Annotated in this window: 48 protein-coding genes (1 of these 48 running past the window's edge); 32 read left to right on the plus strand and 16 right to left on the minus strand. The window is 63.5% G+C overall.

The features are described 5' to 3' along the window. Nucleotides 1-181: 181 nt before the first annotated feature. Nucleotides 182-1,543 carry an ABC transporter substrate-binding protein gene (locus GFD25_RS08485; protein WP_239512505.1) on the plus strand — a complete coding sequence of 454 codons (1,362 nt, stop codon included), beginning with the start codon at nt 182-184 and terminating at the stop codon, nt 1,541-1,543. A 299-nt stretch (nt 1,544-1,842) separates the two neighbouring features. On the opposite strand, the gene GFD25_RS08490 is transcribed toward GFD25_RS08485, so the two are convergent. Next, entirely contained in the window at nt 1,843-3,132 is a 1,290-nt protein-coding gene (locus GFD25_RS08490; RefSeq protein ID WP_163231853.1) for an ATP-binding protein, read from the minus strand. A gap of 251 nt (nt 3,133-3,383) precedes the next feature. Continuing rightward, nucleotides 3,384-4,400, minus strand: a complete 1,017-nt coding sequence (locus GFD25_RS08495) for a LacI family DNA-binding transcriptional regulator (RefSeq protein WP_163231855.1) — start codon at nt 4,398-4,400, stop codon at nt 3,384-3,386. 323 nt (nt 4,401-4,723) lie between these two features. On the opposite strand from GFD25_RS08495, the gene GFD25_RS08500 reads away from it, so the two are divergent. The 4 genes from GFD25_RS08500 (at nt 4,724) to GFD25_RS08515 (ending at nt 9,043) form a co-directional block, all read left to right on the plus strand. Continuing rightward, on the plus strand, nt 4,724-6,625 hold the full coding sequence (locus GFD25_RS08500) for a glycoside hydrolase family 13 protein (protein ID WP_163231857.1): 1,902 nt from the start codon (nt 4,724-4,726) through the stop codon (nt 6,623-6,625). Between the two features lie 162 nt (nt 6,626-6,787). Beyond that, a complete protein-coding gene (locus GFD25_RS08505) occupies nt 6,788-7,060 on the plus strand; it encodes a BrnT family toxin (protein WP_163231859.1) in 273 nt (90 codons plus the stop codon). A gap of 40 nt (nt 7,061-7,100) precedes the next feature. Further along, nucleotides 7,101-7,328 carry a type II toxin-antitoxin system BrnA family antitoxin gene (gene brnA / locus GFD25_RS08510; protein WP_163231947.1) on the plus strand — a complete coding sequence of 76 codons (228 nt, stop codon included), beginning with the start codon at nt 7,101-7,103 and terminating at the stop codon, nt 7,326-7,328. Between the two features lie 350 nt (nt 7,329-7,678). Then, the gene (locus tag GFD25_RS08515) at nt 7,679-9,043 is read left to right on the plus strand and encodes an ABC transporter substrate-binding protein (protein WP_163231862.1); all 1,365 of its coding nucleotides are present in this window, start codon (nt 7,679-7,681) and stop codon (nt 9,041-9,043) included. Between the two features lie 42 nt (nt 9,044-9,085). Here GFD25_RS08515 and GFD25_RS08520 read toward each other — a convergent pair whose 3' ends face one another. Continuing rightward, nucleotides 9,086-10,108, minus strand: coding sequence for a substrate-binding domain-containing protein (locus tag GFD25_RS08520; protein ID WP_163231864.1), 1,023 nt, complete (start codon nt 10,106-10,108; stop codon nt 9,086-9,088). 153 nt (nt 10,109-10,261) lie between these two features. Between GFD25_RS08520 and GFD25_RS08525 the strand changes: the two genes are divergently transcribed. After that, entirely contained in the window at nt 10,262-12,364 is a 2,103-nt protein-coding gene (locus tag GFD25_RS08525) for a glycoside hydrolase family 31 protein (RefSeq protein WP_163231866.1), read from the plus strand. 170 nt (nt 12,365-12,534) lie between these two features. Here GFD25_RS08525 and GFD25_RS08530 read toward each other — a convergent pair whose 3' ends face one another. Together GFD25_RS08530 and GFD25_RS08535 are read right to left on the minus strand one after the other, a co-directional pair. Continuing rightward, on the minus strand, nt 12,535-12,852 hold the full coding sequence (locus GFD25_RS08530; protein WP_163231868.1) for a type II toxin-antitoxin system RelE family toxin: 318 nt from the start codon (nt 12,850-12,852) through the stop codon (nt 12,535-12,537). Next, nucleotides 12,853-13,161, minus strand: coding sequence for a type II toxin-antitoxin system Phd/YefM family antitoxin (locus tag GFD25_RS08535; protein ID WP_163231870.1), 309 nt, complete (start codon nt 13,159-13,161; stop codon nt 12,853-12,855). Between the two features lie 447 nt (nt 13,162-13,608). Between GFD25_RS08535 and phoA the strand changes: the two genes are divergently transcribed. Continuing rightward, a complete protein-coding gene (gene phoA, locus GFD25_RS08540) occupies nt 13,609-15,753 on the plus strand; it encodes an alkaline phosphatase (RefSeq protein WP_163231872.1) in 2,145 nt (714 codons plus the stop codon). 187 nt (nt 15,754-15,940) lie between these two features. Here the strand turns inward: phoA and GFD25_RS08545 are convergent, their stop codons facing one another. Next, entirely contained in the window at nt 15,941-16,804 is an 864-nt protein-coding gene (locus GFD25_RS08545) for a GntR family transcriptional regulator (protein ID WP_163231874.1), read from the minus strand. Between the two features lie 295 nt (nt 16,805-17,099). Here GFD25_RS08545 and GFD25_RS08550 point away from each other — a divergent pair, with 295 nt between their 5' ends. Then, nucleotides 17,100-18,113 carry an ROK family protein gene (locus GFD25_RS08550; RefSeq protein WP_163231876.1) on the plus strand — a complete coding sequence of 338 codons (1,014 nt, stop codon included), beginning with the start codon at nt 17,100-17,102 and terminating at the stop codon, nt 18,111-18,113. Between the two features lie 183 nt (nt 18,114-18,296). On the opposite strand, the gene GFD25_RS08555 is transcribed toward GFD25_RS08550, so the two are convergent. The 3 genes from GFD25_RS08555 to deoC form a co-directional block, all read right to left on the minus strand. Continuing rightward, nucleotides 18,297-19,592 carry a glycoside hydrolase family 125 protein gene (locus GFD25_RS08555; protein WP_163231878.1) on the minus strand — a complete coding sequence of 432 codons (1,296 nt, stop codon included), beginning with the start codon at nt 19,590-19,592 and terminating at the stop codon, nt 18,297-18,299. A 148-nt stretch (nt 19,593-19,740) separates the two neighbouring features. Beyond that, nucleotides 19,741-21,171, minus strand: a complete 1,431-nt coding sequence (locus GFD25_RS08560) for an ABC transporter substrate-binding protein (RefSeq protein WP_163231880.1) — start codon at nt 21,169-21,171, stop codon at nt 19,741-19,743. Between the two features lie 343 nt (nt 21,172-21,514). Next, nucleotides 21,515-22,225: a deoxyribose-phosphate aldolase gene (gene deoC / locus GFD25_RS08565; RefSeq protein ID WP_163231882.1), complete on the minus strand. Its 711-nt coding sequence runs from the start codon at nt 22,223-22,225 to the stop codon at nt 21,515-21,517. Between the two features lie 221 nt (nt 22,226-22,446). On the opposite strand from deoC, the gene GFD25_RS08570 reads away from it, so the two are divergent. Further along, nucleotides 22,447-23,295, plus strand: a complete 849-nt coding sequence (locus tag GFD25_RS08570) for a YdcF family protein (protein WP_163231884.1) — start codon at nt 22,447-22,449, stop codon at nt 23,293-23,295. A 377-nt stretch (nt 23,296-23,672) separates the two neighbouring features. Here the strand turns inward: GFD25_RS08570 and GFD25_RS08575 are convergent, their stop codons facing one another. The 4 genes from GFD25_RS08575 to GFD25_RS08590 form a co-directional block, all read right to left on the minus strand. Further along, on the minus strand, nt 23,673-24,356 hold the full coding sequence (locus GFD25_RS08575; RefSeq protein WP_163231951.1) for a hypothetical protein: 684 nt from the start codon (nt 24,354-24,356) through the stop codon (nt 23,673-23,675). 4 nt (nt 24,357-24,360) lie between these two features. Next, nucleotides 24,361-25,425, minus strand: coding sequence for an NUDIX hydrolase (locus tag GFD25_RS08580; RefSeq protein WP_163231949.1), 1,065 nt, complete (start codon nt 25,423-25,425; stop codon nt 24,361-24,363). Nucleotides 25,426-25,586: 161 nt separating this feature from the next. Further along, on the minus strand, nt 25,587-27,824 hold the full coding sequence (locus GFD25_RS08585) for an RNA degradosome polyphosphate kinase (RefSeq protein ID WP_163231886.1): 2,238 nt from the start codon (nt 27,822-27,824) through the stop codon (nt 25,587-25,589). A gap of 569 nt (nt 27,825-28,393) precedes the next feature. Continuing rightward, nucleotides 28,394-28,579: a hypothetical protein gene (locus GFD25_RS08590; protein WP_163231888.1), complete on the minus strand. Its 186-nt coding sequence runs from the start codon at nt 28,577-28,579 to the stop codon at nt 28,394-28,396. A 638-nt stretch (nt 28,580-29,217) separates the two neighbouring features. On the opposite strand from GFD25_RS08590, the gene GFD25_RS08595 reads away from it, so the two are divergent. From GFD25_RS08595 to GFD25_RS08640, 10 genes are all read left to right on the plus strand, one after another. Continuing rightward, complete coding sequence (locus GFD25_RS08595; RefSeq protein WP_239512507.1) at nt 29,218-30,171, plus strand: CpaE-like family protein; 954 nt, start codon at nt 29,218-29,220, stop codon at nt 30,169-30,171. Continuing rightward, nucleotides 30,168-31,328 carry a TadA family conjugal transfer-associated ATPase gene (locus GFD25_RS08600; RefSeq protein ID WP_163231890.1) on the plus strand — a complete coding sequence of 387 codons (1,161 nt, stop codon included), beginning with the start codon at nt 30,168-30,170 and terminating at the stop codon, nt 31,326-31,328. Before GFD25_RS08595 ends, GFD25_RS08600 begins: the two co-directional genes overlap by 4 nt. A 52-nt stretch (nt 31,329-31,380) precedes the next feature. After that, nucleotides 31,381-32,178 carry a type II secretion system F family protein gene (locus tag GFD25_RS12410; RefSeq protein WP_163231892.1) on the plus strand — a complete coding sequence of 266 codons (798 nt, stop codon included), beginning with the start codon at nt 31,381-31,383 and terminating at the stop codon, nt 32,176-32,178. 15 nt (nt 32,179-32,193) lie between these two features. Further along, nucleotides 32,194-32,832, plus strand: a complete 639-nt coding sequence (locus GFD25_RS08610; protein ID WP_239512508.1) for a type II secretion system F family protein — start codon at nt 32,194-32,196, stop codon at nt 32,830-32,832. A gap of 191 nt (nt 32,833-33,023) precedes the next feature. Next, entirely contained in the window at nt 33,024-33,311 is a 288-nt protein-coding gene (locus GFD25_RS08615) for a DUF4244 domain-containing protein (RefSeq protein ID WP_163231895.1), read from the plus strand. Between the two features lie 5 nt (nt 33,312-33,316). Further along, on the plus strand, nt 33,317-33,712 hold the full coding sequence (locus tag GFD25_RS08620) for a TadE family type IV pilus minor pilin (protein WP_163231897.1): 396 nt from the start codon (nt 33,317-33,319) through the stop codon (nt 33,710-33,712). 125 nt (nt 33,713-33,837) lie between these two features. After that, on the plus strand, nt 33,838-34,203 hold the full coding sequence (locus tag GFD25_RS12290; protein WP_338024646.1) for an Rv3654c family TadE-like protein: 366 nt from the start codon (nt 33,838-33,840) through the stop codon (nt 34,201-34,203). A gap of 45 nt (nt 34,204-34,248) precedes the next feature. Beyond that, nucleotides 34,249-34,527, plus strand: a complete 279-nt coding sequence (locus GFD25_RS12040) for a toxin (RefSeq protein ID WP_204314845.1) — start codon at nt 34,249-34,251, stop codon at nt 34,525-34,527. Beyond that, the gene (locus tag GFD25_RS08635; RefSeq protein ID WP_163231901.1) at nt 34,515-34,853 is read left to right on the plus strand and encodes a hypothetical protein; all 339 of its coding nucleotides are present in this window, start codon (nt 34,515-34,517) and stop codon (nt 34,851-34,853) included. The genes GFD25_RS12040 and GFD25_RS08635 overlap by 13 nt, the downstream gene beginning before the upstream one ends. A 228-nt stretch (nt 34,854-35,081) precedes the next feature. Next, complete coding sequence (locus tag GFD25_RS08640; protein WP_163231903.1) at nt 35,082-36,299, plus strand: diacylglycerol/lipid kinase family protein; 1,218 nt, start codon at nt 35,082-35,084, stop codon at nt 36,297-36,299. 156 nt (nt 36,300-36,455) lie between these two features. On the opposite strand, the gene GFD25_RS08645 is transcribed toward GFD25_RS08640, so the two are convergent. The 3 genes from GFD25_RS08645 to budC form a co-directional block, all read right to left on the minus strand. After that, the gene (locus GFD25_RS08645; RefSeq protein WP_163231905.1) at nt 36,456-37,430 is read right to left on the minus strand and encodes a DUF5692 family protein; all 975 of its coding nucleotides are present in this window, start codon (nt 37,428-37,430) and stop codon (nt 36,456-36,458) included. Nucleotides 37,431-37,634: 204 nt separating this feature from the next. Then, nucleotides 37,635-38,588, minus strand: a complete 954-nt coding sequence (locus tag GFD25_RS08650; RefSeq protein WP_163231907.1) for an amidohydrolase family protein — start codon at nt 38,586-38,588, stop codon at nt 37,635-37,637. A 194-nt stretch (nt 38,589-38,782) separates the two neighbouring features. Next, on the minus strand, nt 38,783-39,580 hold the full coding sequence (gene budC, locus GFD25_RS08655) for a meso-2,3-butanediol dehydrogenase (protein WP_163231909.1): 798 nt from the start codon (nt 39,578-39,580) through the stop codon (nt 38,783-38,785). Between the two features lie 212 nt (nt 39,581-39,792). Between budC and rhmD the strand changes: the two genes are divergently transcribed. The 13 genes from rhmD to GFD25_RS08720 form a co-directional block, all read left to right on the plus strand. Further along, nucleotides 39,793-41,019 carry an L-rhamnonate dehydratase gene (gene rhmD, locus GFD25_RS08660; RefSeq protein WP_204314846.1) on the plus strand — a complete coding sequence of 409 codons (1,227 nt, stop codon included), beginning with the start codon at nt 39,793-39,795 and terminating at the stop codon, nt 41,017-41,019. 66 nt (nt 41,020-41,085) lie between these two features. Further along, nucleotides 41,086-41,880, plus strand: a complete 795-nt coding sequence (locus GFD25_RS08665) for an HpcH/HpaI aldolase family protein (protein WP_163231911.1) — start codon at nt 41,086-41,088, stop codon at nt 41,878-41,880. A 28-nt stretch (nt 41,881-41,908) separates the two neighbouring features. Next, nucleotides 41,909-42,697 carry an IclR family transcriptional regulator gene (locus GFD25_RS08670; RefSeq protein WP_163231912.1) on the plus strand — a complete coding sequence of 263 codons (789 nt, stop codon included), beginning with the start codon at nt 41,909-41,911 and terminating at the stop codon, nt 42,695-42,697. Nucleotides 42,698-42,782: 85 nt separating this feature from the next. After that, complete coding sequence (locus tag GFD25_RS08675) at nt 42,783-43,499, plus strand: LytR/AlgR family response regulator transcription factor (RefSeq protein ID WP_163231914.1); 717 nt, start codon at nt 42,783-42,785, stop codon at nt 43,497-43,499. Then, entirely contained in the window at nt 43,489-44,928 is a 1,440-nt protein-coding gene (locus tag GFD25_RS08680; protein ID WP_338024647.1) for an ATP-binding protein, read from the plus strand. Before GFD25_RS08675 ends, GFD25_RS08680 begins: the two co-directional genes overlap by 11 nt. Nucleotides 44,929-45,218: 290 nt before the next feature. After that, nucleotides 45,219-47,807: a family 78 glycoside hydrolase catalytic domain gene (locus tag GFD25_RS08685; RefSeq protein WP_163231916.1), complete on the plus strand. Its 2,589-nt coding sequence runs from the start codon at nt 45,219-45,221 to the stop codon at nt 47,805-47,807. 34 nt (nt 47,808-47,841) lie between these two features. Then, the gene (locus GFD25_RS08690) at nt 47,842-49,536 is read left to right on the plus strand and encodes an MFS transporter (protein ID WP_163231918.1); all 1,695 of its coding nucleotides are present in this window, start codon (nt 47,842-47,844) and stop codon (nt 49,534-49,536) included. 138 nt (nt 49,537-49,674) lie between these two features. Next, nucleotides 49,675-52,755: a beta-glucosidase gene (locus GFD25_RS08695; RefSeq protein WP_163231920.1), complete on the plus strand. Its 3,081-nt coding sequence runs from the start codon at nt 49,675-49,677 to the stop codon at nt 52,753-52,755. An 87-nt stretch (nt 52,756-52,842) separates the two neighbouring features. Continuing rightward, nucleotides 52,843-53,301, plus strand: a complete 459-nt coding sequence (locus GFD25_RS08700; RefSeq protein ID WP_163231922.1) for a hypothetical protein — start codon at nt 52,843-52,845, stop codon at nt 53,299-53,301. A 223-nt stretch (nt 53,302-53,524) separates the two neighbouring features. Continuing rightward, nucleotides 53,525-54,841, plus strand: coding sequence for an MFS transporter (locus GFD25_RS08705; protein ID WP_163231924.1), 1,317 nt, complete (start codon nt 53,525-53,527; stop codon nt 54,839-54,841). Nucleotides 54,842-54,920: 79 nt separating this feature from the next. Beyond that, nucleotides 54,921-55,709 carry a LytR/AlgR family response regulator transcription factor gene (locus GFD25_RS08710; RefSeq protein ID WP_163231926.1) on the plus strand — a complete coding sequence of 263 codons (789 nt, stop codon included), beginning with the start codon at nt 54,921-54,923 and terminating at the stop codon, nt 55,707-55,709. Beyond that, on the plus strand, nt 55,672-57,102 hold the full coding sequence (locus tag GFD25_RS08715) for an ATP-binding protein (protein WP_163231928.1): 1,431 nt from the start codon (nt 55,672-55,674) through the stop codon (nt 57,100-57,102). The genes GFD25_RS08710 and GFD25_RS08715 overlap by 38 nt, the downstream gene beginning before the upstream one ends. 205 nt (nt 57,103-57,307) lie before the next feature. Continuing rightward, nucleotides 57,308-57,671 carry the 5' portion of a glycoside hydrolase family 3 N-terminal domain-containing protein gene (locus GFD25_RS08720; protein ID WP_163231930.1) on the plus strand. The gene runs 2,738 nt beyond the window's last position, so only the first 364 of its 3,102 coding nucleotides appear in the window; its start codon is at nt 57,308-57,310; the stop codon falls past the right edge of the window.

Below are 57,671 nucleotides of genomic sequence, written 5' to 3' on the forward strand. Positions count from 1 at the left end.
CCCTCGTGATGTCATACCTCGGCGTACACATACCACCATCATGTCACCAAAGCACCATAGAGTAAACACACCCTAGTAACCAATGCAAATGATTCCAATATGAATGAGTTTGCAGGAGGCACGACGGAGTGCTTACGCCGCCGTCGAGGAGAACAGAAACAGAAGTCGTAAGGAGCACCCGATGAAGTCGGCTCAGAAAATCATCGCGACCACTGCCGTGCTGGCCATGAGCGTCACCGCGCTGTCCGCATGCGGCAGCAGCACCGCTGACAGCAGCAAGGGAAAGGTCTACTTCCTCAACACCAAGCCTGAGATCGTTGATCAGCTGCAGGAGCTGGCCGACGCCTACACGGATGAGACCGGCGTCTCGGTCGACATCCAGACCGCCGCCTCCGGCACCAACAACCAGACCCTGACCTCCGAGCTGTCCAAGTCCGACGGCCCGACCATGTTCAACCTGTCCGGCTTCGACCAGTACGCCAAGTTCAAGGACTACCTCGAGCCGGTCCAGGACTCCGACGCCTACAAGCTGCTGACCGACGAAGGCAAGAGCTACGCCTTCAAGGACGGCGACACCGCGTACACCATCCCGTACGCCGCCGAATGGTACGGCATCATCTACAACAAGAAGATCGTCAACGAGTACGCCAAGAAGAGCTACGCCGTCATCAAGTCCGCCGACGACATCACCAGCTGGGACGTCCTCAAGAAGGTCATGGACTCCATGCAGGAGCACAAGGACGACCTCGGCCTCGAAGGCGCCGTGTCGACTCCGGGCCTGGACGCCTCCGACAACTACCGCTTCTCCTCGCACATGGCCCGCATCCCGCTGTTCTACGAGCTCAAGGATCTCGGCGTGACCTTCTCGCTCGACATCACCGGCAAGTACATGAACCACTACAAGGACCTGTGGGACACCATGGTCAAGGACAGCCTGACCGAGCCGTCGCTGATCGGTTCCGGCACCTATGAGGACTCCACCGCCGAGTTCTCCACCGGCGCCGTCGCGTTCTACCCGAACGGCGTGTGGGCCTACTCGCAGATCAAGGACAACGACGTGGCCGACGAGGACCTCGGCATGCTCCCGTACTACATGGGCAACCCGGGTGAAGAGGACTACGGTCCGGCCGCCGTCTACGACGCCAACTGGGCGATCAACAAGAACGCCTCCGCGGAGGACAAGAAGGCCTCCCTCGACTTCATCAAGTGGATGGTGAGCTCCGACACCGGCAAGAAGGCCCTCGCCAAGGAGATGGGCTTCGCGGTTCCGTTCACCACCTTCGGTGAGAACGACCAGCCGGCCAACCCGCTCGTCTCCGCCGCCAAGGAGTGGAGCGAATCCAAGGGCAAGAAGACCGTCTACACCGCCAACATCCCCGGCCAGCAGTGGATGGACAACATTGCCAACCCGCTCGTCGAATACACGCAGGGCACCGGCAAGTGGGACGCGGTCGTCGAAGGCTTCGCCGGCAGCTGGAAGACGCTGTGGGACGCCTACAAGGACTCCACCGGCATGCTGCCGCCGGCCGACCCGCTGTCCTGACTTGGGGAGTGACGGTCGCCGAACGGCAATCGTGTGAACGCCGGGCCGGAACGATCCTCTGATTCCGGCCCGTGCGACACCCCAAGCGACTGCCGGTGCGACCGCAAACCCGCAAGAACCGCAAGCGTACAACTGAATACTTGATAACTGAAGATCAATAACTGAATATCGACATCGTTCGAATCAATTCCTTTCCTTTCCCTTCCTCAAACGGCTGCCGGCCGGACCTTCCCCATCGAAGCGTCCGGCCGACAGCCGTTTTCGTGTTGTGAACCTGCTGCGCAAGAGGCATGCCGTCATCACGCGCCGAGGAGTGTGATCGGCACGACGTATGCGCCTTCCGGAGTCGTCCGGGCGTACATGCCGTTGCCGACGATGACCATGAGGAAAGAAGGTTCTCGCTGTTGGGAGTAAGGATTGCTCATGACCTTGTTCCTGACACGAAGCAGCGAATCGACGCCCTCCTGTACCTTATTCTCTCCGAGCTTGACTTCGATCGCGGCCCAGCGTCCGTCCGTCAGTTCGATGATCGCGTCGGCTTCCAGGCCCTTGTCGTCTCGATAGAAATATACGGTGGGTTGTTCCGTGCCAACCCAAGCGGATGTGTATACAAGCAGGTCCCGTATGACGAGATTTTCGAACATGTCTCCGAATATCTGACCGTTTTCCAGCAGTCGGGTCGGGTTGATGCCCAATGCGGATACCGCAAGCGACGGATCCACGAAATATCGCTTCGGCTTGACCCGCATGCGGTTCCGGGCCTTGATCGGCGCATCCCAGCAGGGAAGTTCCTCGATGAGATATTCGCGTATCAGCATGTCCACGTAGCTGGTCGTGGTAGCCCGGGCCGGCTCCGTATCGGCCTTCTCGTCATCCGCATACATGTCTCGGCTCAATGTCTTGATCGTGGCGGCCTTGGCGTTGTTCCGGGCGAGCGACATGATGATCCGTCTCGTCATGGCGGGGTTCTTGCCTAGGCGTGGAGCGTTGTCCTGCGCGACCGCTTCCAAATACTGTTGCGGCACGTACAGCGCGCTGTCGATGGGCCGGCCGAGCGAGGCGGGCCATCCGCCGCGGCATATCCATTCGGCGATATCCACGAGCGATGTCTGCGTCACGGATGGCGCGAATTCGCCGTCGAATAGCCGACGGATGGAAACGGCCCCGGTGGATAGGCCCTGTTCGTACAGGCTCATGGGCCGCATGCGCAAATGCGCGATGCGGCCGGCGCCACTGTGCTCATACCGCGCCAGTGGTGGGGCGCTGGAGCCGGTGAGCAGGTATTGCCCTGGCCGGTTGGCGTTCTGATCGATGGCATGGCGAACGGCATCTCGTACCGCGGGAACGGTCTGCCATTCGTCGATTAGGTGCGGTTGGCTTCCCAACAAAGGCATGGTCGGATCGGCTTCCGCCAGAGAGCGCACGCGATAATCATCAAGACTGGTCGTACTGTCGGCGTGGGCAAGCGCGCACCATGTCTTGCCGCACCATTTTGCGCCATCTATCTGTACGGCGCCGAATGCCTCGAGTAGTGCGGAAACCCGCGTGTCCAATAACCGGGGGCGATACGTTTCAGGGCGAAGCGTCATCGGATACCTCTGTCTGTCATTTTACGCTATGCTGATTTAGCATTTTACGCCATTGGGGTTATACAGATTACACCTTTCTGGTAGATCGTTTGCGGGTCGGCGAGACATGAGAGTCGGGGGCGAGGTGGGTGTTCACGTTATGCACGTATGTTTCACGTGGAACCGGTATGAGCAAGAAGACGAAAAATGCGGTTGCGCCGCGACGAAATGCGGGGAACCTCGCATGGCAGGGTCCCTCCACCGTCGGAAAATCAATCCTCCTGCGCGAGCGGGGCGGTGGAGGAGCGCAGCACCAGGCTCGGCATCACGACCTCGTGCGGGCGGTCCAAAGTCTTGCCTTCGATCAGTGCGAGCGTCTTGGTCGCCGCGACCCGGCCCAGCGCAGTCGGATCCTGTCGGATCGTCGTCAGTCCGCTTTCCTTGGCGTACGTCGAATCGTCGAATCCGGTGAGCGACAGGTCGCGCGGCACGCGCAGGCCGTACCGGATCATCGTGAAATACAGCGGGATCGCCATGAGGTCCATGATGCAGCAGACCGCGGTGGGGCGCTCGCCGAGCGCGAGGATCTGCGACAGCAGGTCGTTGGCGGGGGAGTCCACCGTCTCGTCGTAGTAGATCGTTTCGGCGTGGACGGTGCCGGCCGCGCGGCAGGCGTCCTCGAATCCCTGGATGCGCAGGTCGGCGCTGTGCGGGATCGACGGCGACGTGCGGTGCCGCACGAACGCGATCCGCTCGTGGCCGAGCGTGATGAGATGCTCGGCCATCAGGCGCATGCCGTTGCGGTCGTCGATGCTCACCGTCGCGTCGTAGCCGTCCAGCGACGGCGTGTTCACGCCGACGATCGGGATGTGGACGCTCTGCAGGCGCGACACCTCGTCGGGGTTGACGTTGAACGAAGAGACGATCACGGCGTCGGCGTTGCGACGCACCGGCAGCTCGGTGAAGAAGCTGTGGCGCTCCTCGGGGGTGACGACCGGGTACAGCGAGATGTCGTAGCCCTCGTCGTGCAGCACGGAGTTCAGTCCGGCGAGCAGGCGGGAGTTGAACCAGGTCGAGATGTCCTCGCTGATGAGCAGCGCGACGCGGTAGGCGAGGCCGGTTTTCATGGAGGTGGCCGAACGGGAGATCGAGTAGTTCAGCTCGTCGGCCGCCGCAAACACGCGGTTGCGGGTTTTCTCGGACACCATGTCCGGTTTCGCGAACGCCCGTGACACCGTCGCGATGGATACGCCCGCTTTTGCCGCGACTTCCGAGATGCTCGCTTCCATGACTCCCTCCGTTATGCGGTCCGGTCCGTCGCCGTCGGCCGTCGTGGCCGTCCGGCGATCAGTGTATAGGTTTACATCTTGATTTACTTAGTGTAACTCGCCTTGCCGCTGTCGGTGATGAAAACACGTCATTGTATGCAGGAATGTAAAATACTGAAAACACTTTCACTGTGTGTTGATTTGTGAAGCAGCTGTCTTGAAGCTATAATGAATGAAAACACTTTCACTGCCGTGTCGAACTGCCTCGTCGGGCCTCCGCATCGGTTCGTCGCGGCGACTCGCGTAGTGCGCACATCAGCCCCGAGCTTTAAAGGAGAAGCATCATGGCCGCATCTGCCAACGACCACTCCGCCCAGCAGTCTTCCGAGCAGTCCGCCGAACTGTGGTGGAAACAGGCCGTCGTCTATCAGGTCTACCCGCGCAGCTTCAAGGACACCACCGGCTCCGGTCTCGGCGACATCGCCGGCATCGCCAGCAAGGTCCCGTATCTCAAGCGGCTCGGCGTCGACGCGATCTGGCTGAGCCCGTTCTATCCGTCCGAACTCGCGGACGGCGGCTACGACGTCGCCGACTACCGCAACGTCGACCCGCGTCTGGGCACCATGGACGACTTCGATGCGATGGCCGAGGCCGCGCACGAGGCCGGGCTCAGGGTCGTCGTCGACATCGTGCCGAACCACTGCTCGCGCATGCACCCGTGGTTCCAGGCCGCGCTCAAGGCAGCGCCCGGCTCGCCCGAACGCGAACGGTTCATCTTCCGCGAAGGCCGTGGGCCGAACGGCGAACTGCCGCCGACCAACTGGATCGACAACTTCGGCGGCGTCGCCTGGACGCGCGTGCCCGACGGCCAGTGGTACCTGCACATGTTCACCGAGCAGCAGCCCGACTGGAACTGGGACAACCCCGAAGTGCGCGAGGACTTCCTCACGACCCTGCGCTTCTGGTGCGACCACGGCGCCGACGGCTTCCGCGTGGACGTCGCGCACGCGCTCGTCAAGGACCTCGACCGCGACGACCTCGACGCGTGGAGCATCGACGCCTGCCACTTCCTGCCGTCCGACGGCAGCCACCCGGTGTACGACCGCGACGGCGTGCACGAGATCTACCGCTCGTGGCGCAAGGTCTTCAACGAGTACGATCCGCCGCGCTTCGCCGTGGCCGAGGCGTGGGTCAACCCCGACCGCCAGTACCTGTACTCCAGCCCCGACGAGCTCGGTCAGACCTTCAACTTCGAGTTCGCCAAGCAGGTGTGGGCGCGCGGCCCGCTGCACGACGCCATCGCCGGCGGCTTGGAACAGGCCGAACGCGCGAAGTCCACGTCGACGTGGGTGCTCAACAACCACGACCTGATCCGAAGCGCCTCGCGGTTCGCGCTGGCGCAGGTGCCCGCCGAACACGGCCTGTACCACGCGTTCGCCAAGGACTGGGTGCTGCACGACGGCGTCCCGTACCGCGAGGATCGCGACAAGGGCACGCGCCGCTCGCGCGCCGCGCTCATGCTCGAAATGGGCCTGCCCGGTTCCGCCTACGTGTACCAAGGCGAGGAGCTCGGCCTGTTTGAAGTGCCCGACATCCCGTGGGATCGTCTGGAGGATCCGTGGGCGGTGCACACGTCCGGCGCGGCCTCGACGAAGGGACGTGACGGCTGCCGCGTGCCGCTGCCGTGGGTCGCCGGCGACGAGCCGATCCCGGACGAGGTGCCGGACGATGCGGCCGGCGCGGTCGCCGTGTTCGGTCACGCCGACGAGGCCGCGCGGCGCGGCACGTTCGGATTCTCGCCGATCGGCGGTGTTGATGGACTCGATGACGGTGCTGACGGTGACGCCGACGCGACCGGTTTCGGTTCCTCGGTCCCGTTCTCGCAGCCGCATCTGCCGCAGCCGCTGTGGTACAAGGATTTCGCGGTCGACGTGGAGGACGCCGACGACGCGTCGATGCTCAACTTCTACCGTCGCGTGCTCGCGCTGCGTCACGAACTGCTCGGCGCCGACAAGTCGTTCTCCTGGCTCGACGGATATGATCGCGCGTCCGGACGTCCGGACGGCGCGGACGGCAACGAAGGCGGCGTGATCGCGTACGAGCGGCCCGGCAGGTGGGCGAGCATCACCAACTTCTCGTACGATCCGGTCGCGCTGCCCGACGGCGAGATCCTGCTCGCGTCCGGCGATCTGACCGCCGACGGCCTGCTGCCGCAGGACACCACCGTGTGGATGCGGCTGGCGTAAGGCGAAACGGTTGGCATACGGCTGTGGGCGCGCATGACGAGTGCGCGGCCACAGCCGTTTTGTGTAGGTGCGACAGAATGATCATGTTATGCCGAAAAATACATCGTTCTGATATGATTTCCACATCAGCTTGATGTAAAATAGATGTTGCCGGGAGGTTTGATGGAGTTTGAATATGATCCGGCGAAGAGTGCGAAGAACCTCGCTAAGCATGGCATCGACTTCGAGGAGGCTCAGCGTATGTGGGACGGCTCGAAGACGGTGACGCTGACTGCGTCCAATCCAGGTAATGACGATGTGCGTTACGTTGTACTCGGAATGATCGCTGGTAAGCATTGGACGGCGATCACCACTAAGCGAGGCAAACGCATCCGAATCATATCTGTGCGCAGATCGCGCAAGAACGAGGAGGCATACTATGACAGTCAAGATTAAGCCCGATGCCAAGTCAATTACTAGTGGGCAGCTTGAGGAGATGTTCGATGATGGCGAGGATATCCTCGACTACGTCGATCTAAACAATCCTGTGGTGGAACATCATCCGCCGTTGGAGAAACGGATTACGCTGACGATGCCTGCGTGGATGGTCAGCGAGCTGGACGAGGAAGCTGCCGATCTAGCAATTAGTCGTAATGCGGTTGTCAATACGTGGATTGCGGATCGTCTTCGAGCGGTGCATCGCCACGGGACTGCTCTCGTCTGAAAAGAGATGAAAGTCTTCCCGGGTCTGCCGTATTAGTACGGCGGCCCGGGTTTTGTTATTTCGGGGCTCTGCCTCGGGTGTTTTGAGTTCGTATGGTGCGTTCAGGGGAGTGGTGTCGGCTGTTGCTCGTGTGGCTTAGGTGATGTGATTGTGGGAGCGATTATGTCGTTGTATTTCACAAGTACGCGTGTTTTCTGAAAACGCTTTCATTAATGAATACCCTTGATATTGCAAGGAATTATTAGTAAAAATACGATGATTTGACAAATCATTATGAATATGCTTACATATAAGTAGCGAGGCGATGATCGGAAGCCAAGCTCATTAAAGCCATTATTCAAGGAGGAAGCATGGCAAGGAAAGGTAATTGGAAACGAACGGTCGCTATCGTAGCGGTTGCGGCTAGCGTTACGAGCATCGCGGCGTGTGGTGAAACATCTGCTGACGGGGAAAAGGGTCAAGTATATTATCTGAACAGCAAGCCGGAAGTCGTGGAACAGTTCGAGGAACTGGCGCAGGCGTACACTGCTGAAACCGGCGTGAAGGTAGATGTTCAGACGGCCACCTCAGATAAATACGAGTCATCGCTTACTTCAGAGCTAGGAAAATCCAATGCTCCGACGATGTTCAATGTTTCCGGATATCCGAGTTTTGCGAAAGTCAAGCAATATCTGGAGCCAATGCAGGATACGGAAATATATGGTCTGCTGACCGATGAAGGCAAAAGCGTGGTGATGAGTGAAGGGGACAATGCATACACGGTCCCGTTCGTTGCGGAATATGACGGCATTATCTATAACAAGAAGCTAGTTGGCGAATACGCGCAGAAGGATTATGCAGTCATCGATTCGATTGATGACATCGTGAACTACGATGTTCTCAAGCAGGTTGTAGAGGACATGAATGCCCATAAAGACGATCTGGGCATTGTGGCGTCTTTCGCATCTCCTGGCTTGGATACATCGGGTTCTTGGAGATTTGACGATCATATGGCCAGGATCCCGGTAGCTGCGGAGCTGAGAGACGAAGGAAAGACCTTTGCTCCTGAAATTACGGGAAAGTATTTGCCTCAGTATAAGGATTTCTTTGATTTGCAGGCGAACAACAGTCCTACGGATCCTAAAATGCTGGGGTCCAAAATCAATGATGATGTGGTTGCCGAATTTGCACTAGGACAGGTGGCATTCCTCACGAACGGTAGTTGGACGTACACGCAGATCAAAGATAGCGAAGTCGCCGATGAGGATATCGGCATGCTTCCTTTCTGGATGGGCATTCCGGGAGAGGAAAAATATAGTGTTGTCGCTTTCTATGAAAACCAATGGGGCGTGAATAAGAAAGCAAGTGCAAAAGACAAGCAAGCTACCTTGGATTTCATGAAGTGGATGATCTCTTCCGATAAGGGCAAGGAGGTCATGGCGAAAGAAATGGGCTTCGCCGTCCCCTACTCCACTTTCGGAGCCAACGATAAACCAGATAATCCGTTGATCATCGACGCTCAGTCGTATGAGACCAAGGGTAAGAAGATGATCTACAACATTCTTGTCCCCGATCAGGAATGGAAGAACGGTATTTGTGGCGCTTTGACGAATTACGTTCAGGGAACCGGGGACTGGGAAGCTGTTCGATCAGCTTTTGTCGATGGCTGGAAGACCGAATGGGCGAATAATGAAGCCGTATTGGGAGGCCTGCCAGAATCGAAAACCCTTGAATAAGTGATTAAGCATGGTTGATGTGATTGGCAGGCGACATGAACATTAGTCGTCTGCCAATCTTCGCGCCGGTGCGGTAGTCGTACGGAACATAAGTTGGACAGGTAAGACCTCATGCTTTGTCTCGACATCATTGCCCTCAAGCAACGAGATGATTCGTTTGGCGGCGATTGCACCCATTGTGCGCGGTTGTTGACGAACGGTCGTGAGGCCTATTTGGCGGGCGTAATAGGTGTCATCGAATCCCGTGACCGATATATCACGCGGAACCTCATAGCCGTATTGTTGCAGCTTGAAGATGAGAGGAACGGCCAGAGAATCTTGCTGACAGCATATGGCAGTGGGCATATCGGGAAGCGTGAGCAGTTGCGTCAGGGCTTGGTCGACTCGACTGTCGTCTTCTACCACATCGAGCACCAAAGGCGCAATGCCATTGTCGCGGCATTCGTCAAGGAATCCCTGGGCTCTTTGGCTGGCGCTGAATTTTAAGGAGGAGTCACTGTCGTGCTTCACTCTGAAGAAGGTTATTCTCCGGTGACCAAGCGATATGAGATGCCGTACCACCAACCTCATTGCCTGCTTGTCATCGATGGCTATCGACAGCGTAAAAGCGTCTGCCGGGAGTGCGTTGATACCGATCAGTGGAATGCCAGTGCTGCGCAGACGTTCTGCCTCGCCGAGATCTATGTTGAAAGACGGCACGATAACCGCATCGGCATTGCGTCTGACCGGCAAGGTGGAAAAGAAACTACGCCGATCATTTTGCGACGCAATGGGATACACCGACAGGTCGTATCCAGCGGGATGGAATACGGAATCGAGGCCCTCGAATATCCGTGAATTAAACCAGGAGGCAAACTGATCATTCAACAACAAGGCAATGCGAAAAGATTGTCCGGTTTGAAAAATGGTCGCTGAACGTGATATGGAAAAATTCAGTTCTTCGGCAACGGCAAGTACTTTGTCTCGAGTTTTCTTGGCGACAAGTTCGGGATGCCGGAAAGTGCGGGATACGGTGGCTATGGAGACATTCGCCTGCTGAGCGACATCGTTGATGTTGGTCTGCACATGTCCTCCTGTGGTCGTATGCCGCAACATTTTCATAAAAACATATGTGTTTTCATATTTGTCGAGACCTTGGACGTATCGCTCGATACGACGAAAATGCCGTCGTAGCAGGCGATACCATTGGATGAGGTCGGATCGTCAAAGGAGATGATAATGGTTCTTTCATCATTTTCAGTGGATGGCAGCGCGCTGATCTGGAATGGCGATGGTGAGATACTGCGTCTCGATCCTTGGGGAGTGAATTCCGTAAGAGTGAGGGCTTCGAAGAACAACTCTGTCGAGGACGTTCAATGGGGACTGTTGCCTCTTGCGAAGATTCCTAGCGAAGCCAGCGCGACGATCACGATAGCTGCAGATGGAGCAAGCGCCGAAATGATTGTCGGTGAACTTACTGTGAAGTGCGAGGCCACCGAGTACGAGAATAGCTGCGCCGGATGTGTGGACTCCCGTTGCTCGTTGAGTTTTTGGAATGCGCGAGGAAAACTGCTTTTGAAGGAGATCTCTGCTGGTGGATCGTTGAAACTCCATGCTCGTTCATATTTGCCGATCAGCGGGAATTCATTCGGCATCACAGCTTCGTTTAAGTCCCCTTCCGAGGAACATCTCTATGGTATGGGCGAATACCAGCAGGATTGCATAGATCTTAAAGGCTGTACGTTCGAACTTGCTCACCGTAATTCTCAGGCATCCATCCCATTCGTTGTATCCTCTGCCGGGTACGGGTTCTTATGGAATAATCCGGCAGTCGGATCGGCGTGCTTTGCAAAGAACCGAACTGAATGGCGCGCCCAATCTGCAACTCAACTTGACTATTGGGTTACCGCGGGGAATACGCCGCGACAGATTGAAAGTCAGTATGCCAACGTGACCGGTTATGCTCCGGTTATGCCTGAATGGGGACTGGGATTCTGGCAGTGCAAGCTGAGGTATTGGAATCAGGAACAACTGCTTGAGGTTGCAAGAGGATTCCGACAGCGGAGTATCCCTCTTGACGTGATCGTCGTAGACTTCTTCCATTGGCCGCATCTTGGCGATTTTTGCTTCGATAAGGAATTCTGGCCTGATCCTAAAGCAATGTGTGATGAATTGCATGAGATGGGGATCAAGGTGATGGTGTCCGTATGGCCGCAGGTTGCCCTGAAGTCCTCCAATTATGCATATATGCGTGCCAATAATTTGCTGGTCCGAGCTGAACAGGGCATAGACGTTAATGTCATGTTTGAAGAGCCCAGCCAGTCATTCGATGCAACCAATCCGGATGCCCGAAAATTCGTATGGGACCAGTGCCGGCGCAATTATACGGATTATGGTGTGGATGCTTTTTGGCTGGATGAAGCCGAACCTGAATATGGAACATACGATTTTTCCAATTACAGATATTGGGCTGGGGCCAATCAGCAAATTGGGAACATATACCCGGTTGAATATAACAAAGCATTTTATGAGGGGCAACTGGAGATAGGTCGCCACGATAATATAGTCAACCTTACTCGCTGCGCATGGGTGGGAGCGCAGCGTTACGGTGCCTTGGTGTGGTCAGGCGATGTCGCTTCCACGTTTGAAGCGTTTAAGGCGCAGATCACCTGTGCGATCCATATGGGCATGTCTGGAATACCTTGGTTCACGACTGATTTGGGTGGTTTCCATGATGGAGAGATCAATGATCCTTCATTCCGAGAATTGCTGATGAGATGGTGTGCTTTCTCTTGTTTCTCTCCTGTCATGCGTAATCATGGAAATCGTAGTTTGTCACAGCCTGATGGTGCTGAGAAAGAAATTATTCGTTCGCGGGATGGGCGAGTGATGTCTCCCTCAGGTGCTGATAACGAACCATGGAGTTATGGGACGGAAGTGGAGAAGGTATTCAGAAAGTATATAAGCATCAGGGAGTCATTGCGTCCGTATTTGCGAGAAATTTTTAATGAGGCGCATCATGACGGGCATCCTTTGATGAGAGGACTGTTCTACGAATTCCCGAATGATGCCAAGGCTTTCTGTATCAGCGACGAATATATGTTCGGGCCGGATTTCCTCGTTGCGCCGATAGTCAAGGAGGGCGCGACTGCCCGTACCGTATATCTTCCCGGAGATGACAGTACTCAATGGGTTGATGTCAATAGTGGTGAAAGCTATTCGGGTGGACGTACGGTAGCTGTAGACGCACCTGTTGATGTAATCCCGCTATTCGCTAGGAATGGTAAAGACCATGGGTTGCGGAATGTGATTAGCGCGTTTGCCGATTCCCGCCGTCATTAATCAAACGCTTGGGGCGGCATGCGTTGCCCCAAGCGTTTGCTCCGTTGTGCTGACTCTGGCGTGCAGAACGGTGTGGCTACCCCCTCTCAGTCGGCTTTGCCGGCAGCTCTCCCCGACAAGGGGGAGAGGGATGGCGAGAACAGTGGGGTGGCGTCGGCCCCGTGGCGCGGTTACTGGATTCGTCGTGCGGCTTCCTTGTATACGGCGTTGTCGTCGCGTATGGAAACGACGACAACGATCATCGCGTGTTCCGTGCGTTCCAGACGGTAGACGGCGCGCAGGCCGTCGCCCTTGAGCTTGACCTTCAGGTATCCGGTGAGATTGCCGTCCCTCTTGTGGCCGAGCGGCTTGCCGTACCCGCCTTCGGTGAAAGGCAGCGGGTTCTCCGCAACCTTCTTCAGTATGGAGTAGACGTGGCTTTTCGCGGGTTCTCGCAAACGGCTCACGTCCTTGGCTGCTTCCTTGGTGAATTCGATGCGCCACGCCATTTATTCGAACTCCGGCTCGAACCCGTCGTCAACCGGCTGATAGTCCTTGCCGAACACGTCGTCCATGTTCTTGCGCTCGCCGTCGTCATGCTTCATGCGTTCGACGGCTTCGAGATAGAGAGCGAAGTTTTCCTCGGCCTCCGTGTATCGCCTGTAGTCGTCCGGTGTGATGACCACGGCCGCGGGCTTGTTGTTGCGCATGACCACGACCGGATTGCCGTCGGTCACGCGGCCAAGCGTGCGGCTTACGCCACCGTGACTCAGTTCGGATACGGACACGAGGTTATCCAATGATATGGTTCCCGGCATGATGTCGCCCGTCCTTTCTCGATCAATGTGATTCATATTATGATCACGATTATCATCACGATAATAATACGACATGCCGTTGGCCAAGGATTCCTCCGCTATGTGCGTGAGCGGCGTGTGGCTACCCCCTCAGTCGGCTTCGCCGACAGCTCCCCCTGACAAGGGGGAGCGGGGAAGGAGGCGGAGCTGGGAAGGAGGCGAGAGGGGAGCGGGGGAGATGGAGCAGGGAAAGGAGTCCGGCGACAAAACGACATCGCGAGTTCAGCTGGGGTTCGTTTCGTCGTCGACGCGGCGTTGGATTGCGGGGCTAGCGTCGAGCGTGGAACTACCGGTATGGGGGTTCTCCAACGGAACCGGATGGGGCATGTTCGATTTCGGGGGAAGGTCCAGGGGAGCGCGGTGCGTAGCGAGAACGCGGGCGTCGCGCCATGAATGGAAGAAGAAACAATGGATACCAAGAAGGTCCTCAAGGGCGCGATCGCCGCGCTGACTTCCGTGGCCGCGCTCGGCGCACTGACCGCGCCGGCGTTCGCGACCGAAGGCAAGGGCGTCGAAGAGCTGTCCCGGCACGGCGGCGCGCAGCGCATCGCCGGCGTGTACGGCAACACCAAGGCCACTAACGTCATCCTGTTCATCGGCGATGGCATGGGCGACTCCGAAATCACCGTCGCCCGCAACTACCTGCACGGCGTCAACGGCACGTTCGACGGCCTCGACAAGATCGGTCAGGCCGGTTCGGCCCCCGAAACCGGCGTCGGCCAGTACACCACCTTCTCGCTGGGCAACAACTCCGGCGACTCCCTGATGGCCAAGGACAAGAACGGCCAACTCACCGGCAACAAGACCGCCGGCGTGATCACCCCCGTCACCGACTCCTCCGCCTCCGGCTCCGGCTGGGCGACCGGCACCAAGACCTACAACAACGCGGTCGACGTCGACGTCAAGGGCAACCCGCAGCTCAACCTCATCGAGCTCGCCAAGGCCGCCGGCAAGGCCACCGGCAACGTGACCACCGCCGAAATCCAGGACGCCACCCCGGCCGTCCTCGAATCGCACTCCACCGAGCGCGCCTGCTACGGCCCGCAGGGCAAGTGGGACGGCTCCGACAAGAACGGCGACGGCAAGGTCGACCTCGAGGACGCCAAGCTCGCCGGCATCGGCAGCTGCCTCGCCGACCAGCTCAAGGCCAACGGAGGCATCGGCTCCATCTCCGAGCAGCTGCTCGACACCCGCGCCGACGTGACCATCGGCGGCGGCTCCAAGTACTTCAACCAGCTCGACCAGAACGGCAAGACCCTGTGGGACGACGCGGCCGCCCGCGGCTTCCAGACCGTCAAGTCCGGTGACATCGACGGCTTCAAGGCCCTGAGCGAAGCCAACCAGGACAAGCCGGTGCTCGCCCTGCTCGGCGACGGCAACCTGCCGACCCAGTACAACCCGTCCGTCGCCTCCAAGTACAGCGCGGACAAGGACGCGAACCCGACCGTGTGCAGCCCGAACGACAACTGGCTCGGCAAGCGGGGCGCCTCGCTCGCCGACTTCACCACCAAGGCCATCGACCTGCTGTCCGCCAACCCGAACGGCGCCAAGAACGGCTACTTCCTGCAGGTCGAAGGCGCGTCCATCGACAAGCAGGACCACAACGCCAACGCCTGCGGCCAGATCGGCGAGACCGACGACCTCGACAAGGCCATTTCCGCCGCGCTCGCCAAGGTCGACCTGAACAACACGCTCGTCATCGTGACCGCCGACCATGCGCACACCTCGCAGATCGTCGAAGCCCAGCCGTACTACGCGCTGAGCACCGTGCTCAAGAACCGTGACGGCTCCAAGACCGTCATCTCCTACGGCACCTCCGACGCCCCGGTCTACCAGGACGCCAACGGCGACCCGATCGACGGCGACGAGTACAAGCAGGGCGACAACGGCGACGCCAACACCGCCGAGAAGTTCGCCGGCGCGCAGGGCAACATGAGCCACACCGGCACGCAGCTGCGCATCGCGGCCTCCGGCCCGGGCGCCTCCCGCGTTGACGGCCTGACCGACCAGACCGACAACTTCTACACCATCGCCAACGCGCTCGGCCTCGCGACCGACACCGACGCCCAGAACCGTCTTTCCGACGGCGCCAAGGTCGAGGTCAAGAAGGCCGACGACGGCAAGTACTACGCCGAAGCCAACGGCTTCAACGGTGACGCGGTGCTCTCCTACACGCTGACCGACAAGGCCTCCGGCAAGACCGTGGCCGAGTCCAACTCCGCTACCCCGGTTTCCGGCGTGCGCGTCGCCACCACGCAGACCACCACGATCGACCTGCCGGCCGACTTCACCCCGGCCGAAGGCGCGAACTACACGCTGACCGTCACCGGCCGCCAGTCCGGCAAGGCCGTGAACGTCGACTTCGCGGGCGCCAAGGGCACCTCGGACAAGACCCCGGGCAAGCCCGGCAAGGGCGACCAGACCGTGGCCCAGGGCGAGGTGAAGAAGCCGGCAGCGCCGCTTGGCCAGACCGGTTCCGCCGTGCTCGGCGTGGCGCTGCTGGTGCTGGCGCTCGGCGCCGGCGCGCTGTGCGTCAAGTTCGCCCGCCGCTGACCATCGTCGGTCCGGCGGTGGCGGTTCCGCCGCTGACGTACCGACAGCCTGACAAACGAAGATTCCCGGGATGGTGCCGTGACCATCCCGGGAATCTTCGTTTTTTCGTATTGTGATGGTGTGGCGTCGGCGTTGCGGCGGTGGTGCCGATGCGGCGTCGCTGATGTGGTGGTGCCCGTCGGTGCGGCTACAGGCTCACGTGCCGCTGGAACGCCATCGGCTTCCTCGCCTTGGCCGTGTTGCTGTACAGTTCCAGCTGGAACTCGCACTTCTCGGCGTTCGTGACCGACGACGTGAACTCGTAGATGAGCCCGCTGTCGAGGTTCGAGACGCGCGTGATCCGGTATCCCGGCGTCTTCGGCGCGCATTCCAGCAGCTGCGCCTCCGCCTTGTCGATCGCGATGGCCGCGATCGTTTCCGTCGCATGGTACAGGTTCAGCGCGTAGCGCGTGGACAGTGCCTGGTACAGCGAATCATGCGCGAAATCGCCCTGCTCGACCCCGGCGCACAGGTAATACGGGATGTACGTGTCCTCCAGCAGCACAGGATTGCCGTCGGCGCAGCGCAGGCGCTTCAAATGGAAGACCTGCCGCTGGCTGGCCGGCAGCCGCAGGCGCTCGCGAATGACGGCCGGAGCGGGGGAGGGAACGTTGCCGGCGGCGCCCGAGCTCGCGTCCGCTTCCGCGTCGAGATCGACGACTTCGTTGACCAGCACGACCGAGCTCGGCTCGGCTCCCAGCTCGCGCATGTTCTCGGTGAAGTTGTACAGGCCGCCGATCGTGCGCTTCATTTTCGGACTGGCGACGAACGATCCGCGTCCGCGATGGCGGATCACCAGGCCTTCGTCGACCAGCTGGTCCATCGCCTGCCGCACGGTGGTGCGGCTGACGTGCAACGCGTCGACCAGCGCGTTTTCGGTGGGCAGCTTGTCTCCCGGCGCGAGCGCGCCGGAGCGGATCTGCTGGCGCAGCGCCGACGTCATCTGTTCGTACAGCGGCAGCGCGGCGTCCATCGACAATTGCAGACGTTCCACGATCTCGTTCGGTTCCATGTCGCCCCTTTCCGTGCGGTCGCCCATACGGCGCGCCCAGTTCGGGCCATGCCGGCGGCGTGCTCGCGATGTCCCATTCCTTCCGCACCTTCCATAGGTACGAAACGACCCATACAACTACGCGTCGTCCTCCAGTGTAGCGATGCGTGACGCCGGCGTGGTCGAGTTGTTTTATTTGCATCAATAGTTATAATCATATCATACAAATAACGGAGCGGCATGAAGACGTCGGCGAACATGTGCCGGCCCATTCCGTTTCGTGACATCACGGCAACCATGCAAAGGAGCAGCCATCATGCACGCACTGGCATTCGACGTGGGCGGCACGAAAATCGCCGCAGGATTGTGCGACGACGAGGACCGCATCATCCACCGCTGGCGCATACCCACGCCGCACGATCCCGCGGACATCGACGCGGCCATCGCCGGCATCTACCGCGAAGCGAAGGGCCTGTGCGAATCCGGCGGAACGGTCGGGGCATCCGGCGGAACGGCCGATTCGGCCGATCGGTCCGGCATCGGCTCGATCGGCATCTCGGCCTGCGGCAACGTCACCTCCGACCGCCGTACCATGAGCTTCGCGCCCAACATCGCCGCATGGCACGACTATCCGCTGGCTGACACCGTCGAAGCGGCGATCGGCCACGAATGCCCGGTGATGGTCGAAAACGACGCCAACTGCGCCGGATGGGGCGAATACGTGCACGGTGCCGGCCGTGGCAGCGCATACATGGTGCTGCTCACCGTAGGCACCGGTCTGGGCGGCGCGATCATCGCCGACGGAAAACTGTACCGGGGCGCGTTCGGCATGGCCGGCGAACTCGGGCACGTCGCGATGGTCCCGGACGGGGATTTCTGCGGATGCGGCCTGCGCGGCTGCGCGGAACGCTACATTTCCGGCAACGCGCTCGAACGGTTCGCGCGATCCGCCGTGCGGCGCTATCCGGACCGTGCCGGACGGCTCATGGAACTGTGCGGCGGGAACGTCGACCACCTGCGCGGCGCGATGATCGCCCAGGCGGTGAAGGAGGGCGACTCGCTGGCGCAATACGCATTCGACAAGATCGGCGAATGGCTCGGACGCGTGATGGCGCAGGCCAGCGCGGTGCTCGACCCCGAACTGTACGTGATCGGCGGAGGCGTGGTCGAAGTGGGGGATGTCCTGCTTGGCCCGGCGCGCCGCAACTTCGACCGCTTCCTGGAGGCGGGCGCGCACCGTCCGCACGCGCGGATCGTGGCCGCCGAAGCCGGGCAGGACGCCGGCCTGATCGGGGCCGCGAACCTTTCGCGTCAGGTGACGGCCGGCTGAGTCCGTCCGAGCCGTGGCGTTCCGTTGCCCGGACGCACGCATCGAAACGGCCGTAACCCGGCGGGAGCGAGACGTTCCCGTCAGGTTACGGCCTTTGCGTGATGCGTGCAGATGCGTGCGCATCGAAAAACGGCCGTAACCCCGCAGGAATATCAATCCCCGCAGGGGCTGCGGCCGTTCTCTTCAGCGCTTGACGCGGATGCCGTAGTAGTCCATCACGAGCTCGCAGAACATCATGTTCGCCCAGGAGAACCACGGGCGCGTGTACCGCGACGGATCGTCGACGTCGACGCCTTCGTGCATGAGGTCCGTTCCGTCGTCGATCGCAACCAGATCGTCGAGAATGCGGCGCTTGACGTCCGCGTCGTCGCTGGTCAGGCCCTCCAACGCCATCGCGATCGGCCATACGTATCCTTCCGGCGTGTGCGGCGAACCGATGCCGGACGCGAACCGGCCCGTGTAGTAATACGGGTTCTCGTCGCTGAGCACCGTGCGCCGGGTAGCCGCATACCGCGGCGTGCTGGTGGACGCGTAGCCGAGATAGGCCGCGGACAGCAGGCTGGGCACGTTCGCGTCGTCCATCACGTTGAAGTGGCCCATGCCGTCGGTCTCGTACGCGTAGATCTCCTCGCCGTCGCGGTTCGTCGTGATCGCGTCCTTCTCGATCGCGCAACGGATCTCGTCGCCGATCCTGCGCGCGCGGCGCACGATGGCCGGATCGTCGAGGATCTTGGAGAAGATGCGTTCGACGTAACTGAGGATCACCACCGCGAACATGTTCGCGGGCACGAGATAGCCGTACGTGCAGGCGTCGTCGGCCGGGCGGAACCCGGACCACGTCATGCCGTCGGCCGCGACGGGCGTGCCCTTGCCGCCGTCGGGCAGCGTGTCGATATCCCGAGCATCGAGCCGCTGGAACGTGTACGGCGAACGGTTGCGGTGATCCTGTTCGGTTTCGATGACCTGCAGCACGCGCTTGACGCCGGCGACGAACGTGGCGTCGAACTGGTCGGTGCGGCCGGTATTGCGGTACAGCAGCCACGCGAGCTGCACCGGATAGCACAGCGAATCCAGCTCGTACTTGCGTTCCCAGACCCACGGGCTCTGCTCCTCGGTGATGTCGTCCGGCCAGTTCGTGCCGGTCGCATGCCGGTTGAACGCGTTCGCGTACGGGTCGATGGTGATGTACATGAACTGGCGCTTGACCAGTCCGGCGATCATGTCGGCGAGTTCGGGATCGTCGGCGGCGAGCGGCAGGTACGGGCGGACCTGCGCGGTCGAATCACGCAGCCACATCGCCGGGATATCGCCGGTGATGACGTACGTGGTGCCGTCCTCAAGCCGGTCGACGGTGGTGAGCAGCGTATCCGCGAACGTGTTGGCGAACACGCGCGACCAGTCGGCGTGCTCGGCGCCGCACAGTTTCGTGATGCGGTTGATGAAGTCCTGGACGGATTCGGGGATTGCGGCGTATGGCATGGGTTGTCCTTTCGATGGTCGTGATGATTCGATGGTCATGATGATGCCGTCGGGACTCATGCCCCGACGGCGGATGGATTGTGCGGGATGCGAATCGGCGGACCCGGTCCGTGCGGTCAGGTTCCGCCGATTCGAAGGCGGACGAACGTTATTCGAGCGGTTTCGCGTCGGGCAGCATGCCCTGCGTCTCCTTGACGTGTCCCCATTCGGTCTTCCAACCGTCGACGAACGCGGATTCGACGCCGCTCCAGTCGCCGGTGCCCTGCACGTATTCGACGAGTGCGTTGACGATGTTGTCCTTGAACTGCTGGTTGGGCAGGCCGACGTTGTAGATGTACTTCTTGCCCTGCTTGGCGAGGGCCTCGGCGCCGATGGCCACTTCGTTGGTGGGCTGGTCGTCGGCGCCGAACGTGGTGAACGGCGCGGAATAGTCCATCTCCTTGGATATGACCTCCTTGCCCTTGTCGGAGGAGATCATCCACTTCATGAACTTGAGCGCGGCCTGCCGGTCCTTTTCGCTCGCGTTCTTGTTCAGACCCCACTGCGCGTCGTACACGGCCATCGCGCCGTAGTCCTCCTCGCCGGGCACGCCGATCCAGTACGGCAGCACGCCGATGTCGCCCGGCGCGATCTCGTTGTCCTTGAGCTGCGAGTAGATCCAGGTGCCGTTGTTGTAGAACGCGACCCTGCCGAGCGCGAACTGCGAGGTCGAATCGTCGAGCGGGAACGAGCTGATCATCATCTTGCTTTCGGGATTGTTGTTCGCCTGCAGGTCGAACATCTCCTTGAACTGCGCCACGTACTTGCCGGTGATTTCCGGCTTGAACGTGATGTTGTCGTCGCGCAGTTCGGCGGAGATCGGCAGTCGCGCCATGTGATCGCCGTACCGGTACGAGCCGGACGAGTCGAGATTCGGCGTGGTCCAGGCTCCGTCGAGTCCGAGGTCGTCCTTGTGCTGCTGAATGCTTTCGACCACGGATTTCAACGTGTCGAAATCGGTGATGTCGTCGGCCGAGCCGATCACGGCGTAATCCTTGGCGCAGTAGTCGGCGATGATCTTCTTGTTGTACAGGATGCCGTTGTATTCGGTGACGTACGGTATCGAATACACGTTGTCTCCGTCGCCCATGGCCGCGCTCTTGCCGTCTTCGGTCAGCAGGCCGTACAGTTCGGTGTCCTGCAGCGGGGCGAGATAGTCCTTGACCTTGAAGTAGGTCGCGTAGCCGACGACGCTAAACATGGTCGGCGGGTTCGATTTGGCGAGTTCGGACGGCAACGCCGTATCGTAGCTGACCGCGCCACCGGTGGAGACGGTGACGGGGATGCCGGTCTCGTCGGTGAACGCTTCGGCGAGCTCCTGGAATTCCGTGATGTTCTCCGATTTGCTGTTGAGGAAATAGACCTGGCCGTTGGCCGAGTTCGCGGCGGTGCCCGAGCCGCAGGCGGCGAGCGGGGCGACGAGCAGTAGGGATGCAGTGGTCGCGGCGAATGCGGCTCGGACGGTGGCCTTGGTGCGCCGGGCCGTGCGCTCGGACGGGATGTACTGGAACGTGCGCCGGGACGGGATGATTCGTGCCATGGGTTCCTCCTTGAATCGATGGCGGTGGGAGTTGCGCGCTGGATGCTGGGGCGCGATGCGCCGGTGGATGCTTGCCGGACGCGGCAATGCTGCGGTGTCGGTATGCGACAGGCCGGGTCGTGCGTGTGGTAGCGGTGGCGCGCGATCCGGCCTGATGCGGAAGGTGGGTGGGGAGGTAGGGAAAACGGCTGCTGCCGGACGAGTCGGCGTCTAGCAGCAGCCGAAGGATGATGCCGTCGATGCGTGGGAATGATGCCGTCGCGCCGGGCGGAGAGCCGTCCAAACCCGGCGGCGGCATCATTCCCACGCATTCGCTGTGCGGTGTGGGGACGCCGCCGACGGCTCAGCGCTTGAGGTCGAGCACGACCGGGACGGAGCGGTAGCCGACGCCCATGCGGTCGATGCCCATGTCGATGAGCTTGAGGAAGTGCTCGCGGGTGCGGATGCAGCCGGAGCCCTTGATCTTGACGCGGCCCTTGATCTGGTCCATCATGATCGCGATGACCTCCGGGGTGGCGCCGTGCGCCTCGTAGCCGGTGAGGAAGCCGGTGCTGGTCTTGGCGAAGTCGATGCCGGCGTTGACGATGCACTCGCAGCCCTGGCGGATCTGCTCCTCGTTGAGGGCGTCGGTCTCCAGGATGGCCTTGATCTGGCGGCCGTACTTGTGCGCGGCCTTGGCGCAGGCTTCGAGGTCGGCGGTCACCTTGTCGTACTGGCCGCCGCGCAGCCAGCCGAAGTTGGCGACGATGTCCACCTCGCGAACGGAATCGTACTTGGCGACCTGTTCGATCTGTGCGACCTTGGATTCGGTGGAGCTGGTGCCGAACGGGAAGTCGGTGACCGGGCACAGCATGGTGTCGCTGCCCTTGACGTACGGCTCGCACAGGTCCATGTAGCCGGGGTTGATGCAGATGGTCGCACAGCCGAGTTCGACGCCGTCCTTGGTCAGGTCGATGATCTGCTGTTCGGTGAACTCCGGCTTGAGGACGGAGTAGTCGATGTAGGCGGCGAGTTCGCGCTGGGACATTTCGGCGGCCGGCTTGGTGGGCTTCATGGTGATCGTTTCCTTTCTTGCTCAATCGGTGCGTGATGTTGCGGTTGTGGTGGTTTTGCCGTTGCCGTACATCCCGAGGGATTGATTTATTTGTTTAATTTGTATGATACATTTAGTATGAACGTGAGGTTTGATATTGTCAATCGGGCGGGTCCGGACGGCGTGTCGCAAGGAATGACGCGGCATGCGGCGGATTTCGGCTGATGGAAAGGACGCTGACAATGACATATGGATATGCCGATATCGCGCGGGATATCAATGTTCTGGCCGATTTCTGCGGTCCGCGCGACATCGCACGGCCGGACCGGGACTCATTGCGCGCGGCGTTCGGCATTGAACGGGCCGACGTGATGGTGCTGTTCGGCGGAAGCATCGTCGCGGGCGGCGACGTGCTGGCCGAAGGCATGCGGGCCGGCGTCGCGCGGCGATACATGATCGTCGGCGGGGCCGGGCACACCACACAGACCCTGCGCGACATGATGCATGGCCTGCATCCGGACATCGACGTCGACGGACGGTGCGAAGCGGACATCTTCGCCGACTACTTGGCCGCGCGGTACGGGCTGCGGCCCGACCTGCTCGAACGCGAGTCGACCAACTGCGGCAACAACATCACCAACATGCTCGACGTGCTGTGTGGCGCGGGCGTGCCATGCGGCAGCGCGATCCTCGTGCAGGACGCCTCGATGCAGCGGCGTATGTCCGCCGGGCTGTCCAAGTACGCGCCGAAGACGACCGTGGTGAACTACGCGGCGTACCGCACACGGGTGCGGGTCACGGCCGGTGACGGCGCGGCGACTGTCACCGGGGTGGGAGGCGCCGCCGTTTGCGGAATGATGGAATACGACAACCCGCAGACGGGCATGTGGCGCATGGAACGGTACGTCAACCTGCTGATGGGCGAGATCCCGAGACTGCGCGACGATGCGAACGGGTACGGGCCGGCCGGGCGTGGATACATCACCCATGTGGACGTGCCCGATACCGTGCTGGCCGCGCACGCGCGACTGTGCACGGTGTTCGGAACGGCTGGACGCGCGGCCAACCCGGCCTTCGCGAGCAAAGAATAAGCGCCGAACCGTGAAAGCGCCTGTCGGCGCAAAGGCCGCTCGCAGCGGCAAAAAATGGAGCCCGGGGCTATGCACGGCCCGACGCGAATACTCAGTATAGCGGGTGGGCCGCTTCCGCGGTGCCGGTGTGTTGATTCGTTTTGCTGGTCCGCGTTGAGGCTGTGGATTTCGCAGACTTTGAGGCAGATTTCCGGCGCGGCAACGGTCTTTCTCCAAATCCTGAGGCAGGTGGCGGAGCCGTATCGCATGATTACACCCCCGAAATTGTCCACTGCGGCTCCGGTACGGATGACGACCGCCTCACAGTTTGGAGAAAGACCTTTGAACGGTACAGAATCTGCCTCAGGGTTTGAGGAAAGATGCGCACCCCTGGAGAACTACTCCAGCTTGCCGCGGCGCCACAGATTCGCGCCGTGCCGGAAATCGTGAGCAGTGACCTGCAGGTTGCCGGCGGTGTGCAGGATCCGCGCGGCCTTGTCGCGCTTCTCGGAAGCGCTCAGATGCTTCGCCTCGACGCGCAGTCCCAGCACCACTACGTCCACGAACGCCGCCGCGCGGTCCAACGCCACGGCGAAATCCCCGGTGAACGCGCCGGCCAGAATCGAATCGGCCGTCCGCTCGATGTCTGCCTCGGTCGGCGCATCGTCCACGCCGGCGATTGCCGACGCCGCCGTCGCGACCGGCTCCCCGATCCGCCACAGCCGCGCGATCGACGCGTCATGTGCGCGCATCCACGAACGCAGCAGATACAGCCGCCACAGGATTCCCGGCAGCGAGTCCGGTTCCGCATGGCTCCACAGTTCGGCGATCACGTCCACGCCTTCGCGGTCGACCAGCGTCAGCACGCGTGTCACGACCTCGGGGTCGGCCGTATGATGCACACGATCCAGCAGTGCGGCGGCCGACGCGTGGCTGATCTCGCTGATCACGCTGGGATCGGCGCCGCCCGCGATGCCGTCGACGATCGCCGGGTCGAGCTGTCCGGGCCTGTTCGGGCGCGGCGAACCGGTGGGCGTAAAGGCGGTGCGGCTCGCGACGACCGAACCGGAACCGTGATGCAGGGCGTTAGTAGACAAGTGGCGAAACCTTCTGAATATCGATGATGCGCGGCCCCTCGGGCGAGGAGACGACGAACAACGATACCGCAGTGCCGGTCGGCATGTACGGCGATTTCGCAATCAGCCGTTTGGTGAGCGACTTCGAGGCGCACAACTCGCGCAGATGATCGAAGATGCCGCCGATCACCGGGCGGTGCATGCAGACGGCCACCGTCTCGCGGTGCTCCAGCGCATAATCGATCTCCTCAAGGAAGCAGTCCCACGCACGGTTCGGGTTTTCGGCGAACGCGTCCTCGGTGAGCGCGTCGAGATGCGTCATCGGACGGTTCGTCTGCCACGAGAACACGTGCAGCGTCTCCTGGCAGCGCATCCACGGCGACGTGGCGAGCCTGGTCGGGTTGTAGCAGGCGAGCTCGCGGTTGAGCGCGTACGCGGCGGCGGCCCCGCGCGGCGTGATCGGACGGTTTTCGTCCGTTCCGTTCCACGTCTTGCGCGCCTCGGCCTTCGCGTGGCGCACGATGATGACGTTCTGCGCGTCGGCCGCGCCCTCCTGCAGGCGGTCCACGAACAGCGCGAGCACGTCCTTGTCGGTCGAATGGGAGAGGATCTTGCGCGCCTCGGTGACCGTCACCCAGATGATGTCGTCGATCTCGCCGATATCGGCGCGATGCACCGGACCGAACGCGTCGATGAGCTGTTCGGCCTCGACGGCGTCGATCGGCGTGGCCATCCAGTACAGGATGTGCTTCGTGTCGACCGTGCGGTCCTTGGAACGGCGGGTTTTGCTGCCTTCCTCGGCCAGTGGGTATTCGATCTCGCCCAGATACGGGCCGAGCTCGACCGAAACGCCGGTCTCCTCGCTCATCTCGCGCACTGCGGCGTGACGGTGGGACTCGTTGAGCTCGAGCTTGCCCTTCGGCCAGCTCCAGTCGTCGTATTTCGGACGATGGACGATGCAGACCTCGATGCGGTCGAGCAGGTCGTCGGCGGCGTCCGTATGCGGATCGGACTGCGCCTCCTCGGGGGCGATGCGGTAGAGGATGCCCCCGGCCGCTTCCACGATACGTCTCATCTTGCCCATCCTCCCATTGTATGGCGGTCGCGACGGGAACCGCTACGTAGTCGCCCCCGAAACGACGATGGCCGACCCCATCTCGGGATCGGCCATCGGACTTCATCGAATTGTTAGCGTGAACAATCCTAGCACGTCAGCTGACGGTCATCGGCAGACGATCAGTTGTTCGTGCGCGGGCGACGCGTGTGCTTCTTGATCAGCAACTCCTGGCTGTCGGTCAGCAGGCTGCCGTCGTCGGCGTGGGAGACGTGCAGATACGTGCCGTCCGGCTGCATGTGCCAGGAGGCGACCGTATCGGACATCTGCATGTCGACGTACTTGATCAGCTCGTCCACCTGCTCGGGCGCTGTGATGCGCACCAGCGCCTCGACGCGGCGGTCGAGGTTGCGGTGCATCAGATCGGCCGAACCGATCCACACCTCCGGGCCGGACATCGGGCCCTCGCCGATCTGCGGGCCGTCCGAGTTGGCGAACGCGTAGATGCGGCTGTGCTCGAGGAAGCGGCCAAGGATCGAACGCACGCGGATATTGTCGGACAGTCCCGGAACGCCGGGCTTGAGCGAGCAGATGCCGCGTTCGACGATGTCGATCTTCACGCCGGCCTGGCTGGCTCGATACAGGGCGTCGATGGTCTTCTCGTCGACGATCGAGTTGACCTTGATCTTGATCCACGCCTCCTTGCCGGCGCGGGCGGCGTCCTCCTCGCGGCGGATGCGCTGGATCAGGCCGGAGCGGATCGTGCGCGGCGCGACCAGCAGACGGTGGAAGCTGGACTTCGGCGCGTATCCGGACAGCTGGTTGAACAGGCGGGTCAGATCCTGGCCGACGACCGGATCGCAGGTCAGCAGGCCCAGATCGGTGTACAGACGCGCGGTCTTCGGGTTGTAGTTGCCCGTGCCGACGTGGCAGTAACGCTTGAGGCCGTCCTGCTCCTGGCGCACGACAAGGCTCAGCTTGCAGTGCGTCTTCAGGCCGACGATGCCGTAGACGACGTGCACGCCGGCGCGTTCGAGCTTGCGCGCCCACATGATGTTCGCGTCCTCGTCGAAACGGGCCTTGATCTCGACCAGCGCCAGCACCTGCTTGCCGGCGTGCGCGGCGTCGACCAGCGCGTCGATGATCGGCGAGTTCGAGCTCGTGCGGTACAGCGTCTGCTTGATGGCTAGAACCTTAGGATCCGCAGCAGCCTGTGCCAGAAAGGCCTGAACAGACGTCGAAAACGAGTCGTACGGGTGGTGCAGCAGGATGTCGCGCTCGCGGATGGCGGCGAAGATGTCCTGCGCACGGCTCGACTCGACCTCGGCGATCTGACGGTTCGTGGTCGGGATGAACGGCGAGTACTTGAGATCCGGACGATCCAGGCTCTGCAGCTCGAACAGCAGCTTCATGTCGAGCGGCGCGGGCAGGCGATAGACCTCGTCCGCGCTCACGCCGAGCTGGTCGGCGAGCAGCTGGGAGAGGAACGGGCTGGTCGCGTCGGAGATCTCGAGACGGATCGGCGGTCCGAAGCGGCGGCGCAGCAGCTCCTTCTCCATCGCGTTGAGCAGGTTCTCGGCGTCGTCTTCCTCGACGTCGATGTCCTCGTTGCGGGTGACGCGGAACGAGCGCGCCTCCTTGATGATCATGCCCGGGAACAGGGATTCCAGATGGGCGATGATGAGGTTCTCCATCGTGATGAAGCCGTAGCGGACGTCGCCGGAATCGTCCTCGGTCATGTCGTCGACGGGGACCAGACGGTTCAGGTTGCCCGGGATCTTGACGCGGGCGAAGTGCGACTTGCCGGAGGTCGGGTTCTCGACGAGCACCGCGAGGTTGATCGAATTGCCGGAGATGTACGGGAACGGGTGGGCCGGGTCCACCGCGAGCGGCGTGAGGACCGGGAAGACCTGCTGGCGGTAGTAGCGCGACAGGCGCTCCTGCTCGGCCGCGGTGAGCTTGTCCCAGCTCAGCAGGACGATGCGCTCCTTGGCGAGGGCGGGCAGGATGTGGTCGATCGCGTAGTGCGCGTGCTCGTCCTGCAGACGGTGCGCCTGGTCGCTGATCGCGCGCAGCTGCTGGCGCGGGCTCAGGCCGCTTGCCGACGGGACGGCGATGCCCGAGTTGATGCGGCGCTTGAGGCCGGCGACGCGGACCATGAAGAACTCGTCGAGGTTGGAGGCGAAGATCGCGGCGAAGTTGGCGCGTTCGAGGATCGGCTGGTCCTCGTCTTCGGCCAGCTCGAGGACGCGCTTGTTGAACTTGAGCCAGCTCAGCTCGCGGTCGAAGAAGCGATCCGGCGGCAACGGCTGCTCGTCGGGACGCGTCTCACGGCGATCGTTTTTGTCCGTTTCGGCGATGTGTTCCGCGATCTGGCTGCGGAGAATCGCCTTTGAGGGTGCGTCAAATATCTGTGCCATACTGCACTACTTTATGCGGTGGAATGTGCGCAACGCGAGAACATGTCTCATAATTCAACGGCAGTTCACGTTCGGCGGGGAGCGGGGCGGGCGGGGGCGTGGCGCTGGTGCGGTGTGCGTGTGGCGTGGGTGGGGCGCGGGTGCATCGTGCGCGGAGCGACACGCCGTGCGGGCGGCCGAAACGCACAGGATCTCACATGTATCCCGTTCGATTCGAACGTGACCGCGCACGACGGCGTGCGACGCGTGATCGAACGCACAGTTACGCAAAAAATCTCACATGGGTATGGGCCAAGTTGCGGGTCGCGGGAGGTGCAACTAGATTATGGAAGTACCAAAACAACCGAATAGAGCAGAGCCCACAATGAGTGTATGGTCACGAAAGACTGTTACGTTGAACGGGCATTGGAAAGACTTACCGTTACGACGATGATGTTGTGCAGAGATTCTGCTCCGGCTGCTTTGGAGAAAAGACCCGCTTCGGCGGGTCTTTTCGTTTGTTCGGAGGTCGTTTGGGGTATTAGGGGTTGGGTTATAGGAACTAAACGTGGTGTTTTAGACTCCGGTTTCTAGTTGGTTTGGTCCCATTCGACGTGGGTGTGGAAGTCGTTCCGGTCGATGCTGTTGCCGTATTCGGGCTCGCCCGTATTGTCGCGTCGTTGCCTGACGGCGCGGCCGGCCTCGTCGCTTTCCGATGCTCTGGACGTATCGGTGATTCGGGTTTCGGATTCCGGCTTTTCATGTAGCACACCCATTCGCAGGCGCGTTTCATATGCTCCTCGGGGCTATAGGAACAAAAGTGTTGTTTTAGATTCGGGTTATAGGTCAAATTGTGTGTTTGGTGGTCTGGTCGTTCGGCGGCCATTGTGCTCGGGTGTGGGAGTCGGTCGAGCCGATGCTTATGCGGGCTCTATCAGGCACTATGCCTGTCGTTGGCGTGCCACGGTAGCGGATTTAAGGCGATTTGGGGCTACCGTGGCAAGCGTCGTGATGGTGGGGAAATCCCGTCATTTCGAAAATGGCGGAATTCCGCGGTTTTGCGAGGGCGCATGTTGTCCCGGTTCGCGCAGTAACCGTTTACCCTCCCTACCGTGGCAAAAGTGTGTGCCACGGTAGCGGTTTTTCGTCGATTTTCCTCTACCGTGGCACAAAAGAAGCATGACGGCCCCGCGAAGCCTCGGGTGTGTGTATGCCATGCGTTCGAGTTCTCCGCGGGGTGGGGCGCGGATTGGCTGCGCTTCCCTGTGGGCCGTGCGTGCGGGTTATCCACACCCCCGTATTGTTATCCACAAAAAATGTGGACAGACACGCCGAGTGTGGATAACTCGGTACCTTTCGACCACACACCCTGTTTTCTTCGATCCAGGCGGCGCGAATGCGGTTCAATCAGCGCATGGATATTGCAACCACCTCAACCGCGCCCCAGCGCTACTACACTCCGCCGGCGGAAGACCGTACATCGCCGCCGAGGACGGCCGTCTCCGGCGCATACGCGCAGCCGGCCCGTCAGGCCTCATACGGCCGAGGCCAGCCTCCCGGCCTCGCCGCCGGCATCGCCATCGAAACCGTCTGCCACAACATCGTCGTCTGCTCCGCCGCCAGTGGCGGCATCGGATTAAGCACGTTCGCTGCCGGCGTCGCCAGGCGGATGGCGGAACGGGACCTGTCCTGCGCGCTGATCGACGTCGATTTTGCGGCGGGCGGGCTCGACGTGTTGCTCGGCGTGGAAAGCGAGCCCGGCATGCGTTTCAATACGATCGACGCGCCGCTCGGACGGTTGGACGGCGAAGCGCTCAACCGCGAACTGCCGGTCTGGGACGACGTGCGTGTCCTGCCCGGCAACCCATGGAACGGCGGGATGCCGGACTGGTGGCAGACGCAGGCCGCCGTTCGCGCGCTTGCCGAAGCGAACCGCGTGGTCGTCGTGGATGCCGGTCGGGGCGAACTGCTCGACACCATGCAGGACCTGGGATCCGCGGCGCATATCGTCCTCGTCGAGCTGTCCGTGCTCGGACTGGCGAGGGCGAAACGGCACATCGGCGATCTGGAACGGCTGTCGGGCGTGGCGGCTCGATCGTCGGAACGCGTCGCGGACGGCGCGTTTCCGTTGCTGCTGGTCGGCGCGGAGCCTCGCGGCACGGTACGGCGTATCGGCATCGTGTCCGAAGACGAAGCATCCGAATATCTTTCCCGGCCGATCAGCGGACGAATCCGCGCGCATCCGCGACTGTGCGCCGACATCCTGTCCGGACTGGGAATACGGACGATGACGCGGGCGAACCTGCGCGTGATCGACGACGTCTGCGATTGGATCGACCGGCGGCTCGACGGAACGGGCGCGTCATGAACGCCGTCGCCGGATCGGTGGCCTTCGGACCGCTGGAGCCGATCATGGCGGATCCGCAGGTGACGGACGTGACCGTCACCTGCGAAGGCCGTGTGTGGGCTGACCTCGGAGCCGGCATGCGGGAATGTCGTCTGCCGATTCCGTTCCGGTCCCCGCAGGCCGTACGCGACTATGCGGTGCAGCTGTGCGCGCAGCTCGGACGGAGATTGGACGACGCATGCCCGATCGCCGATGCTTCGACGGTGAACGGGCTGCGCGTGCATGCGGTGATCGCGCCGCTCGTGCCGCAAGGCGCGGCCCTGTCGATACGGCTGCCGCCGCGTTCGCCGCCTACCTTGGAATCGCTCTGCGCGGGCGGAATGATGCCGTCGATCTGGCTGCCGGTATTGCGTACTCTCGTGATGCGACGGGCGACGATGCTCATCACCGGCGGCACCGGTGCGGGCAAGACCACATTGCTCAAGGCGCTGCTCGGATTGTGCCCCGCCGACGAACGGATCATCGCCGTGGAAGAAGTTCGCGAACTGGGCATGATCGGGTCGGGCAACCGCGTTTCGCTGGTCACGCGCGAAGCCAATGTGGAAGGGGCCGGCGCGATCGGACTGCCGGAACTGGTCAAGGCCACGCTGCGCATGCGACCGGACCGCGTGGTGCTCGGCGAGTGCCGTGGCGAGGAGATCGCCGACCTGCTGCGTGCATTCAACTCCGGGCATCGCGGCGGCATGGTCACGTTGCATGCCGACGATGTGACGCGCGTGCCGGTACGTCTGTCCGCGCTTGGTCTGCTGGCCGGTCTGCCGGTCGAGGCTACGGCGATGCTGGTCCGGGACGCGTTCGACGCGGTGATCCATGTGGAACGCGAAGCCGACGGGCGGCGTCATATCAGCCAGATCGGGCGATTGAACGCGGCGGGCGCCGACACGGGCTTGGACGGTACGGCATTGCACGGCGAGGTGATCGCCGTCTGGGATGGGATCGGCGCGCCTCTGGCCGGCCCCGGGTGGGCCGATTTCGCCGCCCGATGGCTGTGGGAGCCCGCCCGTGTGGCGTCTTCGTCGACTTCTCCGGCGGCTTCCGGCAATGGGGCGAGGCCTCTTGGGTGGATAGCGGCGGATCTTCCTGACGGGCCCGGCGCGGGCGGGCGGAAGGCGAGATGAAAACGAGCGAACCATGGAGTGACGGGAGACGATCATGATCGGTGATGTCGGCATGGCGGCGGTGGCGGCCTGCGCGGCAGGGGCGGCCTCATTGACGTGGCCCTGTCGAGTCGCGTCATGTGACCGGCGGCTTGCCCTGTTGCGCCGGCACAACGGCATAGGGGGAGAGCGGCATATGACCGGGCGGGACGGGCGGCCTCGCATCGGCGTCGCCGCGGTGATCGCCGCCGCGTGCGCGGCGATGCGCGCCGGCGCGACTTTGGCCGAAGCTTTCGAGCATCAGGCCGATGGCGATTGGGCGGACGGCCGTATGACATCCGGCGCATCGGTCATCGCAGGCTCGTTTGCGACCATGTCGGAGAGCACGCCGGATTCGGTGACATCGAATGAGGTTGTGGCGGACTGCATTCCGAGATGGTCCGCGTCTGCGGGAATCGGTCGCATCACCGTCACTCGGCTGCGCGGCATACTGGCTGGACGTGCACTGCCGAAGGAGCGCGGTCAGCAGATCGAGTCGGTCGCGACGGAACTCGCTGCGGCCGTGCGTCTCAGCGAATCGTCCGGTTGCCCGGCCGTGCGATGCCTGGAGGTTGTGGCGGATTCCTACCGTCGCGCCCGGTTGTTGGACGATCTGCGCGCGCAGGCGTTCGCCGTGCCGCAGGCCACCGTGAAACTGTTGTCCGCATTGCCGCTCATTACCGTGATGCTTGGGGAGTTGCTTGGCGCGAAGCCGCTGTCGTTTCTGTTCGGGTCGACGCAGGGGGCGACCTGTCTCGGTTTGGGAATGTGCTGCTACGCGGCCGGAGTGGCGTGGATGCGCGCGATGCTACGCGATATGGATGGCGGGTGATCGAGAATGCCGGCGATGGTGTCCGTGACGTTGTCCGGGACGGGCTGGGCGGCGGTCGCCGCATGTCTTGCCGGCCTGGCCGCATGGCTGGCTGGCGCGGAGATCGTCGTCTCGCGGCGTATGGACGCTATGCGTGTCCGCACGACGCAGGCTCATGACGATGTGCCGGGGCTGGATGGTGGCGAGGTGTCCGCAGCGACGGTTCTGGCCTTGACGGCCGCCGTGGTAAGGCAGGGCGCCTCGATTCCGCGTGCCGTGGAGACGGTGGGCTCGTCGATCGGAGGGCGTGTGGGGCGTGGGCTGTGCCGGGTCTGCGACGCGTTGCTGCGCGGTGACGACTGGCATGACGCATGGGGCGCGGCCGAAGGCGGTCTGGACGCGGAAACGGCACGCGGCTTCGGTGCGGCGGCTGGTGGGCGCGAACCGGTGTTCGCCATGCTTGAGGAAGCGCTGGAACCGGCATGGCGTCATGGGACCTCGCCGGTGTCCCGATTGGAAACGGCGTTGGAGCAGCTCGACCGCGACGAGCGTTCGCGAATCGAAGAGGCATCGGGCCGACTGACCGTGCGGCTGCTCATGCCGACCGGATTGTGCTTTCTGCCGGCGTTCGTATTCGTCGGCGTGATTCCGTCGATCGTGTCGTTCGTGACATGACGAAAGTTATCCACATCGCCGGTCGGGCCGGGTGTGGTTATCCACAAAAAATGTGGAGGACACGCCGGCCTGTGGATAACCCGGGACCGTTCGACCACATGACTCGTTTTTCGTCCGGTGGACTCGTCGTTTCGTGCATAGTGGCATGCACCGCGGCCATGGTGGCCGGGGACTCAAGTGAAAGGAACGCTATGAGTGACGTGATACCCATCAATGTGGACGGGCAGGCCGGGCTGCTGCTGCATGCCAGGCAGTCCGTCTCCGATCTGCTGGAGCAAGGGCGGCGCGAACTGTGCCGCATCGATGCCCGGATACGCACGCTGGCCGCCGAACCGGAGGAGGGGGCCGCCACGGCCGAATACGCGGTGGTGTTGGTCGCCGCTACCGGATTCGCCGCCGTGCTGGTCGCCATCCTCAAATCCGACGCCATCAAGACGTTGCTGACGAACATCATCAAAAAAGCGTTGAACGTCGGGTGATGGTCATGGCACGACGGGTAGCGGGAGCGCTGTCGGACATCCTGCGCCGTGCTGACAGGGGAGCGGCCACCGCGGAATTCGCGGTGGTGCTTCCCGCCGTCGTGGCGGTGGCGGCGTTGCTGTTCGGACTGTCGCGTGCGGTCATCGTGACCATGGGGTGCCAGGATGCCGCCGCGGCCGTAGCCCGGGAACTGATCGTCGCCGGGAAAGACGGCGGGTTCGACGCCCAGGCGACGGCGCGTGCGGTGGCGGGCGACGGCGTGGCGGTGGCGGTGTCCTACGGTGACGGCGGTTCCGGCGGCACGACGGTGACGGTCGTGGCGCAATGCCCGGTCGTGCCGGATCCGTTGGGCGTCCTGCCGACGCGCGTCACTGGTCGGGCGACCGGGGTCATGCCATGAACGTGGAGCGACGGAGTGATGGGCGGTGGCGCTGCGCCGCCCGGTGGCGATGTGATTCTCGGCGGTGTTGTGATTCCCGATGGTGTTGTGGTGTCCGGCGACGAGATTCCGCGTCTCGCGTCGGTGTGCTGTGCCATGACGTGTGGCATGGCGCCGACCGCGGATCCGGCACGGTCGCCGGCGTGATGCTGATCCTGCTGGTCGGCGTGCTACTCGGTGCCGTCGCGTCGGCCGGGAATCTGCTGATCTGCCAAGGCCGTGCGCGTGCGTCAGCCGATCTTGCGGTCGTCTCCGCCGCAAGCGCGCTGCGTGCCGGCAACGCGGATCCATGCGCGGTCGCTGGTTCCGTCGCGCAGGCCAACGATGCCCGGATCGACGCGTGCATGGTCGACGGGGACGATGTGCAGGCGACGTTGTCGGTGCCGACGCGGGTGCCGTTCATGCCATGGATGTCGCGCGCATCGCGTGCTGGGCCCGTGGCATGCGGATGATCGACGGCCGTGTGACCGTGAGCTCTACTCCGGGGAAGGAGATTTATGTATTACAATAATCGTATACGTGTGGTTGATGCCGCCGGCAAGCATGGTATTGATCCGGACGACGCAACGTATGTCGCCGAACATTGCCTGGATATCAGAGTGCTATGCGAAGAGCCGTACAAAGAGCTGAGATTAGGCGTTACGTCAACGGGCATGCCTCTGGAGATCGTCCTCGTTCCGGCATGGGATGGGGACGGATGGGTGATCATCCACGCGATGAAAATGCGATTGAAATACCGCATGATGCTGAACAGGAGGGCACTATGGCTGAGATGATCCATCTGGCCGATTTGCCGCCGGAGGTGCGGGAACGGGTCCGGCGCGACCAGGCCGAAGCCGAACGGGGATACAGTATTCGCTTTCTGGATAAACAGCTTCGCGAAGACAAAGGGTGGAGCCGCGAGCCGACGCCGCAGGAACGCAAGTGGCTGCGGCGTGGGCGACCGTTGAAGATCGGCCGCGTTCGCGCCGACAGGATCATGCAGTTCCGTATCGATCCCGATGGGGAGCGACGCGTGCGGCAATACGCGTCGGACCATGGCATGAAGGTCTCCGAGGCGATTCGCACGCTGATCGACAAGGGGTTGGCGTCGGCGCAGTGACGGATATGTCGGGGTGATCGAGACGGTCTGTGTCGATACGTGCAGGTCGCTTGAAACGGGTCATGTCGATGCGCATGAGATGCCGTCTCGGTGCTTGCTCCGTGACGCGCCTTCATGGATATGTGATTGTGAGTGTACGGAACGGGGGGCTTCGCTTCGCGGCAAACCAGACGGATAATTCCCCGATGATGCTGGCGCACGTGACGGAGCATGGTTTATCGTGGCGGTATGAGTGAAGCGAGCAGTGCGCGCCCGGTCGTGGCGATGATCGGCAACCCGGTGTCCGACAAGGGCAAGGGCGCCAAAATCGACGCGCGGGTCATGGAGTTGCTGACCGAGGCCGGCCGTCGTCATGGATTCGACGTCATCGATCTGACCGGCACCAGTTTTGACGATTCGCTGACCAATGCACGTTCCCATGCCGACGAGTACACGCATCTCGTGGTGGTCGGCGGCGACGGCATGATCGCGCTCGGCGCGAACGCGGTCGGATGCAGCGGCAAGCCGCTCGGCATCGTCGCCACCGGATCCGGCAACGACTTCGCGCGTGGGCTCGGGCTGCCGGTCAACCGCATCGACACGGCGGTCGAAGGCATCGTGGGCGCGATCGTGCGCGGCAGTCATCTCGACGTGGACATGGGCCGCGTGACCTCGCTGCCCGGAGGGTACGCGGTGGACGCGGCCACCGGAAACCTGCTGTCGGACGATGGTTCGGACGATGTTCCGGACGGCGGTGATCGCGCGGACGACGATGAAAGCCTGGGCCGTGACGGAGTCGCGGGTAACGGCGGCACGGCCGGCGGCGGTCGACTGTCTCCGATCAACCGGTATTACGGCGGCATGCTCAACTGCGGACTGGACGCGACCATCAACGACCGGGCCAATCATTCGCGGCTGCCGGGCGGATCGCTGCGCTACTTCGTGGCCGTGCTCGTCGAGGTCACGCATCTGAAACGCTACGGCTACCACATCAAGGCCACGCTGTCGGACGGCAGCGTGGAGGAGCGCGACCTCATCACGCCGATGATCACCGTTGCCAATTCGCGGCATATCGGCGGCGGGCTGGAAGTGTCGCCGTACTCGCGGTTCGCGGACGGACTGCTCGACCTCGTGTGGATCGATCACATGCCGAACCCGCTGGAGATCGCCGACGCCATTTCGAAGGGATACAACGGCCGCCTGCTCGCCTCGCATGTGTTCGGATGGAAGCGCGTGCGCGAGGTGGAGATCACGCGCGCCGCGGAAGGAGCCGAACCGCCCGTCATGATGGCGGACGGCGAATACATCGGACACCTGCCGGTCAGGGTCGTGGCGGAGGATCGCGCGCTGCGGGTGCTCGTGCCGCCGGCGGTCGCGCACGCCCATCGTGCCGACGACGGCAGCCGCACGCTCGCGGCGATCGAACGCGACCGTCGCGATCCGGTCACCGGGGAATTCGTCGACTGACCTGTGCGGGCGCCCGGCATCCGGCTACCGGCTACCGCAGAAGGCCTCCGGGACGGCCCCGGATATCGCGAAAGGCCGCGTTCCGGCCGGTCGTAAGACCTGCCGGAACGCGGCCCTGAAGTCACGCGACGCCGAATGACGGCAGTCGTGAGGAAATCACGCAGCGCGGGCGATAGCCTGCTCGTAATCCTTCGTGCCCTTGAACACTTCCTGGATCCACGGGTTGACGCCCTGCTTCTTCGCGCGGACCAGGATGTAGCCGAGCGCGAGCACGTTCGCCACGAGCGCGATCAGGGACACCGTCAAGTTCACGTTCGGGTTGTTCACCGACTGCGTGGAGAACACCGAGTAGTCCTGGAACATCGGGAACACCTGGGCGAACATGCACCAGATCGCCAGCGTGTTCGCGCGGTTCTGGATCCAGCCGCCCTTGTTCCAGAAGAAGTTCGCGACGGTCGGGGCGAGCAGCAGCGCAAGGCCGCAGTACCACGAGTGCGTGGGCAGGCAGTTGTACGTGTAGCAGAAGTTCCACAGGTCGTACGCGACGATGAACACCCACGTCATGTCCGGCCAGAGCATGTCGTCCTTCTTCTTGGACACGTAGATGCCGAACCAGCCGGTCATGCAGGCGATGTTGATGATGCCGGCCACGCCGTTGAACACGTTGTGCCAGCCGCCCATGAGCGTCACGCCTTCGGTGGAGACCCAGGTGGTGCCCCACGCGCGGAACGCGGACTCGAAGTCGGAGACGACGGCGATGAGGATGTTGATCGCGACGATCACGAACGGGAAGCACTTGAACCAGTCGGACTTGCCGATCTTGCCCCAGCGGTACTTGAGCGCCATGAAGCCGATGCAGCCGGCGGTGGCGGCGTACAGCTTCGCGTAGTGGAACCACGACGTCATGTGCACGTAGGTCGGGTTGTTGAGCGCCCAGTCGGCGCCGGCCGCGGCCGCGACGTAGATGGTGACGAAGTAGACGGTCAGGATCGCGGGAACGACGAGGAACGCGATGATGCCGCCGGTTTTGGTGCGTCGGGCGAGTTCGTTCGCGCCAATCAGGCAGCAGAACACGAGTATCCAGCCGATCCACTGCCACACGGCGTTGTCACCATAGACCTGAAACAGCATGAGGGTCCTTTCCTTCTTCTCGATGCGCGCGGCGGGGCGCGGCCGGAAACGGCGCAGGACGGCCGTGGAACGCTCCCCGTTGGGCGTGTTGACGAGATGTCAAATTTCTTGCGACATCGAGTATAGAAGGCGGTTGACAGTGTGTCAATTCGTGTGGCGCGCTGACGGAAAGCGGGGGCGCGCGAAGGCGACGCGCCACCGCGATCAGAACCGGTAGAACCGCCGCGCGTTGCCGACGAACATCGCGTCGCGCTCGCTTGAGGACATCGTCTCGACGCAGCGCGCGAACCCGTGGACGATGTCGGCGTACGTGCCGTGCAGCTTGTCGACGGGGAAGTTCGACGCGAACATCACACGGTCTGTGCCGAACGCGTCCAGCACGGTGTACACGGCCGGCTTGATGCTTTCCAACGTCCAGCGATGGTCCATCGACGCGAGTCCGGAGATCTTGATCGCGCAGTTGTCGCGCCGGCCCAGCTCGCGCAGTCCGTCGTGCCACAGCTTCCAGCCGGCGAAGTCGCGGTCGGCCCACATGCCGGCGTGGTTGATCACGAACAGCGTGTCCGGGTGCGCGTCGATCACCTCGCAGGCGCGCCCGAACTGCGTCGGGTACAGCTGCATGTCGAAGCTCAGCCCGTACTTGCCGAGCAGTCCCAGCCCGGCCAGCCACTGCGGATCGTCCATGTACGGCTTGTCGACGTAGTGGTACAGCGGATGGTCGTGCATGTTGAGGTTCTGCCTGAAGCCGCGCACGTCGCGGTACGACGCCTCGCGTTCGAGCAGCGGCTCGATGTCCGGCGCGCTCAGGTCGCCGCCGGCGACGATCCTGATCGGCCATCCGGACGTCTCGCCCATGCGCTGCACGGCCTCGATCTCGGCGATCGGGTCGTCGGCGTTGGCCTGCACGTGCACCGCGCCGAGCAGCTCGATCGGCGTGCCGTCCGTCTCGGCGGCGAGGTCGGCGGCCACGTAGTCGCCCGCGTCGAACAACGGATCCCACGGTCCTTCGAACGTGGGCGGCTTCGACCGGTTGAACCACGAGTACAGGCCGACCTCCATGAGATGCACGTGCGTGTCGATGAACGGCCGGGGCGCGGCAGCCTGCTCGGCCGTTTCCGGGATGATCGTGGCCAGTCGGTCGATGACGATTTCGCTCATATGTGGGTTCCTGTCTGGCGGTGGAATGATGGGTGTTTCACCCCCTCAGTCAGCTACGCTGACAGCTCGTCCCGCAATTAAGGACGAGCTACGCTCGCGTTTCATTGGCTCGCCTGTCGGCTCGCACATTGCCTACAAACAGCTCTGCTGTTTGCTTGACGGCAATGTCCCTTCAGGGGGAGCTGGGGAGGGGTCTACAGCACGGAACGGGTGTCGTTCTCGTACGAGTTGCGGCCCTGCCCGGTGGCGGCGGTCGTGCCGCCGTCGACCGGCACCACGAGTCCGGTCAGGTACGCGGCGTCGTCGGAGGCGAGGAACAGCGCGATGCCGGCGCAGTCCTCAGGCCGCCCGGTGCGGCCGAGCGCCACGCGGTCGAGATACGGCTGCACGCGCGCCGGGTCGGTCCACACCTCGCGGTTGATGTCGGTTTCGATGAAGCCGGGCGCGAACGCGTTGATGCGCACGCCCTTGGCGCCGTAGTCGAGCGCGACGCAGCGCACGAAGCCGTTCATCGCGTGCTTGGTGGAGTTGTACGCGGTCTGGCCCCAGTCGCCGTACAGGCCGGAGACGGACGTGTCGACGACGATGTTGCCGTGCGACTTGATCAGGTGCGGCAACGCCTCCTTGGTCAGGTAGAACAGGCCGTCCATGTTGACGGCGAACAGCTTGTGCCACACCTCGTCGGAGACGTGCTCGATCTCGCCTCCCTCGAAGATGCCGGCGTTGGAGACGACCACGTCGAGCCGGCCGAATTCGTCGACGACGGAGCTGACGAGCTCGGCGACCTGCGCGTGGTCGGAGACGTCGGTGATGTGCATGTGACCGCGTTCGTACCCGGCGATCGTCTCCTCGAGCGGGGCGGTGCGCTTGCCGACGGCGACGACGGTGGCGCCGTTGTCGAGGAACGCCCGCGTGATCGCGCGGCCGATGCCGGTGCCGCCGCCGGTGACGATGACGACCTTGCCTTCGAAACGGTACGTGTTGCTGGTCATGGGTGAAGCTCCTTCGGTTCGTGCGCGGGCGGTTGGCGGCGTTGCCGGTCGCGGCGCGGTGCGTTCGTGGCGGGCGGGCCGGCGCGGGGCGCGACGGTCCGTGCTACGCACCAGTTCACCACAGTTGAAACACCGTCCCACATATAGGGATACCATCCCGCACGCTGTAGCGTAGGCGATATCCACACATTCCGCGACGGAGAGGAATCACCATGACGTTGGCGCCATCACTGAAGCTGCCCACGATCACCGCGATCCGCGCCTACTCGATGGGCGGCGCGGCCGCCACCATCCACGGGCAGGGCGGCGGCGACTACCACGACCAGGGCAAGGACCACTGGATCGACGACCACATCGCCACGCCGATGAGCAAGTACAAGGAATACGAGCAGTCCCGCCAGTCGTTCGGCATCAACGTGCTCGGCACGCTCGTCGTCGAGGTCGAGGCGTCCGACGGCACCACCGGCTTCGCGATCTCCACCGCCGGCACCGTCGGCTGCTTCATCGTCGAACACCACCTGTCCCGCTTCGTCGAAGGCAAGCGCGTCGACCAGATCAAGCTCATCCACGACCAGATGCTCAACGCCACGCTGTACTACTCCGGCGGAGGCGGCGTGGTCATCAACACGATCTCGTGCGTCGACCTCGCGCTGTGGGACCTGTACGGCAAGGTGCTGAACCTGCCCGTCTACAAGCTGCTCGGCGGCGCGGTGCGCGACGAGATCCACTTCTACGCGACCGGCGCACGCCCCGACCTCGCCCAGAAGATGGGCTTCATCGGCGGCAAGCTGCCGACCCACTGGGGTCCGGCCGCCGGCGACGAAGGCATCGCCAGGGACATCGCGACGCTCGCCGACATGCGCGAGAAGGTCGGCGACGACTTCTGGCTGATGTTCGACTGCTGGATGAGCCAGGACGTCAATTATGCGACCAAGCTCGCGCACGCCGCCGCGCCGTACAAGCTCAAGTGGATGGAGGAATGCTTCCCGCCGAACCAGATCGAGTCGTACCGCGAACTCAAGAAGCACATGCCGGCCGGTATGCTCATGACCACCGGCGAGCACACCGGCACGCTTGAGGCGTTCAAGGAACTGTCCGACGCGGGCGTCGACATCATCCAGCCCGACGTCGGCTGGTGCGGCGGCGTGACCTCGCTGTGCGAGATCGCGGCGATCGCCAAGGCGCGTGGACAGCTCGTCGTGCCGCACGGCTCGTCCGTCTACTCGCATCACGCGGTGATCACGTTCACGAACACGCCGTTCAGCGAGTTCCTCATGACCTCGCCGCACGCCGACAGCCTGCGCCCGCAGTTCGACCCGATCCTGATCGGCGAGCCGGTGCCCGAAGGCGGCGTGATGACCGCCGAGCAGCTCGACAAGCCCGGCTTCGGCGTCGAGCTCAACCGCGACTGTCCGCTTGAGCGGCCGTTCACGCACTGATTCGTCATTGTCTGGGCTCCCTCGCCAAGAGAGGGAGCCCGGCATCGTCGCAAAGGAGCTTCATCCATGACTTCCGTACCGCTGCCGCACAACCCGTTCAAGGCGGCGCTCAAGGCCGCCGCGACCGCGACCGATCCCGCCGCCCGACCGCAGCTCAAGGGCCTGTGGATCGCGATGGGATCGTCCACCTCTATCGAGATCGCCGCCGAAATCGGCTACGACTGGCTGCTCATCGACGGCGAGCACGGCCCGAACGACCTCACCGGCATCCTCGCCCAGCTGCGCGCCTGTCACGGTTACCCGACCACGCCGATCGTGCGCCCGGCTGCGGCCGATCCGGTGCTCATCAAGCAGGTGCTCGACCTCGGCGCGCAGACGCTGCTCGTCCCGATGGTCAACACGCGCGAGGAGGCCGAGCTCATGGTCCGCGCGGTCGAATACGCGCCCTCGGGCATTCGCGGCGTCGGCGGCGTGATCGCCCGATCCGGCCGCTGGGGCCTCATCCCGGACTACATGGCCACCGCCCGCGACGAGATCTGCCTGATCGTGCAGGTCGAATCGCGCGAGGCGCTCGACAACATCGACGAGATCGCCGCCGTGGACGGCATCGACGGCGTCTTCATCGGGCCCGCCGACCTGTCCGCCTCGCTCGGGCACCCGGACGACGCCGGCGCGATCCAGGACGAGATCCACCGCGCGTTCGACATGATCGCCTCCCACGGCAAGGCGATCGGCTCGCTCGCCTTCGACCCGGCCACCGCCCGCAAGTACTTCGAGTGGGGCGCGTCGTTCGTCGCCGTCGCCGGCGACACCGACGTGTACGTGCGCGGACTGGCCGCCGAACTCGAACAGTACCGGTGACCGTCCGAGCGGCGTATCGTGAGAAACCATGACCCGAACCGATGAGCCCGCCATCCCCGGTGCGCAGACCCTGATCAATGGCATCGCCGTGCTCAAGGCCGTCGCCGCCGGGGCGCGCACGCTCGCCGACCTCACCGAGACGACCGGCCTGAGCCGCAGCACCACGCACCGGCTCGTGCAGGCGCTGCGCGCCGAACGCATGCTGCGCGACACCGTCGAAGGCGCACTCGCCCTCGGCCCGGCGCTCATCGAACTCGGATTCCAGGCGCGCGAGGACATCTCCATCCCCGCCATCGCGCGCCCCTACCTGCTCGACCTGTCCGACCTCACCCGGGACACCATCCACCTCGCCGCCGAAGATGCCGGCGAAACGCTGTACCTCGACAAGATCCGCGGCAGCCGCACCATCGAGATCCGCTCGTGGCCGGGATGCCGCATGCCGCTGACCTACACCGGCATCGGCAAGGCGCTGCTGCTCGACCGGCCCGACCGCTGGGAAAGCCAGTACCTCGCCGACCGCGAACGCATGGAACGCCAGCCCGAACACGACTATTCCGGCGCGGCCGCGTTCGCGCGCGCCATGGAACGCTACGCCGCACAGGGATACGCCTACGACCTGGAGGAGAACGAGGCCGGCGTGCGCTGCATCGCCGCACCCGTGCGCGACGCGGCCGGCACGATCGCCTGCGCGATCTCCGTCTCCAGTTTCAAGACCTTCATGCCCACCGACCGCATGCACCGGCTCGGGCCCGTCGTGCGCGACGCGGCCGACGCCATTTCGCGCGAACTCGGATGGAACGGGCAGCCGACGCGTTAAGGTGCGTTAAGGTAAAGGCGAGCGGGGATGCGCCCGCGTGGCCGCACGAGGACGGGTGCGGCGGACCGAGGGAGGAGGACCGGACATGTTCACCGTGGCGGTGGTCGAGGACGACGAGAACGCGGCGGCGCGCCTGCGCGCGTGCCTGAAGCAATACGAGAACGACCATACCGGCGTGCGGTTCGACGTGACCGAATTCCGCGAGCCGACGAGCTTCCTCGAACCGTACAGCGCCAACTGGGACATCGTGTTCATGGACATCGAAATGCCGAACATGGACGGGCTGGAAGCAGCGCACCGCCTGCGCGAACTCGACTCCAAGACGATCCTCATGTTCGTGACGAACATGGCGCAGTTCGCCGCCAAAGGCTACGAGGTGGACGCGCTCGACTACATCATCAAACCGTTCGCCTATCCCGACTTCGAACGCAAGCTCGCCCGCGCGCTGCGGCTGGCGCAGGCCGACGGCGAATCCCTGCTGGTCAGCCAGCGCGGCAGCTCGCGACGCATCGCGCTGCGCGACATCAGCTACATCGAAATCCGCGCGCACAACCTCGAATACCACACCGATTCCGGCACGATCAGCGCGTACGGCTCGCTGCAGGACATCGAGGACCGTCTGTCGGGCAGCGGGTTCATGCGCTGCGGCAAGCCGTACCTGGTCAGCAGCCGTCACGTCGCGCAGGTCGCGGGGGACACGGTCACGCTGACGGACGGCACGCAGCTGCCAATCGGACGCGCCTACCGCAAGTCGTTCATGCTCGCGCTCGCCGAGAACCTGGGGAACGACCGTGTTCGCTGAGATCGCGTCCGCCGCGGTGTCGGCCGCCGTTGCGGCGATGACGATGATTCCGACGATGACGTCCGGCGCGGCCATCGCGTCCATCTCGGCCTTCGAGACGGTGCTGGTCGGTGGGTTCCGCACGTTCGGCGAGATGCTGCTCTGGTTCTTCTCCGCCAACGGCTACGTGATCGAGATCCTCGTCACCGCGGAAATGTTCACTTGGTGGATCGAACGGCGGACGCGCTGGCGGCTGCGGCTGGCCGTGTGCGTGCTCGCGATGATCGCCGTGGCGACGACGATGGCCGCGTTCAACCAGCCGCAGGACGCGCTCGGCCAGATCGCGCGGCTCGTGCTGCTGGACGCGCTGTGCTTCGTCGCGCTGACCGTGTGCCGCAGGCTCGACGTGACGCAGGGGCTGTTCTACACGGCGGCCGTCGTCGGACTGCAGCACCTGGCCTACGGCGGCTCGCAGATCGTGATGGGCGTGGTCCATGTCGTGACGCATATCCGCGACGATGCGATGGACCTGTGGCTGTACCCGGTCTCGTTCGCGGCGCTGCTGGCCGCATGGTACTGGCTGTTCTCCCGGCCCATGCAGGGCCATGTGCCGCAGGGGCTCGCCGACAGCCACGTCGTGCCGCTGCTCATCGGCGTGGTGCTCAGCGTGGACGTGTTCTCCTGCCTGTTCGACTATTTCACGGCCGACGCCGGCATCGGCATCAACATCTACGCGTACATGATGTTCATCCTCACCCGCACCGTGCTGTGCGCGTTTCTGCTGCTCATGCAGCGCGAGATCGTCATGCGCGAGGCCGCGCAGCGCGACGGCGAGGTGCTCAAGCAGCTGCTGTACCAGCAGAAGTCGCAGCTGGCCGCCGACAAGCAGACCATCGACCTGATCAACGTGAAGACGCACGACCTCAAGAAGCAGCTGAACATGCTCGGCGGACGCATCCCGGCCGAGGAGATCGAGGAGCTGCGCGGGCTGGTCGGCATCTACGATTCGTCGGTGCGCACCGGCAACGAGGCGCTCGACGTGCTGCTGGCGAACAAGTCGCTGGTGTGCGAGCAGAAGCACATCCAGTTCGACCGGATGATCGACGGCGCCAGCCTGAAGTTCATGAAGCCGGCCGACATCTACTCGCTGTTCGGTAACGCCGTCGACAACGCGATCGAGGCGGCGGGCGCGGTGGCCGACCCGTCGCGGCGGTACATCCGCATGAAGGTGCGCGCCGAGGCCGGGATGCTCGTGGCGCACGTGGAGAACCCGTACGACGGCGAGCGGCGCTTCGAGAACGGCCTGCCGGTCACCACGAAGGACGACAAGCGCTACCACGGCTTCGGCGTGCGGTCGATGCGCATGATCGTGGAGCAGTACGACGGCGTGCTGTCCGCGAAGGCCGAGGACGGCGTGTTCACGGTGAACATTCTTATTCCCGTGCCGTAGCGGGTGTGACCCCCTCAGTCGCCTGCGGCGACAGCTCCCCCTGGTAGGGGGCGCAGCAATAAAGGGGAGCGTCACCGCCGATGTCGTTTGTGGGGTGAAAAACGCATCTTGTGATGGCCGCGTGGCGGATGCGCCCGGCGTGCGCTTGACTGAATATCACAAGGTTTCCAACGACCGGAAATCGGTGAGGACGAGACGACGCGGACCATGACGGTCCGGTTCGCCACAGTCGAAAGAGACACAGTCGAGAGAGACACGAGTCGCGAGACACGACAAGGAAGGGTGACGTCATGCTGACGATTGATCGTTTGACCGTGGAAAACCTGGAACACGGTTGCGTGACCGACAATCCGAAGCCGCGGTTTTCCTACACGCTGAGCGGCACCGCCGACGCGGCCGTGCGCGACGTGACCCTGACCGTCGGCGAATGGTCCTGCCATCCGGACACGCAGATCGCGTATCCCTACGACGGTCCCGCACTCAAGCCGTTCGCCACGTACCCGGTCGAGCTGTCCGTCACCGACGAGCAGGGCGTCACCGTAAGCGCGACGACCTCGTTCGAAACCGGACGTTTCGGCGAGGCATGGGCCGGCTCGTGGATCACGGACGGCGACTACCGCTTCACCGACAAGAAGATCTCCCCGAAGCCGATGAGCTTCCGCCGCACGGTCGCTCCCGCGGACGGCAAGACCGTCGTCCGCGCGCGCCTGATCGCCACCGCGATGGGCGTCTATGAGTTCGCGCTCGACGGACGCAAGGTCGGCGACCGCTACTTCGCCCCCGGTTTCACGTCGTACAAGACGAACCTGCAGTACCAGACCTACGACGTCACCGAGCAGCTTGCGGACGGCGGCGAGCACACGCTGATCGCCACCGTGGCCGGCGGCTGGGCCGTCGGATCGTTCGTGTTCACGCGCGTCAACCGCGTCACCGCGGACCGCCAGGCCCTGCTCGCCGAACTGCGCATCGACTACGCCGACGGCACGAGCGAGGTCATCGGCACCGACGCCGACTGGGACGTCACCATGGACGGTCCGGTCGAAATGGCCGACCTGTACGACGGCGAGACCTACGACGCGACCAAGGCGTTCGGCGCGGACGGCAACGCGGGCGGCACACGCTGGCGCAAGGCCGCGATCGAACGTCCGAAGACCGAACCGAAGCGCATCGAGGCCGACTACGGCGCGCCCGTGCGCGAACACGAGACGTTCGAGCCGGTCAGCTGCAAGCGCCGCGCCGACGGCGAGCTCATCTATGACTTCGGCCAGAACTTCGCCGGCGTCGTCCGCCTCGAGATCGCCGGCGCATCCGCCGGCCAGGTCGTCACCGTGCGCCACGCCGAGATCCTCAACCCCGACGGCACGCTCAACACCACGTTCCTGCGCACCGCCAAGGCCACCGCCACCTACACCTGCACGGCCGGCGACCAGACGTACGCCCCGCGCTTCACCTACATGGGCTTCCGCTACATCGCCGTGCGCGGCATCGAGGCGAAGCAGCTCAAGGTCACGGGCGTCGCGCTCTACTCCGAACTGACCCGCACCGGCGACTTCGCCTGCTCCGACGAGCGCCTCAACCAGCTGCAGAGCAACATCGTGTGGGGCGCGAAGTCGAATCTGTTCGACATTCCCACCGACTGCCCACAGCGCGACGAACGCATGGGCTGGACCGGCGACATCGCCGTGTTCGCGCCCACCGCCTGCTACGACTTCGACATGAGCCGCTTCCTCGACAAGTGGCTGCGCGACGTGAAGGCCGAGCAGCTGCCCACCGGCGGCATCCCGAACACCGTGCCCGTGCAGGGCTACGGATTCCCGGCCACCATGCCCGAAATGGCGATCGCCTGGTGGGGCGACGCGGTCGTGCTCGTGCCGTGGGCCGAATACCGGGCGCGCGGCGACAGGTCCGTGCTCGAGCGCATGTACGAGCCGATGAAGAAGTACGTGAACGCCTGCCGCTTCTGGGCCGGCCTGTTCGGCTTCGGCAAGCACCGCTACATCTGGTGGATGCCCACCCCGTTCCAGTTCGGCGACTGGGTCGCGCCCGACGTGCCGAAGATGCAGCAGTGGCAGGCCCGCGGCAAGTGGACCGGCACCGCCAGCCTCAACAACACCGCCCGCACGCTCGCCCAGGTGGCCCGTGTGCTCGGCCATGACGACGACGCCCGCGAATACGACGAGCTCGCCGACCGCGTGGCCGACGCGTACGTCTCCGTGTTCACCGACGGCAACGGCAAGCTCAACGACGAATTCCAGACCGCGTACGTGCTGCCGCTGCACCTGGGCATGTTCCCGGACGCCGCCACGCGCGACAAGGCCGTGAACAACCTCGCCGCGCTCGTCGAATCGAACGGATATAAAATCGGCACCGGCTTCCCGGGAACGCCGTACATCCTGTTCGCGCTCGCCGACAACGGACGGCCGGACGTCGCGTTCCGCATGCTCGCCAACGAGCAGTGCCCGAGCTGGCTGTACGAGGTCAAGATGGGCGCGACGACGATCTGGGAGCGCTGGGACGGCCTCGACGAGCACGGCGAATGCCCGATCGGCGACGACGGCACGGACCTCATGATCTCGTACAACCACTACGCCTCCGGCGCGGTCGGCGCGTTTCTCTACCAGCGCGTGGCCGGCATCGAGCCGATCGAGGCCGGATATCGAAAGTTTCACGTGAAACCGCTGCTCGGCGGCGGGATCACCTGGGCGAACGGACACGTCGATACGCCGTACGGCCGCGTCGGATCGGCCTGGTCGATCACCGGCAAGCGGTTCGACATCACCGTGGACGTGCCGTTCGGCACCGTCTGCGAGCTGACGCTGCCGGACGGACGCACGCAGGAACTCACCCACGGCAGCCACACGGTGACGTGCGAGCTGTAGGACGGGAACGAACAGAAAGGATCAGGGACAAGCAATGACAACCGCAACGACGCGCACGAACGGAGGGTTCTTCGACAACCCTCTGGTGCGCACACGCATCACCTCGGCGAACGTGAAACCGCCGGAGATGCTGCTCGGCTACTTCGTCGGACCGTTCTGCGCGTTCATCTCCAACGCGATCTTCGGCTCGTACCTCAACCGCTACTACTCCGACGTGCTCGGCTGGACCGACACCACGAAATTCGGCATCTTCTCCGCCGTGCTGCCGATGGCCTCGGTCATCCTCGTGATCATCGGCAACCTCGCCGTCGGCCGTCTCATCGACAACACGCGCACCTCGCAGGGCAAGGCCCGCCCGTACATGCTGCTGTCGGTGCCGTTCGTCGTCGTCGCGATCGCGCTGCTGTTCATGACCCCGACCGGCTCCGCACCGGTCGTGCAGATGATCTGGATCGCGGTCTCGTACAACCTGTACTACGCGCTCGCGTACCCGCTGTTCTACACCGCGCACAGCTCGATGGTCGGCCTGTCGACGCGCAACAGCAACCAGCGCGGCCTGCTGGCCACCCTGTCGAACGCGTCCGGCGTGGCCGCGGTGGGCGTGGGCGCGAGCATCCTCGTGCCGATCCTGCTGCAGAGCTTCCTGTTCGTCGACCATGACGGCGTGATCGACGCGGCAGCCAGCTACGCCAACTGGCGCATCGTGATGATCGTGCTGTGCGTCGTCACCGCGATCGGTATCCTCATCGAGTACTTCTTCACCCGTGAGCGCATCACGGAAGAGAACATGAAGCTCAACATCAAGGAAGAGAAACTGCCGATGGCCAAGCAGGCCCGCGCCTGCATGTCGAACGGCTACTGGTGGATCATCATCGGCTACTTCCTGCTGTTCCAGCTGTCCGGCCTCATCAAGAACGGCTCGATGAGCTACTACTCGCGCTGGATGTTCGACGGCGTGAACTCCGAGGCATCGGCCGGCGCCGCGATGAGCATGCTCGGCATGATCGGCGGCATCCCGACCGCCGTCGGCATGCTGCTCGCCTGGCCGATCGCCAACAAGCTCGGCAAGCGCAACGCGGTGCTGTTCGGCATGATCGTCGCCGTGCTCGGCGGCTCGGTCAGCCTGCTCGACATCCACAGCTTCGTGATCGTGTGCGTCGGCGTGGTGCTCAAGGGCATCGGCTCGATCCCGGCCATGTACGTGACGCTGGCGATCCTGTCCGACGTGCTCGACCACCTCGAGGCGAAGAACGGCTTCCGTTCCGACGGCTTCACCATGTCGGTCTACGGCGCCATCATGGTCGGCATGACCGGCCTGGGCAACGGCATCATCAACCTGCTGCTCACCGCCACCGGCTACGACGCCACCGCCGCCTCGCAGAACGAGGGCGTGCAGACCGTGCTCGCCGGCTGCTACATCGGCGCCGAGCTCGTGTGCTACGCGGCCATCGTGATCCTCATGGTGTTCCTCAACGTCGAGAAGTACGTGAAGGAGGACCAGGCGACGATCCTCGAACACCAGAAGGCCGCGGTGCTGGCCGCCGGCGGCGAATGGATCGAACCGGCCGAACGCCTGCGCCGCGAACAGGAGGCCGCCGACCGCGAGGCCGAGGCCGCCCGCATCGAGGAGCTGCGCGCCCGCTGCGCCAAGAAGGGGCTCGACTTCGAGGCCGAAGAGGCCAAGTATCAGGCCAAGCTCGCCGCCAAGGCGGCCAAGGCCAAGAAATAACCGCAGATTTCCCGGTCCGCCGCCGCCGATGAAGCCGGCGGGCCGGGGCCACCAACAGATTTCAGGATTTTGCCGTTCAGAGCCGGCGCCACAAGCGTTCGGCTTAGGGCGACGACACCCAAAACAGGAGGAAAAACCATGAAGACAAGCCCGAAAACCCGGGTGTGGAGAGGCGTGACGACGACGTTCGCATCGATGCTCGCGCTGTCGCTGGTCGCCACCAGCGCAGTGCAGGGCTTCCGCACCGATATCGACAAGTTCCTCGGCACCACCAGCTCGGCGTTCTCCACCGAGAACGCCAGCGCCGCGGACTACACCTACAAGTCCGACTATTCGAGCACCAAGGAGCTCGTCACCGCGATCCGCGACTTCGGCGAGAAGGTCAGCGAGGAAGGCTCCGTCCTGCTCAAGAACGACGGCGCGCTGCCGCTGTCCCAGGCCGAAACCCAGAAGATCAGCCTGCTCGGCTTCTCCAGCTACTACCCTGTGCAGGGCGGCGACATGGGTTCCTCGCTGTCCTCGTTCGAAGGCACCGACGCCGATCCGGTCGACATGGTCACCGCGTTCACCGAAAAGGGCTTCAAGATCAACACGGCCCTGCAGGACCTGTACAAGTCCATGGAATCCTCGTTCGTCTCCGAGGTCGTGAACCCGTGGGGCACCGACACCTTCACCCGCATCACCTCGCCGGCCACCGACGGCACGTTCTCCAGCAAGGAGCCGTCGCAGGACACGATGACCGAGGCGAACGCCGACTGGAAGTCGACGCTCAACGACAACAACGTCATGATCGTCACCCTCGCCCGAGGCTCCGGCGAAAACCGCTCGTACACGCCCGGCAAGGACGGCGTCGATCCGAACCAGAACCTCAACCAGTCCGACCCGCTCGGCCTGTCCGATGACGAGCGCGACCTGATCAACGCGGCCGTCGATGCGAAGAAGGCCAACGGCGGCAAGGTGATCGTGCTGCTCAACAGCGCGCAGCAGATGGAGATCAACGAGATCGCCGACAACGCCGGCGTCGACGCGATCATGCAGATCGGCCTGCCCGGCGCCTACGGCTTCTACGGCGTCGCCGACCTGCTGTCCGGCGCGGCCAACCCGTCCGGCCACCTCGCCGACACCTGGGCCGTCGACAACTCCTCCGCTCCGTCCGCGCAGAACTACGGCGATTACGCGTGGACCAACGCCGACGACTCGAAGTACATCAACTCCGAAATCGTCGAGGCCGAGGGCATCTACACCGGCTACAAGTACTACGAGACGCGCTACGCCGACTCCGTGCTGAACCAGGGCGACGCGAAGTCGTCCACCGGCAGCTCCAACGGCGGCGCGTGGAACTACGACGACGAGGTGACGTATACCTTCGGTTACGGCCTGAGCTACACCGACTTCGACCAGAAGCTCGACTCCGTGTCCGTCGACCTCAAGGACAAGACCGTCACCGCCAAGGTCACCGTGACCAACACCGGCAAGGTGGCCGGCAAGGACGTCGTCCAGCTGTACGCCAGCACGCCGTACACCGACTACGACAAGCAGCACAACGTCGAGAAGTCGGCCGTGCAGCTGCTCGACTACGCGAAGACCGACGAGCTCCAGCCGGGCGAGTCGACCACCGTCGAGATCAAGGCCGACGCGCAGTACATGGCCAGCTGGGACTCCACCGCGTCCAACCAGGCCGGCAGCAAGGGCAACTACATCCTTGACGACGGCGACTACTACTTCGCCATCGGCAACGGCGCGCATGAGGCCGTGAACAACGTCCTCGCCGCGCAGGGCGCCGACGTCGACGGCAACAAGGCCGACGCCGCCAAGTGGACGCTCGACGAGTTCGACGACACGACCTTCGCGACCACCAAGAACGGCACGAACGTCGAGAACCAGCTCGCCGACGCCGACCTCAACAGCTACATGCCCGACACCGTGACCTACCTGTCCCGTTCCGACTGGTCCGGCACGTTCCCGAAGACCTACAAGGACCTGACCGCGACCGACGAGATGCTCAAGGGCGGCCTGTCGAACGACACGTACAAGATCGGCGAGCACAACGACGCCGAGGCGACGACGTGGGGTGCGAAGAACGACCTGACCCTCGCCGACTTCAAGGGCAACGAGGACTTCACCGACTCCAAGTGGGGCGACCTGATGGACCAGATGACCCTTGAGGAGGCCATGATCCGCAACGCCTTCGGCGGCACCTCCACCAAGTCCGTCGCGACGATCAGCTCCCCGGAGGCCGTGCAGAACGACGGTCCGAACGGCTTCAACTCCTACACGCTCGGCCAGTACGCGAACACCGATCCGAACTCCGCCGACCCGTACAAGATCGACGCGAACGACCCGAACCTCAACTTCAAGATGGGCGTCATGGCCAACGAGTCCGTGCTCGGCCAGACGTTCAGCAAGCAGATCTCCGAGGAATGGGGCAAGCTGCTCGGCAACTACTCCATCTGGGCCAACCTGCCGATCCTGTGGGGCGTGGGCACCAACCTGCACCGTTCGCCGTACAACGCGCGTAACCACGAGTACTACTCCGAGGATCCGATTCTGACCGCCTTCCAGGGCGCGGCGTCCGTCACCGCGGCCAAGGCGTACGGCCTGATCCTCGCCCCGAAGCACTACGCGTTCAACGACACCGAGATCAACCGCACCGGCCTGTCCGTGTTCATGACCGAACAGAAGGCCCGCGAAGGCGAGCTGCGTGCCAACCAGTCCATCGTCGAGGACGCCGGCACCATGGGCATGATGAGCGCCTACAACCGCATCGGCGTGACCGCGACCAACGCGCACACCGGCCTCATGCTCGGCATCCTGCGCGGCGAGTGGGGCTTCAAGGGCCTCATGAGCGAGGACTTCATCCAGGATCCCACCTACGCGCAGCTGGCCGCCGCCGTCCACAACGGCATCACGATGCTGTGCCTGACCGGCGACAACAGCATCGCCGCGGTCTCCAAGGTCTGGCCGTACTGGACCGTGAAGAACGTGAGCACCGACAGCCAGCTCGTGAGCGACCTCAAGCGCAACATGACCTGGCAGTTCCAGGCCATCGCGAACTCCAACGCGATGGACGGCCTGAACTCCAGCTCCCGCGTGGTCACCCTGCGCACCTGGTACGACAACGTGCTGACCGGCGTCAGCATCGTCACCGGCCTGTTCGCCCTGCTCGGCGCCGCGATGTACGTGGTGTCCCTGCGCGGCAAGGGTTCCAAGAAGGCCTGAGTCCTTCCGGTCCGGGCGGTGGGCCGGCCGATACGGCCCACCGCCCATCCCGAAACGTCAAGCTCAACGGTTCAAAGTGAGATCATCATGAACTTCATCAAACAGCAATCCATCGGATTCTATGTCAACGTCCTGGCGCTGGTGGCCGCGGTCGTCGCGCTCGTCTACTACTTCATCAACTGCCACACGAGCTACTTCCTGAGCTCGGGCATGAACCCGGCCGTGCTTGCCTGCTCGTTCGGCGTGGTCGTGCTGGAACTGGTCGTGCTGGGCGGCAGCCAGGCCGCCGCCTCGGCCGGATCCCCGAAGTGGCTGCCGATCGTGCTCGACGTGTGCGTCGTCGCCGTGTCGGTGCTGCTGATGTGCGCGTTCGCGTTCTTCTTGTCCGACCGCGTCAACGCCATCGCGTCCATCGCCACGTTCAACCAGAACGCGCAGAACATGGCCGACCTGATGAGCGCGGTCTACGGCATGATCGCCTACGTGATCGCCGCGCTGCTGTCGATCATCGCCTCGTACATGAAGGTGAACAAGCGCAACGCGTGATCTGTGACGCGTGATTCACGACCTGTGATTCACGGCGCGTCGTGAAATGACTCCCCTCGGCAGGGTCGCCGTCGGTCCCGGAACCGGCGACCGCCCCCGCCGAGGGGAGTTTTTCGTGCGTGCGGAACGTCCGGCGTCCGGTCTCGATCGGATGTCCTTTGTAATGGCATGTATATTCCATGTTCTACAGTGATTATGGAATACGTATAAAGGAGTATGTGATATGGCTCGTTCGGCAGACGGCGGTTCTTCCGCGTCCACGGCCGCGTTGACCCGTCTCGGCTATTGCGGCGGACTGGGATCGTTCCTCGGATCGTCGGCCATCGTCGGCCTGTCGACCACGATCACGATGTGGCAGTCCGGTCTCGGGTTGGGTGCGGGCGAGGTCGGCGCGCTGAGCGCGGTGCTCAACTTCGCCATCGCCGCCGGCTCGCTGCTCGCCGGGCCATTGTGCGTGCGGCTCGGCATGACGAAGGTGTTCAACTGGGTGAACCTCGTCTCGGTCATCGGCTTCGTGCTGTGCGCGGCCGCGCCGGACTTCTGGGTGCTGCTGGGCGGCGTGGTGCTGGCCGGACTCGGCACCGGCCTCGACCTGCCCGTATCGATCTCCGTGATGTCGCGCGACGCGCAGGATCCGGCCGCCGGATCGAAGCTCGTCACCGTCACGCAGCTCGGATGGCAGCTCGGCATGCTCGGCTCGGCGCTCGCCGCCTTCGCCGTATCCGGGCTGGCCGGGGCGCTGGGCGGACGCGTGGTGTTCGCGCTGTTCGCCGTGATCGCGTGCGCACTGCTGCTGTGGCGCCTGCGCTCGTGCGAATTCGCCGCGCTGCACGCGGCGTCCGTGAAGACGATCAACGTGACGACGAATACGGTGGACGCGGCAAGTCGCAAGACGAGTGCCGGCGATGCGGATTCCCGCAGTGCCGCCCATGGTGCCGGGCTGCCTGCGGCCGGCCCGTTCGGCATGCCGAAGCGTCTGATCCCCGCCTTCACCGCGCTGCTCGTGTTCTACATCGGCTGGAATCTCGTGGCGAACACCTGGGGCCAGTTCCAGACCTACATGCTCGTCAACGCGGACGCCTCGCAAAGCCTCGCCACGGGCCTCGGCATCATCCTGTACATCGTGATGTTCGCCGCGAACTGGCTGGTGTCCGTCACCGTCAACACCCGCTGGCGCAACCCGCTGTTCGTCGCCGGCGGCGTGATCTCGCTCGCCGCGATGATCCTCATGGCCGCGGGCGGCGGCTCCCTGTGGGTGATCGTCGCCGCCACCGCCATCATGTACGTCGGTCTGCCGCTGGCCGGCGAGGCGATCTGCAAGGTGTGGACGCAGGAGACGTTCCCGCTGGCCTGCCGCGCCACCGTGCAGGGTTTCATCCTCGGCTTCTCCCGCCTGCTGTGCGGACTGTTCGCCTTCGTGACCCCGGCGCTCGTGATGCCCGGCACGATCGGCGTCACGCTGTGGGGATTCGTCGCGGTCGTGGCCGTGTTCGCCGCCGCCGGTTGCGCGTTCATGCGTGTGCGCCGCATGGCGGTGTGACGCACGTCGCTCCCTGTCGCCGGTCCGATCGTCCGCTATGGTGGAATGCAGCGGAGAGGCTGAGGGAGTGTGATGCGGCATGTTCACGGTGGCTGTGGTCGAGGACGACGAGAATGCGGCGGTGAAGCTGCGTGCGTGCTTGGGCCAGTATGAGTCGGAGCATCCTGGTGTGCGGTTCGAGGTGACGGTGTTCCGTGAGCCGACGTCGTTTTTGGAGCCGTATAGGGCGAATTGGGATATCGTGTTCATGGATATCGAGATGCCGAACATGGACGGCATGGAGGCGGCCCGTCGCCTGCGTGACCTGGATGCGGAGACGATCCTGATTTTCGTGACGAACATGGCGCAGTTCGCCGCGAAGGGTTATGAGGTGGATGCGCTGGACTACATCATCAAGCCGTTCTCGTATCCCGACTTCCAACGCAAACTCAGCCGCGCGGTCCGCCTGTGCGAGCGCGAGTCCGACGCGATCGCCATAGCCCAGCGCGGCGTCACCCAGCGCATCCGTCTGCGCGACATCAGCCACGTCGAAGTGCGCGGCCGCAACCTCGACTATCACACGGAAGGCGGCGTCATCACCGCGTCCGGCAGTCTCAAGGAACTCGAGGCGACGCTCAGACCGCACGGATTCGTACGCTGCGGCAACCCGTACCTGGTCAACCAGCGGTACATCACGGCGGTCAAAGGCCAGTCCGTCCTGCTGGAAGGCGGCGTCGAACTGCCGATCGGACGCGCCTACCGCAAGCAGTTCTTGACCGATCTCGCCGCCGAACTCGGCCGCGGCCACGTCACGTCGGCCGGTGCGACGGACGCATCGTCCGACGCGACGAATGGCGACGGTTTCGGTGCTGGTGATACCCGACGGTGAGGTGATCGACATGCCCGTCCTTCCCGACACCACGCTGATCGCCGCGCTGCTGACGCTGAATTTCGTCGCGTTGCGCGTGATCATGCCGTTCTTCAACGGCTTCATCGTCGAGCTTCTGGCATGCGCCGCCATGTTCGTGTGGTGGCTGGACCGGCGCCCGCGGTTCGGCCTGCGCGTCGCCGTGGCCCTGACCGCCGTGCTGGTCGTGGCGGTGGTGACGTACTGGCCGATCATGAAGATGAGCGCAGGGGACACGGGCGGCATGACCTCCACCATCTGGATCGCGATCGTTCGGTTCATGCTGCTGTACGTGATGTGCTACTGGGCGATGCGGTTCTGTTACGTGATCGACCTGCGGCAGGGCGTGTTCTACCTGATCGCCGCGGTGTCGCTGCAGCATTTCGTGTATTGCGGCACGCGGATCGCCACGCTGAACCTGCCCGGTGACTGGTCGGACACGGAAACCTGGCCCGGGGCCGTCGCGTTTTTCGTGGTATCGGTATTGTTCGGCCTGCTGGGCTACCGTTTGTTCGCCAAGCCGATGGAACGGCATGTGCCCGAACGGCTCGGCCGCAACATCCTCGTACTGTTTCTCGGCCTGCTGCTGTGCGTGAACGTGTTCTCCTGCCTGTCCGGCTCGCCCGGCCAAGTCGGCGGCCCGACGCTGTACCTCTACCTGCTGATGACCGCGACCCGGTTCGTGACCTGCGCGTTCGTGCTCGCGCTGCTCGCGGAAACCGCCAACCGCATCACCGCCGAACGCGAGGGTTTCGCGCTGCAGCGCATGCTCGGCCAGCAGCGCGCGCAGATGGCGCAGGACAAGGCCACCGTCGACCTCATCAACGTCAAGACGCACGACCTCAAGAAACAGCTCGCCCTGCTCGACGGGCGCGTCACGCGTGAGGAACTCGACGAGCTGCGTGGACTGGTCGACATCTACGACGCGTCGGTGCGCACCGGCAACGAGCCGCTCGACGTGCTGCTGGCGAACAAGTCGCTGGTGTGCGAGCGGCAGGGCGTGCGCTTCGACCGCATGATCGACGGCTCGCTGCTCGATTTCATGAAACCGACCGACATCTATTCGCTGTTCGGCAACGCGATCGACAACGCGCTGGAGGCCGTGGCCAAGCTGCCGGCCGATGCCGACCGATACATCGCGATGAGCGTGCGCGCGAACAAAGGCATGGTGCTGGTGCATGTGGAGAATCCGTACGTCGGCGAGCTGCGGTTCGACGACGGGCTGCCGCAAACCTCGAAGGCCGACAAGCGCTACCACGGGTTCGGCACGCGTTCGATGCGGATGATCGTGGAACGCTACGACGGCGTGCTGACGATGGACGCGCGCGACGGCGTGTTCTCGGTGGACGCGCTGCTGCCGATGGGCGACGCGTGATGGCGGCGCGTGACGCGCGGAACGTCGTCATCGCCGGCGCCCGCTGCGCCAGCCAGACCGCGCGCGCCGCGCGACATGCAGTCCGTTACGCGAAACATGTCGATCATGCACCCGCCGTGGCACGGACCGCTTCCTTCCCCGACACTGGAATCACGCCGCCTCGATGAAGGACGGCGACATATTCCCGACGAAGAAGAAGGAACCGATGACGAAGCAGAAGAACGGAGCGCTCGTGGTCCGCGTCGTCAAGACGGTGGTGTCCGTGGCCCTGGCCGCGGTGATCATCGTGGCGATGGTGCTCATCAACCCGCAGCTGAGCGCGAACAAGATCATCTCCAGCCTGATGGGCTACAACCACCAGAGCGCCGACAACAGCGGCATCAAGGCCGACGGCGCTGACGCGAACTACTACACCGCCGACTACGACAAGGACAGCATCAAGGCCGCCGAGGACGACCTGTACAACCGCATCGCCGACGAAGGCGTCGTGCTGCTCAAGAACGACGACGACACCCTGCCGATGAAGAAGGGCACCGCGTTCAGCTTCTTCAGCGCCAACAGCGTCGACG

It is taken from the genome of Bifidobacterium aerophilum, from assembly GCF_010667685.1.
GTDB classification, from domain to species: domain Bacteria; phylum Actinomycetota; class Actinomycetes; order Actinomycetales; family Bifidobacteriaceae; genus Bifidobacterium; species Bifidobacterium aerophilum.

Bases quoted from the DNA above. Each gene is read 5' to 3' on its own strand.
- GFD25_RS08500 (WP_163231857.1), top strand. From the start codon at position 4,724: ATGGCCGCATCTGCCAACGACCACTCCGCCCAGCAGTCTTCCGAGCAG.
- phoA (WP_163231872.1), top strand. From the start codon at position 13,609: ATGGATACCAAGAAGGTCCTCAAGGGCGCGATCGCCGCGCTGACTTCC.
- GFD25_RS08515 (WP_163231862.1), top strand. From the start codon at position 7,679: ATGGCAAGGAAAGGTAATTGGAAACGAACGGTCGCTATCGTAGCGGTT.
- GFD25_RS08705 (WP_163231924.1), top strand. From the start codon at position 53,525: ATGGCTCGTTCGGCAGACGGCGGTTCTTCCGCGTCCACGGCCGCGTTG.
- GFD25_RS08650 (WP_163231907.1), bottom strand. From the start codon at position 38,588: ATGAGCGAAATCGTCATCGACCGACTGGCCACGATCATCCCGGAAACG.
- GFD25_RS08645 (WP_163231905.1), bottom strand. From the start codon at position 37,430: ATGCTGTTTCAGGTCTATGGTGACAACGCCGTGTGGCAGTGGATCGGC.
- GFD25_RS08495 (WP_163231855.1), bottom strand. From the start codon at position 4,400: ATGGAAGCGAGCATCTCGGAAGTCGCGGCAAAAGCGGGCGTATCCATC.
- GFD25_RS08545 (WP_163231874.1), bottom strand. From the start codon at position 16,804: ATGGAACCGAACGAGATCGTGGAACGTCTGCAATTGTCGATGGACGCC.
- GFD25_RS08530 (WP_163231868.1), bottom strand. From the start codon at position 12,852: ATGGCGTGGCGCATCGAATTCACCAAGGAAGCAGCCAAGGACGTGAGC.
- GFD25_RS08490 (WP_163231853.1), bottom strand. From the start codon at position 3,132: ATGACGCTTCGCCCTGAAACGTATCGCCCCCGGTTATTGGACACGCGG.
- GFD25_RS08590 (WP_163231888.1), bottom strand. From the start codon at position 28,579: ATGGGTGTGCTACATGAAAAGCCGGAATCCGAAACCCGAATCACCGAT.
- GFD25_RS08570 (WP_163231884.1), top strand. From the start codon at position 22,447: ATGACATATGGATATGCCGATATCGCGCGGGATATCAATGTTCTGGCC.
- GFD25_RS08620 (WP_163231897.1), top strand. From the start codon at position 33,317: ATGGCACGACGGGTAGCGGGAGCGCTGTCGGACATCCTGCGCCGTGCT.
- GFD25_RS08555 (WP_163231878.1), bottom strand. From the start codon at position 19,592: ATGCCATACGCCGCAATCCCCGAATCCGTCCAGGACTTCATCAACCGC.
- rhmD (WP_204314846.1), top strand. From the start codon at position 39,793: ATGACGTTGGCGCCATCACTGAAGCTGCCCACGATCACCGCGATCCGC.
- budC (WP_163231909.1), bottom strand. From the start codon at position 39,580: ATGACCAGCAACACGTACCGTTTCGAAGGCAAGGTCGTCATCGTCACC.
- GFD25_RS08665 (WP_163231911.1), top strand. From the start codon at position 41,086: ATGACTTCCGTACCGCTGCCGCACAACCCGTTCAAGGCGGCGCTCAAG.
- GFD25_RS08560 (WP_163231880.1), bottom strand. From the start codon at position 21,171: ATGGCACGAATCATCCCGTCCCGGCGCACGTTCCAGTACATCCCGTCC.
- brnA (WP_163231947.1), top strand. From the start codon at position 7,101: ATGTTCGATGATGGCGAGGATATCCTCGACTACGTCGATCTAAACAAT.
- GFD25_RS12040 (WP_204314845.1), top strand. From the start codon at position 34,249: ATGTATTACAATAATCGTATACGTGTGGTTGATGCCGCCGGCAAGCAT.
- GFD25_RS08710 (WP_163231926.1), top strand. From the start codon at position 54,921: ATGTTCACGGTGGCTGTGGTCGAGGACGACGAGAATGCGGCGGTGAAG.
- GFD25_RS08715 (WP_163231928.1), top strand. From the start codon at position 55,672: ATGGCGACGGTTTCGGTGCTGGTGATACCCGACGGTGAGGTGATCGAC.
- GFD25_RS08670 (WP_163231912.1), top strand. From the start codon at position 41,909: ATGACCCGAACCGATGAGCCCGCCATCCCCGGTGCGCAGACCCTGATC.
- GFD25_RS08690 (WP_163231918.1), top strand. From the start codon at position 47,842: ATGACAACCGCAACGACGCGCACGAACGGAGGGTTCTTCGACAACCCT.
- GFD25_RS12410 (WP_163231892.1), top strand. From the start codon at position 31,381: ATGGCGGCGGTGGCGGCCTGCGCGGCAGGGGCGGCCTCATTGACGTGG.
- GFD25_RS08615 (WP_163231895.1), top strand. From the start codon at position 33,024: ATGAGTGACGTGATACCCATCAATGTGGACGGGCAGGCCGGGCTGCTG.
- GFD25_RS08695 (WP_163231920.1), top strand. From the start codon at position 49,675: ATGAAGACAAGCCCGAAAACCCGGGTGTGGAGAGGCGTGACGACGACG.
- GFD25_RS08700 (WP_163231922.1), top strand. From the start codon at position 52,843: ATGAACTTCATCAAACAGCAATCCATCGGATTCTATGTCAACGTCCTG.
- GFD25_RS08685 (WP_163231916.1), top strand. From the start codon at position 45,219: ATGCTGACGATTGATCGTTTGACCGTGGAAAACCTGGAACACGGTTGC.
- GFD25_RS08675 (WP_163231914.1), top strand. From the start codon at position 42,783: ATGTTCACCGTGGCGGTGGTCGAGGACGACGAGAACGCGGCGGCGCGC.
- GFD25_RS08525 (WP_163231866.1), top strand. From the start codon at position 10,262: ATGGTTCTTTCATCATTTTCAGTGGATGGCAGCGCGCTGATCTGGAAT.
- GFD25_RS08585 (WP_163231886.1), bottom strand. From the start codon at position 27,824: ATGGCACAGATATTTGACGCACCCTCAAAGGCGATTCTCCGCAGCCAG.
- GFD25_RS08580 (WP_163231949.1), bottom strand. From the start codon at position 25,425: ATGAGACGTATCGTGGAAGCGGCCGGGGGCATCCTCTACCGCATCGCC.
- GFD25_RS08485 (WP_239512505.1), top strand. From the start codon at position 182: ATGAAGTCGGCTCAGAAAATCATCGCGACCACTGCCGTGCTGGCCATG.
- GFD25_RS08600 (WP_163231890.1), top strand. From the start codon at position 30,168: ATGAACGCCGTCGCCGGATCGGTGGCCTTCGGACCGCTGGAGCCGATC.
- GFD25_RS08535 (WP_163231870.1), bottom strand. From the start codon at position 13,161: ATGCCGGGAACCATATCATTGGATAACCTCGTGTCCGTATCCGAACTG.
- GFD25_RS08610 (WP_239512508.1), top strand. From the start codon at position 32,194: ATGGTGTCCGTGACGTTGTCCGGGACGGGCTGGGCGGCGGTCGCCGCA.
- GFD25_RS08635 (WP_163231901.1), top strand. From the start codon at position 34,515: ATGGCTGAGATGATCCATCTGGCCGATTTGCCGCCGGAGGTGCGGGAA.
- GFD25_RS08505 (WP_163231859.1), top strand. From the start codon at position 6,788: ATGGAGTTTGAATATGATCCGGCGAAGAGTGCGAAGAACCTCGCTAAG.
- GFD25_RS08595 (WP_239512507.1), top strand. From the start codon at position 29,218: ATGGATATTGCAACCACCTCAACCGCGCCCCAGCGCTACTACACTCCG.
- GFD25_RS08640 (WP_163231903.1), top strand. From the start codon at position 35,082: ATGAGTGAAGCGAGCAGTGCGCGCCCGGTCGTGGCGATGATCGGCAAC.
- deoC (WP_163231882.1), bottom strand. From the start codon at position 22,225: ATGAAGCCCACCAAGCCGGCCGCCGAAATGTCCCAGCGCGAACTCGCC.
- GFD25_RS08550 (WP_163231876.1), top strand. From the start codon at position 17,100: ATGCACGCACTGGCATTCGACGTGGGCGGCACGAAAATCGCCGCAGGA.